The sequence below is a fragment of the Nostoc sp. FACHB-892 genome, from assembly GCF_014698795.1.
Taxonomy (GTDB): Bacteria; Cyanobacteriota; Cyanobacteriia; order Cyanobacteriales; family Nostocaceae; genus Nostoc.
Map to the genome: position 1 here is coordinate 115,343 of NZ_JACJTR010000012.1, position 57,671 is coordinate 173,013.

Below are 57,671 nucleotides of genomic sequence, written 5' to 3' on the forward strand. Positions count from 1 at the left end.
TCCAACCAGTTTCAGCGCATATTATCTGGTTTAATTATGACAATGGAGAATATGATCTCTTATTTGGTCACCCAGAAGATGGCCCAGAACCTTACGAAACATCTAAATTTAAGCAAGCTACAGCTTATGATTCTAATAGACAAATACTTCCATTTGATATCAATCAGAAAAAAGACGGGCTATCTCTAACTTCAACTTCTAATAGTGAAATCGCAGCATTAACTGGATTTTTTGATAATGGGTATTATGCTAAGGTAGGCGATGAATCTCGCAGTATTTCCGAACAAGAAATTGGACAATATCAAGACGTTAGCCATTATCTGAAGTATACTAAAGCTCTTTTCGATTGGTCTGACACTCTGGCTCAACCATTCAATTTGCCTTTAGAAATCATCTCGTTACAGAATCCTCTTACAGTCAAACCAGGAGAGAACTTGAAAGTTCAAGTTCTTTATGAAGGAAAACAAATTCCAGATGTGACAGTAGAATATTTAGGCAAAAAGTTAACTGGTGATCAAGATGGTACTTATTTGGTTCCGATTGGTGATGAAGGATTACAACAAATAGAGGCTAGTTACACAGTTACTTCAGCTACCCAACCTAGTATTTCTTACGAAACTGGTTTTACAGCACAAACAACTTCTGTACCTGAGTCATCGGCATTACTTGGTCTGGGTGTAGTCGGATTACTGGGATTATACAAAAAAAGGTTTTTCGCCTAAAGCATGATTGCGATTTGAATTATCGGAACTTTTTTGTAGGGAAGGAAAAGCATTAGAAATCAGACAAAATTAGAACAGGGTGGTAGTTTTAATGTCTGTTATCTTAAAGCAATTCTTTAAAAGAAAGCTACCAATTTAAATCTGTAATTTAAATTAAATCATCCAAGGAGCGCAAGACTTTGCGTTCCTTGGATGAGGAATTAATCTTAGCTGTAAACATACCCTATTAACGTTGAGTCAGGTAATAGGGTGTGGTCAAAAGCGATTTTTGCGTATAATATAATGTCCGTTTGATTCTTATTAAACTTGAAGAACCCCACCCCACCAAGCACTCAGGATGCGAATAACAAGCTCAATCCCACAACAATATTGAAGGCAAGTCATTGTTAGCTAGACGCAGCAATTGATAACCAATTCCAGATGTACCGGGTAAAAAGCCGGGATTAAATACAGAATTGGGTAAGTTGGGGAACAATTGATAAGCTCCAGTTCGCTTGGCTCTAGCCACAACATTTGTTGCATTCTGGTGAGCAATTTGATGCCAATCAGGACGAGAACAGATTTTTGCACCGACTAACAGCACTTCTGCCCTACCGAAGTTACCACAGCACAAGTGATCGATCGCCTGCAAGCCAAAGTTCTGAGTATTTTGGAGAGCAATTTCAATTTCTTGTTGAATTTCCGGCGTTTCCACGATTCTCAAACTGCCCAAACGCCCCAAACCAATGCCGGCTGAACCGTGACACCACTTATTTGCAAAGTCAGGTTGTCCTGATTGTCCCATTCTGCGGAAATCGGGCCAGTTGGCAGTGGATTGGCAAAAGACGCTACGCTCATACTCAATTCCTGCTAAACCTGCTTCTAAGTACTTGCTCTCCAAGGTAACATCATAAAGTCTAAGTAATGCATAGGAGATACCTGCGGCTCCATGAGAGAAGCCGGTTAAGGGCTTGTCCCAAAAAGTATGCCAAGCTTTGGGCGCACCATTGTGGCTAACTTGACGGTTGAGCAAATGTTGTCCACAAGCGATCGCATTTTCTAAAACGGCTGCTTCCCCTGTGATTTGATGCAGGGACAATAACCCTAGAATTGCCCCAGCCGATCCACTCATAATATCCAAATGTTCATCCGCAGCAATTAGTTCCGGTGTCATCAAATCGGCTAATACTTGAGCGTCTTGCAATAGAGTTGCATCTTTCAAAAATTGGCTAACTTTCACCAGGCTATAGATCATTGAGCCTAAACCTGTTGCGCCACCAACGCCCATTAAACGAGCCATGCGTTGCCAAGTTTCTAGGTCAATGGTGTGGATTTGGCGGCGCAGAGATTGCAATGTTCTAAATGCTAAATCACGGTAACGGGAATCACCAGTTACTTGACTGAGCGCAGCTAAAAACAAGGCAACTCCAGAGCGTCCGTCAGAAAGACAATTATTCAATACTTGCAGTTGATATCGTTCGGCACGAGGCACAAAGTCTAAACCAATCCAGTTAACGCTTCCATCAGGGTCAGAAATAGCTTTGGTTTCAAGTTGAGTGGCGATTTCTTTGGCTTCGGCAATCAACTGTTCTGAACTCAGCAACGGTAACGATTGGGCTTGCCATTGCCCACCCTGGCGGCTGGAGGTGGTTGCGATCTTGGCATCGAAGGAGCCTTGAATAATCGCTATTTGCCGAGCTAGGTCGGTTTCATCCAGAGATTGTAACTGGTTGAGCAGGTCTTGATAACTGGATTGCTTGAAGTAGTTGGGAATAGTTGGATAACCGTTTAAACTGAGTTCATCAATAACAGCGCTAGCCGTGAAGAAGGGAATATCCAATTGTTCCATCGCTCGTAATTCTGCGCTCAAAACGGGAAAGGCGTTTGGTCTTTCCTGAGCAACTAGAAAAGCACGACTGAGAACATCGAGTTGAATGCTGTAATCTACCCCATGTTTGAGATGATCAGGTGACAAAGTTTTTTGGAGGATGATGCCATAGATCCTGGTGTTGCGGAAGATAAAGCGCACCTGCTGATTTTGCATAGCAGACAGCAAACTTTGGCGTGAAAGTAAGAAATCTTTGTGCGCCATCAGAAAGCGATACATCTGCTCAAATCCATCGTTGATTTGTTGTTGATAATCATTTGGAGACAGAGCAACTCCATCCAAAAACGGCACATTTTTCGCAATCGGCACCGTGACCAACTCAGGTAACAGGTGCATATTATCTGTATTAATATTTTGCCAGCGCGGCACTTTGCGGCGAGATAGTCGGGGATCTGTGCTACCTAACCCGCTAATATCATATGCGACGCTGCGATCGCCACTAAAGTCCCAACGCGGTAAAAGTCCGGTGCGGAGTACGGAATCCCAAAATTGTCGTGTGGCGGTTGTTTCAAAATCTTGGGTAAGCGGTGAGTCTTCAATGAGATTCGGTTCATGGTGCAGAAGTGTTTCCATGTCAATCAGCACCAGATGTTCGCCATTGGCAATTAAGTTTTCGTAATGGCAATCTGTGGCTCTGAGGGCATACAGCACACACAACAACATTCCAGAACGTTGATAGAATCGTTTCGCAGCTGCTTGATCAACACAAGGCAACTGTTCAACATTTTCCACCCAACCGTAACCGTTGCGTTCAAGTACTTGAATGACTTTAAAATCTAAGAGATTGCTGTGTTGATTGCACCAATCCAAAAATTGATTAAAAACAACTTCTAATCCTAAATCTTTGGGTTTATAAACAAGTTTAAGTCCAGATTCAAAGGTGAGCAAAATTACCGCTCGTCCGCGCTTGTGCGAGTCGGAAATAGAGGCTTGAATTTTGGCAACTTTGTTTTGAGAAAATGGGGCGATCGCTTCGTTAAAAGTTCGCTGAATATCTGTCCTATCTGCAACTAAACGTTCAATAAATTCAGCAGTGAACTCAACCCAAAAATTGACGGCTGTTGCCACTAACCGACCGAGAACTGGATATTTTTGGAAGAACGCCAGCATTCCATCTTCCAGGAGTTGATTGACGAACTTGGTGTAGTGAGTGTTATTGTTTAGTGTCTCCAGTCCCAGTAAGCCGAGCAAGTTTTGACCAAAGGGACGCACTTGAGAAAATTCAAAATCTAATGTTTTAGTGCAAAGTTCTGCTAATCGTTGCAGTAAACTACGTTCTAGAGAACTGTAAGCAGCTTGGGAAAGAATCGATAAGGGAAGACACTCTTGGGTGAATTGACTGTCGCAGCGAGTCAGTAATTGCTGTCTGGCTACCAAGATAGCAGGCAAAAGGATATCTTCAAAGGTGATAGGATTTTGTGAATCGATTGGTAGAAATAGTTCGGTTGCAGAATCGAATTTTGTAGCGGTTTGAATGATTTCCTGCAAGGTTTCTGCCCACTCAGGCAAAGGTTGATCGGCAAGCAACTCGATAGTTCCCAATCTGGAACTAACAGTATCGAGGTCTAGTCCTTCCCACTGTAAGCGTTTGTGCAAAGTGTCCCATTTGCCTTCTGCTACAACTTGACACCAGCGATCGCGCCGACGGTTAATTTCTTGTTCATTGACTTGCTCGACATCAATTGCAAATCTGCTTTCATCAAGACGCTCCCAGAGAAAGCTAGCATTGGCAGCGATCGCCCTTAAATCGTCTGATGTTTTCTGTTGGGATAAGCGAACAACTTGTTGAACCATAGCTGCATTCCTCATGATAGAGTTAAAAGGTAAGTATTAATTATGATCTACGTTTTAATAGTTGGCATTAAGAACAATAGCGTTCGTCTAAGTACTAATTAGGTAAGCATAATTAAAATAATTTGTAATTCTTAATTGAATCAGTTGGGGTACAAGTCCCCAACCGATAAAGACCACAAACTTAGCAATTTGGTGGATTATTTCACCAAAAAGTATGAATTACGAAAGATAGCAGTGTCCGCCACCACAGCCGGCTGTGTGACATAGTTTGGGGGCACTATCAGCAATTGCTCCGCCACTAACACTGAGTAATTCTTCTTCACTTAGTTCGTTTGAGTCCACAAAGGTCAGTTCTGAAAGCATTTGAGCTACGCTTTCGGCTGTGAAAGTATAACCTTTTTCTGCACTGGCAATTAGCAACAGCTTGATGGCTTCTGTTTGGCTAACTGCTGCTTGCATATTCTCGCGTAGTTGGCTATTTTGGAGTAGGCTTTTAATTTGTGGCAACATAGTTTTGTTCTCCTAAAGTTGGTGTAATACTTATTAAGTCAGTTTCCTCTTTCTCTTGGTAAAAGCAAAGAGGGAATTTGTTATGTAGCATCTTCTTCTGCGTTGAGCCTCAGTATCAAGTATGGAAATTATCCAAATTAAAATATTGGAAAAGCTGGCTCTAAAAAGTCGTTTTAGAAAAACAACCTGATGGAGGTTACAATGCTAAGAAAAAGAGAAGCTACATACTTTTCTTAGCAGCAGCCCGCGTGTCCGCCACCACAGGAAACTGTATGACATAGCTTGGGCGCACTGTCAGCCATCATTCCACCACTAACACTGAGTAATTCTTCTTCGCTTAGTTCGTTGGAATCCACAAAGGTAAGTTCTGCCAGCATTTGAGAAATGGCTTCAACTGTGAAGTTATAACCTTTTTCTGTACTAGCGATCGCTAACACTTTGATAGCTTCTGCTTGGTTAGTTGCTGCCTTGATTTGCTGTTGTAGTTGGGTGTTTTGAAGCAGTTCTTTAATTTGGTGTAGCATAGGTTTGTTTCCCGTTTTCGTTGGCTTATTGATACGGCAGAGATTGTGCGCTTGTTTTGGGCGGTGTTCTCTGCTTTTCTGATTTGAATTTAGAGATAAATAGGGTAGAACTAGGGGAGATAGTTACAATTACGGAAAAATTTTTTAGCACAGTTTAATTAGGGTATTGGGGAGTGGGCATTCGTTATTTCTTCCCTCTACTTATCTATGATGCTGATATCTGTATTATTGCTGTAAAAGTTGAAGCTAATATGTATTTTTGCTGTAGCTAAATATCCTAATAATCAACTAAAGTTACAATCGCTATACCAAGTTGTTATATCTATCCAGGAGAAGTTAAGAAGTTGGTGATGAGCGCTAAACAATTGGAGCAGGTAAAGCAATTGCAAACTACCCTCACCAAAATGGAAGTAACATTAGGTGCGATCGCTGATGCTGTAGTCTGGGTAGGAGGAGATCGACACATTCAATGGTGCAATCCTAGCTTCGAGCGTTTGGTGAATCAACCCCATAACACTGTCTGCGGCGCAAAGCTAACTGACTTACTACCATTAGCACAAGCAAGACAACCAGTTGGTTTACCAGTCTATCCTGATGTGCGGATACTCAATGGTGAATATGAAACAGCAAATTACCAGTTCCAGCAGTGTGAGCGGACTTTAACACTACAAATTTCCGGTAACTGTACCGGACTGAGTGATGATCAATGTGCAATACTGGTGATTCGGGATATCACGCTGGCACAACAAACTCAAGAATCCCTGCAAGAGATTGAGGAGCGTTTGCAGACATTAATTAACGCTACACCCGATATTATCTGTTTGAAGAACGGTGAAGGAAAATGGTTGCTATCAAACCAGGCTAACCTAGAATTTTTACAGCTACAAGGCGTTGATTATCAAGGTAAAACAGACTCAGAACTAGCAGAATTTAGCAATTTTTATCACGATGCTTTGATCAACTGCGACAAAACAGATGAACAAGCTTGGCAGATGGGATGTGTGCATCGGGTAGAAGAAGTTATACCCCGGCCTGATGGGACAGTGAGCAGTGTAGATATGATTAAAGCTCCCCTATTTCACCAGGATGGTAGACGCAAAGCTCTGGTGGTTTTAGGGCGAGATTTGAGCGAACGCAAACAAACTCAAGTTGCTTTAGAAAACTCTTTATCTCTTTTAAGCGCTATCTTTGAATCGATTCAAGATGGTATCTTAGTAGTCGATAGCTTAAGTAATATCACTAGTTACAACCAAAAGTTCTTAGAAATGTGGTCAATTCCACCAGAACTTTTGACAGAACCAGATCATCCTAAGCGGTTGGCGTATCTGGCAAATCAGTTAAAAGAACCGGGTGTGTTTTTGCAACGAGTCCGAGAATTATACTCACAACCTGAACTAGTTAGTTACGACTGCTTAGAACTGCAAGATGGCAGAATATTTGAGCGATACTCCTGTCCTCAGCGCATCGGCGAACAGATTATTGGTAGAGTGTGGAGTTTCCGTGACATCACCCAACGCCAAAGGGCAGAAGAAGCACTACGACAAAGTGAGTTGCAATACCGTACTATCTTTGAAGCTATTAATGATGGAGTCTTTATTACTGACATGGAAACCGAAACAGTTGTGGAACTTAATCCCGCTGCTTGTCAGTTGTATGGTTACACTTACGAAGAATTAATTGCTTTGCATCCATCAGCCTACATTCACCCAAACTCACATTCAGTGTTCCGTGAGTTTCTTGAAACAACGCGAACTGGTGGGCAATTTTATGGACAAGCAGTCGATATCCGCAAAGATGGCACTTTGATCGATGTGGAAGTTACAGGAACGACTTGCATTTACAATGGCAAACAACACATCTTGGTAATGGTGCGGAATATTACCGATCGCAAACGCACTGAGGAAGCATTACGACAAAGCGAAGTACAGTATCGCGATTTGGTACAAACAGCTAACTGCATCATTCTGCGTTGGGACAGTAACGGTAACATCATATATTTAAATGACTATGGTCATAAGCTTTTTGGCTTCGATACTCAAGAGATTACAGGACGCAATGTTGTCGGTACAATTGTCCCTGAAACCGAAACTTCTGGGCGCGATTTACAAACATTAATGGTTGATATTTGTCTACACCCAGAAAACTATTTATTTAATGAAAATGAAAACTTATGCAAAAATGGCGATCGCGTCTGGATAGTCTGGGCAAATAAACCCATATTAGATGAACAAGGAAACTTAATCGAAATTCTTTCAGTCGGCACTGATGCCACAGAACGCAAACGCGCCCAACAAGCTCTCCAGGAGAGTGAATTAAAGTTCCGTACTATCATCGAAAATGCCAATGACCTGATATTTGTCCTCACCCCAAGCGGAACCTTTACCTATCATTCACCTAATGTAACTCCAATTTTAGGATACAGCCTGGCAGAAGTGGAAGGCCATTCTATGATGGAGTTCGTCGATCCTAAAGATTCAACAATTAGTATGTCAGCCTTACAAAGGAGTGTGGCTGGAGAAAAGCTGACTGATATTGAGGTGCGATTAAGACACAAAGACAGCAGCTGGCGATGGTTCAACTTTAACACTTCGACAATCAATACTCCCAGTGATGGAATTGCGATCGCGGGTGTGGGACGCGATATTACAGAACGCAAGCAAGCAGAAGAAGCTTTGCGTCGTAGTGAAATGAAATACCGCAACATCTTTGAAAATTCCCAAGTGGGGATTTTCCGCACCTGCCAAAAAGATGGATTGATTATCGATGCTAATCAACGTGGTGCTGAAATATTAGGTTTTACCTCTGCTGCTGACTTAGTTGGCAAGTATTTTACAACTGATTTATATGTCAATCCAGAAGATCGCAAGCGGATGTTAGCAGAGTTAGAAGAGGAGGGGGAAGTTGGCAATTTTGAAGTAGCACTGCGACGCTTGGATGGATCTGTTGTTTGGGTACTGTTGTCACTCCGTCTCAACGCAGAAGAATCTTGTTTGGATTCTGTTTTTACAGATATTAGCGATCGCAAACAGCAAGAACAAGCTTTACGCTTAATTGTTGAGGGCACAGCAGCGAAAACAGGTGATGAATTTTTCAATTCTTGCGTTCGTTACCTTGCTGAGGTATTGCAAGTTCAATACGCCCTAGTTACTGAGTTTAGTGATGAGCTAAAAACTAAAGTTCGGACTTTGGCATTTTGGTGTTGCGGGGATATTGGCGATAACTTGGAATATGATTTGCGCGGTACTCCTTGTCAAGAAACCTTGGAAGGCAACTTATGTCACTATCCTCAAGGAGTACAAGCTGCTTTCCCCGAAGATGCAGATTTAGTGAGAATGAATGCCGAAAGTTTTCTTGGCGTTCCTCTTACCAGTTCATCCGGGGAAATCATCGGACATATAGGTGTCATAGATGTCAAACCAATGCACCACGATCCTGGGCGAGAAATGATTTTCAAAATCTTTGCTGCCCGTGCCGGTGCTGAATTGGAACGCAAACAAGCAGAAGCAGCCCTACAGCAAAGTGAGTTAAAGTTTCGCACTATCGTTGAAAAGGTCAACGATATGCTGTTTGTCATCAATCCTGATGGGGTATTTAACTATATTTCTCCTAATATATTGAACACTACCGGATTTGCCCCCAGCGAAATGGAAGGTCATTCCTTAGCATTGTTTACTCATCCCGATGATGTGCCAATATGTTTTGAAGCCGCCCAAACTATCCTCGCAACAGGTGAGGGAATTTCGGGAACTGAGTACCGCGCCAAACATCGAACTAAAGGCTGGGTTTGGCTAACTGCTAATGCAGTCCGCACACAAGATGCCCAAGGTAATTTTCAGATTGTGGGTGTAGCTCGTGATATTAGCGATCGCAAACAAGCAGAAGAAGCTTTGCAACGTCGTACCCAAGCAGAAAGTTTGCTCAGTAGTATTTCTCGGCAATTTATTGACCAAAATTTAGAAACAGCAATTAATTTTACACTTCAAGCGATCGCTCAGTTTATTAGTGCCGAACACAGCTGTATCTTTGAATTATCCGAAGATCAAAGCCGATTCGACCTCATTCATGAATGGTGTAGCGAAGGTGTCGAGCCATTGATTGCTCTTGCCAAAGGATCACCTGTTGAAAGTTTTCCCTATTTTTATGCTCCTATCCTTCGTGGCAACCATATACAAATCTCTTGTGTAGCAGAACTGCCGCCTGATACAGCAGAGAAAAAGCTATTTGAAAGAATGTCGTTTCAGTCTTTAGTTGCTGTACCCATGCTTCACTCTGGCAAAGTAGTTGGATTTGTCGGTACAGCGATGATTCACTTGTGTAAAACCTGGAGTCAAGAGGATGTGAATCTATTAAAGCTGATAGGTGAAATAATTGCGATTGGTCGAGCCAGACATCAAGCAGAAGAAGCACTGAGAATTGCCAAAGAAGCCGCCGAAACTGCCAACCGAGCTAAAAGTGCTTTCTTGGCTAACATGAGTCACGAACTCCGCACACCTTTGAATGCCATCCTGGGTTTTTCCCAATTAATGGAGCGAGATACTAGCCTCAAATCAAATCAGCGTGAATCTTTAGCTACTATTAACCGCAGTGGAGAACACTTGCTCAATCTGATTAACGATGTCTTGGAAATGTCCAAAATTGAGGCTGGACAAATCACTTTCAATCCTGAAGACTTCGACCTTTATCTGTTGTTGCAAACATTACAAGAGATGTTCCAGGTAAGGGCACAAGCAAAGCAATTATTTCTCAAGTTTGAAATGGCTGCCAATCTCCCCCGTTACATCCAGACAGATGAAGGTAAGCTCCGCCAAGTCCTGATTAACCTTTTGGGTAATGCCGTCAAATTTACTCAAACAGGGGGAGTAACCTTACGAGTCAGATTAGGGAGTGGGGAGCAGGGAGCAGGGAGTGAAAGTAGAGGCGCAGAGGAAGCAGGGGAAGTAGAGGAGGAAGAACTATTGACCCCTGCCTCATACCCCATGCCATGCCCAATGGCCCATGCCCAATGCCCCATGCCCAATACCCCATCCCTTCACTTTGAAGTCCAAGACACTGGACGGGGGATAGCACCAGAAGAAATGAATAACCTGTTTCAGCCTTTTGTCCAGACAACAAGTGGTATCCAAACCAAGGAGGGAACTGGACTAGGATTAACTATTAGCCGTCAATTTGTGCGGTTACTGGGAGGTGATATTCACTTGACAAGTAGCCTTGGACAAGGATCTATTTTTAGCTTTGACATCCAAGTGAATTTAGCCGCAGCTTTGAAACCTACACCAAAATTAAGTAAAGGACGTGTGATCAAGCTGGCAGCAGACCAACCATCTTACCGGGTTTTGGTAGTGGATGACCGCAAAGAAAACCGCGATTTAATTGTGCAACTTCTTGGTAGCATTGGCTTTGAGATTAAGGCTGCCAATAATGGACAAGAAGCGATCGCAATGTGGCAAACTTGGCAACCTCATCTAATTTGGATGGATATGCGGATGCCTATAATAAACGGCTACGATGCAACTAAAGAGATTAGAGCTAAGGAAAGAAATATAACTACAAATCACCGCACCGTGATTATTGCCCTAACCGCAAGTGCTTTTGAAGAACAACAGGCAAGTATTTTAGCCGCAGGTTGTGACGATTTGGTTCGCAAGCCATTCCGGGAGCAGGTGATTTTTGAGAAAATGGCTGAATATTTGCAGGTGCGTTATATCTGTGCAGAAGAAAGCAGTGAAGATGCAACAAACAACAACTTAGAGAATATTCAATCTTCCATCTTGGATCTTCGCTCTGCAATTACCGCTATGCCTAGCAAATGGTTAACAGAACTTAATCAAGCAGCCGTTGAAGTGGATGCTGAAAGGATTTTCCAACTAATTGAGCAAATTCCCCAAACTCATTCTGCTTTGGCAGAAAAGTTGGCACATTTAGTCCGCAGCTTCTGCTTCGATGAAATTATCGACCTAACGGAAGATAATTCGTAATATCATGTCCAATAAAGAGTGAAGCGTGTAATTTGTAGGTTCTAATCTCTAGAAATTATATTATGCCTGCATAATTAGTTATGTTAACCACAGTCATTACACCCCACCCCCAACCCCTCCCCGCAAGCGGGGAGGGGAGACAAAGCGTAGCTTTGGCGGGGTGGGGTTCTTCGGGTTTAATAGGCAATCAAGCGGAGATGATATTACACGCTTAAATATTAATTTGTTGCTAAAGCTGGTTCTGCCAAAAAATATTTCAGATTTTCTTGCTGAGTGGCAAATTTCAAATACTGAGATGCCATTTCTGGCGTTAACAATTCAATCATTAATCTGTTTTCCACCCAAAACTCAATTACATCAAAGAAAGAATCGCGGTTACAGCGCACTACACGCCAACCTTCACGGACACCGATTTGTTCAATTTCTTTCTGGCTAATGGGCACAGAAATAGCTGCATGAATATCTGTATAAATAGAGGTAATTGCAGTACGGATAAATACGCATTCTTCATCATTTTCACCAGGTTCAATTTGAGAGCCTAAAGGATAGAGTTCAATGGCTGTACCGTATTCATCAAAAGGTATAACCATATAACTTCCTGGGTTAGGAGGAAAAGGAACAGCTTGTGCTTTTAAGATTTCCGCCAGAACTTGAGCAACATGGCTGGGGTTTCTAACAGCAATTGAAATATGGTGAATCATGGAATGACCTCAGTTCGATATTTTGTAGATTAAGAAACAATCGGGGAGAACTAGGGGAGGCAGGGGGAATAGGGGGAGCATAATCAAGCGTAATTAGGGTTCTATGCAACTTAAATGCTCATTAACTTACTTAGGTCGCCCGTAATGAGATCGACTCTTGCCATCGGAGGTTGCAAGCACCAGAACTTGCTGCCCGTAATCGTTCGTCTCAATCGACCACTCGTAAGTTTCAGGCTTTGCTGTATTGCGGCTGGAGTAGGTGCGCCTGCTATTGCAGATTTGCCCTTTGGATGTGCTGTCGCTAGGTTGGAAAGTTAGGCGTTGAGCCTCAATCTTAACTTTGCCCTTTTCCTCTATGAAAAGGTTGGATGCACAGTTGTAGGTGTTGATTTGAAGCAGCCGATTTCGCTTGTAATTACCGTCAGATGCAAGTTGAAATTGATCGCTTGAACCATTTGGGGCTGCTGACTGCCCTGTGTAGCTGTCTTGGTATTGGATAGACGAGATTCGACCGTACCGCCATTCGCCCTGGAGTTCGGCAGGCACTCCAGTACCGTTTTTACCCGCCTGGCTCGTGCTTGCGTACAAAACAAGGCTAGCGGTGAGTCCCAAACTCAGGACAGCTTTTGGCATCGAATAGAGTTGCTTGTTTGTTATTGAGTACATAAGATTTTTGCAGAAATAGATTTATTTACCAACGAAAGTGATTTATAACGCAAAGTCTGCGTGTTTATATATAGTCATTCCCATTAGGGGCGCATCTCTGTGCGCCCTGCATCCAAATGAAAGGTTCACGCAAGAAACTGCAATCCATATTTGTTCAAAACAGGCTGTACTTTTTCCATGTTTAGCGATGAACTATCTGCTACTTGACCCATTTCTTCATAAAAGTTTTTTGCGCCTTTAGGTGAAACTAAAACCAAAAATTTAGCATTAGCAGAACGAATCTTGAAGGCGTGTGGTGCATTGTGAGGAATGTTAACGAAAAATCCTGGTGATGCCAAAATTGTTTCTGTACCAATTTGGATATCTAGTTCACCTTCTAGAATATAAAATGCTTCTTCCCAAGGGTGAGTATGCAATGGTGGCCCATTTCCTTCTGTATCTGTAAATTCATAAATTGTCCAAGCTTGATTTGTATCTTCACCAGTTGCTTTTATGGTAAATTGTCCGCCAAGAATTGAGAATTGATTACCTTCTCCTGGTGCAATAATGGTTGGTTTACGTATAGTTGAACTTTGCATACAAGTTACTCCTTGTTGTGTAATTTGGGAAGTGTGAGCCACAAACTTGATTTGATGTTTGTAAGATTAGAAATTAATCGGGGAGAACTAGGGGAGATAAATGGGTAATTGATATTTTTTTGTAACTGATTATTAAGACACTGAACTAAGGTTAAAATCTCTAGGAATAATTAGTAGCTTTCTGGCTAAAGTCGATATTGCCATGCCTAATGAACCGCTCAACTTGCCTAAAGCAGATATACTGGTGATTGATGATACTCCAGAAAATCTGAACCTCCTATCTGCCATGCTGACGGAACAGGGATATAAAGTTCGGAGTGTAACTAAAGGTTCTACGGGGTTACGGGGAGCAAATGCTGTCCCGCCCGACCTGATTTTGCTAGATGTGAATATGCCTGAGATGAATGGGTATGAAGTCTGCCAACAGCTGAAGGCAAGCGATCGCACCCGCGAAATTCCGGTAATTTTTATCAGCGCTTTGGGTGATGTGCTGGATAAGGTGAAAGCGTTTGCAGTTGGCGGGGTAGATTATATCACTAAGCCTTTTCAACTAGAAGAGGTTTTAGCACGCATTGAAAATCACTTGACGATTTGGAAACTGCAACAACAACTCCAAGCTCAAAATGAGCGGTTGCAGCAGGAAATTTCTGAACGCACCAAAGCAGAAGAGAAGTTTGCTAAAGTTTTTCGCTCTAGTCCCAATCCGATTGCGATCGCCACAATTTCGGAAGCTCGTTTTATTGATGTTAATCCCAGTTTCTTAAAAATGAGCGGCTATTCTTTAGAGGAAGTAATTGGAGATACCGCAAATGAACTTAATTTGGGTAAAAACACAACCGCGACGTCTAACGACAAGCCGCTAGGTGTCTACACTCAAACAATTCAACTTTTGCCGGAAACTGGATCACTGTATAATCTAGAATTTGAATTTTCTACTAAGTCTGGAGAACTCAAAACTATACTGATATCTCTCGAATTGATTGACTTAGGTGGAGTACCCTGTGCTTTATTAATTGCCAATGATATCACCGAACGTAAACGTCTAGAAAATGAATTTATCTCTTTAGTTAGTCATGAATTGCGTACACCTTTAACTTCCACAATGGGAGCATTAGATTTATTGGGTTCAGGACAACTGGGAACTCTGAGCGAACAGGGGCAAAAAGTCTTGAGCATTGCCACCACTAATACTGAACGCCTAATTCGTTTGGTAAACGATATTCTCGATTTAGAACGGATGAAATCGGGCAAAATCTTCACGCGTAAGACAAAGTGCAACGCCGCAGACTTGCTAATTATGGCAACGGAAGCAATGCAAGCAATGGCAGATAAATTACAAGTCAGACTGATTATAAATCCTGTAGAAGTTGAACTTTGGGCAGACCCCGATCGCCTCTTGCAAACCCTGATTAACTTACTAAGCAACGCTATTAAGTTTTCTGAACCAGGCGATACCGTATGGATAAGTGCTACTCTCTCAGAATCTAGAAGCGTTGAGTCTGAAGAAAATCAGCCTTCATTACCCAAATATCTTTTGATTACTATCCAAGATGAAGGGCGAGGAATTCCTGAAGATAAATTGCAAATAATCTTCGAGCGTTTTCAGCAGGTAGATGCATCCGACTCTCGCAACAAAGGAGGAACAGGTTTAGGACTGGCTATTTGCCGAAATATTGTCCAGCAACATAACGGTAAAATATGGGTTGAGAGCATTTTGGGTAAAGGTAGCACTTTTTATGTACTGTTACCTTTACCAGCTTTGCAATAAACGGCTTCTAAGTGCTTAATTCTCCCCTAATTTTCCCCGATCTGGCTTTAGAATATCTCAAGAGCGATCAAGCAAATCAACACGTAGATCGTGCAAAAGTATCAGTATGAACAGAAATATCTTGATTGTTGATGATGAAGAAGATGTGCGGGCGATCGCAAAGTTGGGATTAGAAATGGGTGCTGGTTGGAACGTGTTGACTGCTTGTTCTGGTCGAGAAGCGTTGAATATAGCCACCAACTCTACACTTGATGTCATTTTACTAGATATGATGATGCCTGATATGGATGGGCGTGCCACTCTGCAACAACTGAAAGCTAACCCTGGCACTAAAAAAATTCCAGTAATTTTATTAACAGCCAAATTCCAGCAATCAGATCGAGAGAGTTTTACTGATTTGGATGTCGCTGCTATTTTTGCCAAGCCTTTCCGTCCATTGAAACTGGCAGAGCAAATCAATGAAGTACTGGGGATTTAACCTGACTTTGATGAACGACATTAGTTAAATGACCCGTGTTATACGCCTAAATATGGTGCTAAGGCTAAAGTTTTCGTCAGATCAGCAAGGAGAACGCGATCGCAGAGGTTAAACATTTCTACTTCTGTCTGTGTCTGTCGCATCAGCCGCAGGAAATGACCTTTAGTGTCAACACTCAGCGCAATGTAGTTGAGGAACATTTTGAGGTAGCCTACACGCGATCGCTCTGGCATACTTGTTGCGGTTGGGGTCTGCCATAAACGATCAATATAGTTGCGTACCTCCACTAAAGGAACGGGCGCGATCGGCTCTCCTCGCAAAGCCTGGCGAATTTGACTAAAAATCCAAGGATTCCCGATCGCCCAGCGTCCCACCATTACACCTGCCGCGCCCGTTTGAGAAAGCACTTCAAGAGTAGTTGTCGCAGAGTAGATATTGCCATTGGCCAGCACTGGACAATCGACTCGTTTCACCGCTTCAGCGATCAAATCATATTTCACTGCCCCGTGGTACATATCTTTCACCGTGCGACCATGCAAACTCAGCAAATCAATGCTGTGGCGATTGATCATATCTAAAATTTCGTAAAAGGTATCTGTATTTTCAAAGCCTACGCGCATCTTGACAGTCAAAGGTCGATCGTTGACTGCCTGCCGTAGTTCTTCCAAAATCCGATCCACTTTTTCTGGTGAGAGTAGCAATCCACCCCCAACATTTTTGCGATAGATTCTAGGTGCTGGACAACCCATGTTCAAGTCAACTCCAGCGATATTATAGTTGCAGAGTTCCTTTGCTGTTCTTACTAAGTCTGGAATGCTTTCGCCAATCATTTGAGCAAAAACAGGGCGACCCGTGTCGTTTTCAGTAATTGCTGCCAAAATGCTACGATTGAGCCGTGAAGTATCATTCACGCGGAAATACTCGGTGAAAAAGTAATCAGGACTGCCGTAGTGGGCAATGACCTTCATAAACCAGAGATTTGTTACATCCTGCATGGGCGCAAGAGCGGTGAGAGATAGGTCTTTCTGGAGTGCTTTAGGGAGCAATACCTGGGACGACATGGAGATGAGAGCGTTTCGACAAAGCATTACTATATCAAAAAATGGTTACTAAGATTTCACCCATGTTTAGGTTGAGCAACTAATTGGTTTAAAATTGCCAAACATTGCTTTGGCTTACATTGTTTTAGGCAAGGGACTTTCTTAGTGGTCTGGCAAGGGAACTTTGCTGAGTTTATGGTAAGAAATTCAAGTTCTTTTCTTCTTTTGCCCTCTGCCTTTAAAGCGATGGGATATTTTTTTTGCAAGTCCCTAGTGATATATCGCTTATTGCTGGTGAACGTAACCCGCTCACGCTAGCTACCAAATTCAAATCATGGTCAAGTCAATGCTTGACATTCTTCAATAGTATATTTAAACTATTAGTTAATTAACCGAACGGTTAAATAAAAATGTCTACCGATCAACTGAGCGTCACCTTTTTTGCACTTGCCGATCCTACCCGGCGTGCAATTCTAGCTCACCTCGCTAAGGGTGAGGCATCGGTGACTGAGTTAGCCAAGCCTTTTAAAATGAGTCTTCCAGCAATTTCCAAGCATCTCAAGGTACTGGAGCGTGCTGGACTGATCACGCGGGGGCGTGAGGCTCAATGGCGACCTTGCCAAATCAAAGCACAACCGCTCAAGGATGCAGCGGATTGGATTGAGCAATATCGCCAATTTTGGGAACAGAGACTTGATCGGCTGGATGATTACCTACAGGAATTACAAACCCAGGAGAAACAAGATGAGCAACAAAAATGATTCCATTGATGCTCAATCCCAACGCGAGATCGTCATTACCCGTGTCTTTAACGCGCCGCGAGAACTTGTGTTTCAGGCGTGGACTGATCCGAAACACATAGTGCAGTGGTGGGGTCCGAAAGGCTTCACGACCCAGGTGGTTGAACTGGATCTTTGTCCGGGCGGTAAATGGCGCTATGTCATGATTGGCCCAGATGGCACGGAGTACCCGGCTAAAGGCATCTTCCGCGAAATCATACCTTTTGAACGGATTGTTACCAGTGATGAATTTGATGAAGGTTTTGAAAAGGTCATGAACGTTGATTTGCCAAAGGGAATAGTTATGACGGCGGTTTTCGAGGATTTAGGCAGCAATACCAAGCTCACACTCCGAATTATGCATGAGTCTGCCGAGGAACGCCGAAAACATGAAGAGATGGGGGTCATTGCAGGGTGGAACTCCAGCTTTGACTGCCTCGACGAGTTCTTGACGAAAGCTTGAGTCTTTCATGTCACGGATTAAATGGTCTAGCAATCTGCATGAAATGACTCAACCGGAATATGAGCATTGCTTTGCCGATATTTAATACAGGCAACGAATTTTCAAAAGGAGAAAATATGGCTACTAAAATCTTCGTAAATCTGCCAGTAAAAAACCTCAATTGGTCTATGGAGTTTTTCACTAAACTTGGCTTTAATTTTAATCCCCAATTTACTGACGAGACAGCTACCTGCATGATTGTGAGCGATGACATATTTATTATGCTATTGACTTACGATAAGTTCCAGACTTTTACTCCCAAAGAAATTTGTGATGCAACAAAAAACACAGAAGTGCTTGTGTGTCTGTCTTCCCAGACCCGAGGAGAAGTTGATGAAATGGTTCGCCTTGCAGTCGCTGCCGGTGGAACAACCTACAATGAACCGCAAGACCACGGTTTTATGTATGCACATGGGTTTGCTGACCTAGATGGCCACATTTGGGAAATTATCTATATGGAGCCAAGTGCAATCAACCAAAGTTAAAAATACTTCCGGTCAATGAGCTAACAAGTCGTTGGGATTGATTTATAGGAGGTTCTGTGACAACTTTTGACTACTCGCTTTTCGCATTGGAACTTTTGGCAGCGCTCGCCTGTGGGTTGATTGCTGGAGTCTTCTTTGCTTTCTCGACCTTCGTAATGAACGCCCTTGCCCGACTCCAGCCAGCGCAGGGTCTTGCTGCCATGCAATCCATCAATATCACGGCTATCAATCCGTTGTTTATGACGGTGCTATTTGGAACGGCTGCGGCTTGTATTTTTCTGGTTATATTTTCACTGTTAAGGTGGCATCAACCTGTTTCTGCCTATTGGCTCCTTGGCAGCCTGCTCTATCTCGTCGGCACGTTAGGCGTGACTATCGGATTCAATGTGCCACTCAACGATGCGTTGGCGAGAGTAGAGCCGGGTAGCACCATCGGCCTGAATTTATGGTCTAGCTACCTTACCAACTGGACAATCTGGAATCACATTCGTACAGTGTCGGCGCTTGCCGCAGCTGCATTGTTCACTATCGCACTCTGCTATAAAGCTGTGCAATCATAATCTTGGTGTAGCCCTAGTTGATTAATTCAAGTATTGAATCGACTGCGAAACTTTGACTGCTTCTTGGGGAGTAATGTTAGTACAATTAGACAATTCTGGTACTACTCCCGTACCAACAAATCTGTAAAAGGGGCCATTTTGCTCTCCCCACCACTGCGATAGCAATGTTGGTTGTTTGGCATTACCGTATAATCCTAGCTCCAAAAAGCTTTTTCCAAATATCGGAGAATTTATTGGGTAACTACGCGACCCAGAGGGTAAGTCACCAATACCACCAGATGTTGACTCAATTGCAAAGCATTTATCTGCACTTAAATTTTGGTAAACAACTAAGTAACGTAAGCTATCAACGTTTTCACGCCCAGCCGAGACTAATACTGTGTCAGCACGAAAATTTGCAGGTACGTAACTTGGTAATGCTACTTTTAATCCTAGCGATCGCAAAACTTTTAATTGAGTTGGCGTTAATTTTATTCCCAAATTGGTTTGCGAAGCTTTGGGTTGAGCAATTACGGCAGCCGTAGAAGCCATAATACAGGCGAGAACGCAAGAGGAAGCAATGTTAACCGAGTATTTGAATGATTTCATCGCTAATAATTATACATTGCAATAGTTCATACTAAGTGCGAATTACTTGATATTTTAATCTTGATAAGTCAGCCGACGGGGAAATTTACAAGTATGTAACAAAAAGTTAGTCTGAGCAGTTGAAGTTAAATTTAACACCTTGTGTACTATAGTTTCCTCCTGCAAAATCTGAAGATAGTAATTTATCGATAGAGGTGTGTAGAAATCTAAAGACATTATTAAGCTGATACCCAGGTAAGATGGGTAAAAGTTGGGTAGTTATGCGCTATTTTTCTGCAAATGATTGAGCGATGATTATGTGTATAGAAAGCGCTGGCAAAGATTTTTAGCTGGCATTTAATAAACAGTACATAAAAACAAAGCCCTGGATTTTTACCAGGGCTTTTTAAATTTAAACCTTTCTTCAATACTTTTTCCCTTTAAGCAAACCATATTGCAAGTGGTTACGCTGTCAAGTAAATTTTATAAAATGGCTTTATTGCTTGAGCAAATCTCATTAGTGGAACTAAATAATGGTTTGTTTGACAAAATAAAATACTTAAAATATTAGTATAATATCAAGCGCCAGTATTGCTTAAGGAGCTAATGATGAGAGGATGGGTAAATGATCCACATTTAGGAGGGGTAAAAATCCCGGATCAAGTCAAACAGAGAACGAAGCAACGAATATTAGCCTATGCAGAGCAGAATTATGCGGGGAAATACATACGTATCGATATACGTTTTAAGGATACTTCTGTTACATAGATGTTTATAAAGAACCGTCTTTACCAGATAGTTATGATCCATCAATTTTTAAAGTAACGCGTGAGGAATATATAGAAGGAGTAATAAATACACCAATTCATCTGTGTCGATTGCGCTACAAAGGGAATGAAGAGAAATGGACAAAGGCTTTTTACACCTATAGTAATGAGAAATATGAACCTAGTTTCTTTAATAATGGGACTTTTTATAGAACACCAGAAGAAGCATTTCAAAGTTCAGCATTGTATTTAGATTAAGGAATTTTTGAAAGTTTTTAATTATTTTTGAGATGACAAATACAAAGTCATTTGCTTTAAAAAACAAATAATATTTATTAATATGTCCGAATCTTATGCACCTCAGCCTTTACCGCCAATTAATCCTAACTTGGATATTAGTCAAAATCACTACTGGAATTACCATAATATCGAGGGACTAATTAGTTGTAAAAAGCCTTTGACGGCATCTCAAGACGAAGATTTATTTATTGCTGTGCATCAAATGTGTGAGCTTGCTTTTCACCAAATGATTATTGATATGGAACGAGTTTTGAAGGGTTTAGCACAAGCACTACAAGATACAACTGATCTCATTATTGGCAACACGGCAGAGGTATGCTATTTCTTTCGTCGCATCCTGCGTTTTTATGAAGTTGTAAATACAACGATGCCGATTCTGATGACAATGCGTGCTTTTGCAGAGTTCAGAACTAGTATTGGACCTACTAGCGGGTTTCAGTCTTTTCAGTTCCGCCATCTAGAAATTATGAGTGGGGTTTGCAAATACTGGGATGGTGGTACTAAAAATGCTGAGGGAAAATTGCATATAGCCGAGATAGAGTTTAATCAACGCTATGGTGAGCAGGTAGCCCAATGGTTTGAATTATACCGTCAGCACAACCTCGCCTACTATTATCAAATTCTCACTAGCCGCGCTGCTGGTAATTCTCAGGCAGAATGTCTACGTAATTTACAGACTAATACAAATGCTAGTGCAATTCTTCAGTGCTTCAGTGCTTATGATGATTTGCAGAGACGATTTCATAAATCTCATCTAGGGCTGGCAATTGGACAACTAAAAATAGTTGGTGCAGATGTTGGTACTGGTGGTACCTCCTTTAGAGATTATCTAGCTAAATACGATAAGGAAGAAGCGCCTCTGTTTCCAGGTTTAGCAGAACAAGACTAAATGTCCAGGGATGAAATAGCCAAATTATAAATTCATTACTTGTGCAAGGCAACTATTCCTTCTCAGTCACCCTAATATCTCCAATCTGGTGTTGTAACGATTGGCTGCTGATGCCCTTTACAAGTGGTAACAACACTTTTTTTAGAAATTGGGAAACTTATTTGAGTAAAGCACTTACTTGGCATAAAATAATTTTATACTTTCTTGATACTGGCTGGATAATTACTACCTTTAAGGGGCTAAAACTTTATACTCTCAAATAGACTTTACATCTCTACTATTTTTTTTGAAAATGTATTAGTTTTCTTCATCATCTCTTGAATTAAAAGTCATTGGTAATACCCATGTATTAACAGATTAAGTGATTGATATTAGAAAAGTAGTTGAAAAACCGAACTTATCTAATATCATGAATAAAAAATGGGCTGTTAAACGACTTACAATCAATCTCACATCAAGTGAGGCAGAGAAGTTAGAAAAATACTGTTCAATGACTGGCAGACCTGCAACCGATGTAATTCGGGAATTAATTCGCTCTCTTCCCACTGAAGATGAAGAGTAAAAAACTTAAAAGAAAAAGAAATTTTACTAGATAACTGGACTTTAATCTAAAGTCCAGTTCCAAACAACCTTTTAGAAAATAAGGAGCTTTACTCCTTACTACAAATTTGCCTACCCTAGCAACTAATTTATGCTCCGCAACTTGCGAGTATTATCAACTAAACTCTGAGCAAATTGATCAAATCTTTGGGAGAGTTTTTCATCTACTAGCTTGCCTTCAGGGCTGAACGCACCCCAAGCTTGCCCGATCGCAATCTGTTCCGGGATCGTCCAACAATGCACCCACCGCGTGATTAAGCGGAGGTCATTTAAAGCATTACTATTAGACTGACCACCCAAGACGCTAATCAATCCTGTCACTTTATCCGACAGTTGATCAAAGCTCATCAAATCTAGAGCATTTTTTAAGACACCACTAACTCCACCATGATACTCAGGTGTCGCTAAAATTAATCCATCGGCACGACTAACAGTATCTTGCAACCGCTGAACATCTGGGTAGTCTGAATATTCCTTTGCACCAGTGCAAAATGGTAGTTGCAACTGCCGTAAATCGAGAATTTCCACCTCTGCACCAAGAGCTTCTACCCTTTGTACTGCTATTTGTAAAGCAAGCTGGGTATAAGAGTTGGGTCTTAAACTACCGCCAATACCAATAATTCTCACCATAATTAACCTACAAACTATTAACTAGCTACTATCATCAGATTTCTTAAAAAGCGGAATCGTTATGACTATGTTGATATTAGCGATTTGTGTCGGAATGTGTCAAATTAATATTTAGCAAGAGCTGAGGTAACCTCTGGTAGAGCTTGCGCTTTAAACCTCACTCAAAATCTCTGAGCCGATTGAGAGCAATCAGTGTAGGTTTTTTTGCGTAGCGTCTCGAAAACTTGCCCACACTATGTTGAAAAAGCAACCTCCTGCCTTGTCTACGACACGCTGCGCGATCTGCGTCTTGCCGAACGTCCTCCTGCCTAACCAGAAGAAACTTGGGAATGGTTTTGTGTGGAAGTTAGACTAGATAAGAAAAGTGTAATTTCCAGTTATTACAATTTTTGATAGAAGAATAGGCATAAAACCATAGCTCAACTTGTGCCAGCAGACAAAGGGTAATTATTATGACAAATTTGGGAAAAAAAGCATTGATAAAAAGGCAGTCATCAAAGCGTGGTGCTTGGGTTAGTGCTTTGGCGCAGCCCGCCGTAGGCATCGCAGCTAGTTTGATTATGTTACCAGGAATTTTCGGGAGTACTCCCGTCTTGGCACAAAAGGCAGAGAGCAACTCTATAAACTATGGTCAGTTAATCAAAAAAGTGAAGGCGGGAGAAGTTGAAAGAGTAGAGCTTGACGAAACCGAACAGCTAGCAAAGGTTTATCTAAAGGGGCAAAAAGATAATACGCCACCTCAACAGGTAAGACTTTTGGCACAAAATGCAGAGCTAATTGACATTCTCAAAGAGAGGAATGTTGATTTTGGTGAAGTTTCCTCTGCTAACAGTCGAGCTGCTGTTGGGCTGTTGTTCAATCTCATGTGGATTTTGCCACTGGTAGCTTTAATGCTATTGCTCCTCCGGCGTTCTACTAATGCTTCTAGCCAAGCGATGAATTTTGGCAAATCCAAAGCTCGCTTCCAAATGGAGGCAAAAACTGGAGTGAAATTTGAAGATGTAGCCGGGGTTGAAGAAGCTAAAGAAGACCTCGAAGAAGTTGTTACTTTCCTGAAACAGCCAGAAAGATTTACTGCTGTAGGCGCACGTATTCCCAAAGGAGTGCTGTTAATTGGCCCTCCTGGTACTGGTAAAACTTTACTAGCAAAAGCGATCGCAGGTGAAGCAGCTGTACCATTCTTTAGTATTTCTGGTTCGGAATTCGTGGAAATGTTCGTCGGTGTCGGTGCATCTCGCGTGCGCGACCTCTTCAAAAAAGCCAAAGAGAATGCCCCTTGTCTAATATTTATCGATGAAATTGACGCAGTCGGTAGACAACGGGGTGCTGGAATCGGTGGCGGTAACGACGAGCGCGAACAGACCTTGAACCAACTGCTCACGGAAATGGATGGTTTTGAAGGTAATACAGGCATTATTATTATTGCTGCCACTAACCGCCCAGATGTTCTAGATGCAGCGCTGCTCAGACCAGGACGCTTTGACAGACAAGTGATGGTGGATGCACCGGATCTCAAAGGGCGACTGGAAATTTTGAAAGTCCACGCGCGGAATAAAAAAATTGATCCTAGCGTATCATTAGAAGCGATCGCTCGTCGTACTCCTGGATTTACTGGCGCAGATTTAGCCAATTTACTCAACGAAGCTGCCATTCTTACTGCTAGGAGACGCAAAGAAGCTGTCACACTTTTAGAAATTGATGCTGCTGTGGATAGAGTCGTTGCAGGTATGGAAGGTACCGCCTTAGTAGACAGCAAGAGCAAGCGTTTGATTGCCTATCATGAAGTTGGGCATGCCTTAGTGGGTACATTGATCAAAGACCATGACCCTGTGCAGAAAGTTACACTTATCCCACGGGGGCAAGCACTAGGATTAACTTGGTTTACTCCCAACGAAGAACAGGGGTTAATTTCCCGTTCCCAACTCAAAGCCAGGATTACTGCCACTTTGGGTGGTCGCGCCGCCGAGGAAATCGTTTTTGGGAAGCCAGAAGTAACCACAGGTGCCGGGAATGACCTGCAACAAGTTACAGGAATGGCGCGGCAGATGGTGACACGCTTCGGGATGTCAGAATTAGGCCCATTGTCACTAGAAAATCAAAGTGGAGAGGTATTTTTAGGACGTGACTGGATGAATAAATCAGACTATTCTGAGGAAATTGCCGCCAAAATTGATTCACAGGTGCGCGAAATTGTTAACAATTCCTACATCAGAGCAAAAGAACTATTGGAAGAAAACCGCATAGTTTTGGAGCGTTTAGTAGATTTACTAGTAGAACAAGAGACAATTGAAGGTGATGCATTCCGCGAAATTGTTGCTGACAATACCCAGGTAGCCGATGCACAAGTAGCTGTACCTCATTAGAGAATAGTTGACACTCCCTAGTAGATTGTGGCGGAAGTTTGCCTATCTTTAACAAGAGGATTTGCGCTGTGCTGTACTAGTGAAAATCCATATATTCAGATTCCCAACTTTTTGAAAAAGTTGGGAATTTTCTTGAAAATAAAGTCATAAGTGCGATCGCAAACCGTCTTTATAAGAATGATTCTGTTTTCGGAATAAACTTGTTGAGTGCCATCACTAATTCATGCACGGTTGTGCATGGATTGTCTTTGACTGGAATGTGAGGATCATATTGTTTAAGAAGCTTTTCAGCATTCCTAATAGCAATAGATTGCTTGTCAAATAGCTCATCATAAATCGTTTCGCTATTCTTCTGATATGTCCTACCAAATAAAGAAGTTAACTTTTTCAGATAATCACTTCGAGGAATACCAGTATTGAGAAATTCAAAATGCAGAACATACCATAATTCAAATGATTCATTAGAGTAAGCTACTTTAAACCCTTTATCTTCAGCATTTTTAATAGCGTTATTAAAATCTTCTGTAGTCCAAGAATCACGATCAAATACACACCAAACTTGATCATAGTTTTCTTGCTTATTTAGTTCCTTGGCGCTTTTAACTAGTTTGCTGGGATTTTCTCCTAAACCCTGTACGTCTATTTCAACAACATTTTTAGGAACACGAAAACTCCTAAAGTAGTTAGGTTCAGTTTTCGCTCCTTCACATACGATTAAGAATCTCTGCTTGACTTCCCTAGTATTAACTTTTCTCGTTGAATATCCACGAGAGTTTGCTTTTGTTCTAGCCATGAGAGTCGATTAGATGATTCAAATTTCCAATATATGGAATTGCGCCATATCTACCTTGAATATAATCACTCTCAAATGGTGCATCGTCAGGTATCTTGTATTCTGCTAAAGAGTATAAATCTGTTGCACCATATCTATTCTTTTCAGTAAACCAAATCTGATCTCTACGAAAAAGTTTATTGTTAAGCAAATTTGTATCGTGAGTCATGAATATTAATTGAGCATTATTCGGATTAGTTTCGTTGGAATTAAATAATTCCACAATTGCACGGCTAATTAAAGCATGAATTCTAGCATCGAATTCATCAATGATGAGAACATTACCATTTTTAAGTGTATCTACAAGAGGTCCTGCTAAAGAAAAGACTTTTTTAGTACCCTCAGACTCTTGCTCATCTAAATCAAATACCTCTGTAGATACAAGATTTCCTTTTGCATCAAATTTTTGATGTATGGTTTGAACTGATGATAATTTTCCTTCCGCATTTTTTAAAATTAAATTCTTTAGTTCATCTGGCAATTCTTTAGGCAAAGAATCAGCAGTAATTTCACTTTCTTCTACCTTGAGATCACTAAATCCCAAATCTAACTTTTTGAAGAGCTGAAGAATCTCATCTTTATTTTCATTATTCATTAAACAACTAACTGTGTATCCTCGATATCCTCTATCATTTAAAGTAGATATAAGTGCAACTCTATTTGTCAGCCAATCCAAGATTTTCTCTGCAATCTGGACATTAAATTGAGCCGATACAGACAAAAAGAGAGCATTGTGTCTTGTCTTCTGCTGAATACCATCAGCTTTATATGTTTTAGAAACACTGAACTTGCCCAGTTTGCGTTCAAAAAGTTTAGTTTCTTTTAATTTAGGGACATAAAATAACCATTCAGAAACAACTTTGTCACGAGTTGCCTCGAATCCATATCTATATCTTTTGTCATTCATTAAAAATACTATTTCAAAAAAAGATGGTTGAGCTTCGGTTTCAGTGCTGAGTTTAAATTGATCAACACCTATTTTTTCCGTGCTTTGAGTCTCTTTAGAAGAATTAATCATGAACCATCTCATGAAACCTAAAGCTGTAGCCAGGTTACTTTTACCACTAGCATTTGCACCGTATATTGCGGCGCTTTTAAGTAGTTTTAAATCCTCATCTATTTCAAAAACGTTGTTTTCGTCGAGCTTTTTGTCTTTTGCTACAAGGTTAGCTGCCACCATACTAAAGGTGACTTGCTCTTTAAACGATCTGTAGTTACCGACACTAAATTCAATAAACATAGCATGAAGTTTAGGCTTAAGACAGAAGATTGTGAATAAATAGTAATTTACTGCTTTAAGAGTAGCAATAATTGGTTAAAGATGCTAAATTATAAGATTGTTTTTAACCTATACATTTGTACTGTTATTAATGTATGCAGCATAATAAACGCCTCCACCGGACGATAGCAGTTTTGTTGCAAAAGCTGACGCTAGAGACTTAGAAGTGAAGCAAAGGTTAAAGTACAAGAAAATTACTTCAGAGTTCAGCAATTTGCAAAGCTTTTTGGTACAGTATTCTAAAAAATCCACATGACGAGAATAGGCGATCGCTCATTGCAATTGCCAGTTTATTGCTCAAAATCTAGAACGCAGTTGCTATGATCAAACGCCTGCTTGTGGTGGAATCTCCGGGAAAAGTCAAAAAACTCAGTCAAATTCTGGGTTCGGATTGGAAAGTTCTAGCCAGTTGTGGCCATATCCGAGAACTCAGCAATGAAGGAGACGATTCCTTGGGCTTCGTCATGGACGGCAGCAATGTCCGGTGCAATTACGTCCCGCGTGACCAACGAGCGAAAGAAACAATTCAGAAGCTCAAGTCTGCGGTGAAGCAGGTTGATGAAGTTGTCTTAGCAACTGACCCAGACCGGGAAGGCGAAACAATCGCTTGGCATCTCAAAGAAACGCTGGGTTTAAGGGAACCGAAACGAGTAATTTATACTGAGATTACAGCATCGGCGGTGCAGAGTGCGATCGCTAATCCTAGAAAGCTAGACCAAAACTTAATCGGTGCTGGGCTGTGCCGAGATTGCCTAGATAAGCTCGTAGGTTATAAAGGTAGCCCGTTAGTTTGGGCATTGAATAACGGCGCTAAGAGTGTTGGCAGAGTCCAAAGCGCGACGTTGCACCTCATTTGTCAGCGAGAAAACGAAATTCTGGCTTTTGTCCCCCAAGATTACTGGAGTGTCTGGGTAGATTATGCTGAAGGATTTCGGGCTTTCTACAAAGGGACGGTCGATTCTGCAAAAGATGCAGCAGACCAAGAAACTGAAACTAACGATGACGCAAAGGTTGGTAATAGTCCAGAAACACCCGAGTCTAAGCGCGTTCTTTCAGAAGCAGAGGCAACACGTTTAGTTGAAGAAGCACAGCGACATTCTCATCAGTTGATTCATTTTGAAGGAAAAATCGTTAACCGCCAGCCACCTCCACCATTTACAACTTCTAGCCTTCAGCAAGCAGCCGGTTCAAAGTTGAGGTTTGCTCCCGATAAAACTATGGTTGTGGCCCAAAAGCTTTATGAGGCAGGGCTTATTACATATATGCGAACAGACTCAGTAATGCTGAGTCCAGAATTTTGTGCCAGCGCCCGTAAATGGTTAGAGCAAAATGATCCGCCGAATGTACCGCAGCAAGTCGCCAAGCATCGCAGTAGTAAATCGGCTCAAGAAGCACATGAAGCGATTCGTCCAACGGATGTATTTCGTCCCTCAGTTCAGTTGCGTTTAGAACTTCCTGATGATGAGTTTAATCTGTATGTGATGATCTGGAAACGGTCAATTGCTTCTCAATGTCGGGCTGCCCAATTGCGTAAAACTCTGGTGATTACTCAGTCTGGTTCTCTACTGTGGTCAGCTAGAGGGCAAGTGATCGAATTTTACGGTTATGCCCGATACTGGAATAATCTCAGCAAGGATAGTGTTTTACCTTCATTACAACAGGGACAAGCATTAAAACTGGAGAATGCTGGACATGAGAAGAAGCAGACTCAGCCACCACCCCGTTATAGTGAACCAAAATTGGTGCAACTGATGGAACGTAAAGGAATTGGTCGCCCAAGTACCTATGCTCCTACTGTTGCTACCTTAAAAAAACGAAATTATGTTGAGTTGAAAAAAGACCATCTGCAACCGACAGCGTTAGGGTTAGAAGTTGATGCGTTTTTGCTCAAAGCACTGCCTGATTTACTAGAGGTAGAATTCACAGCGAAAATGGAAGATGCTCTTGATGCCATTTCTGAAGGAAAAAACTCTTGGCAGCATTATTTAACTAGTTGGAATCAAAATTACTTTGTACCAGCGCTTTCCAAAGCTAAAACTGTAGTTGCGAGTTCCCCAACAGGTAAAGCTTATGTGATAACTGATCGCAAATATGAAACTTCTAAAACGCGATGCCCTGAATGCAAAAGTTTTCTCGCCAAAATTCCTAGTAGTAAAGTTAAAAAGAAATATTTCCTTAAATGCACAAAAGGCTGTGATGTTGTGCTGTTTTGGAGCGATTTTAACAAAACTTGGCAGCCACCACGAACTAAAGCAGCCCAAGCTGAGAATCAGCAAAAGCTTCCCGTCAAGATAACAGCATATCCCTGCCCGGTATGTAAGAAACCTTTAGAAGAGTACAGTTATATCAAAGAGGGGCAGAGTAAGAAAATGTTGCGATGTTCTGATCCACAATCGCGTAAAGATACTAAACATAAAGATGTAGCTTATTTCAGTACGCAAAAAGGGTGGTGGAGTCCTAAGTTTGGGGATATAAAACCTAACTAATTTTAGCTATTAGTATTGCGGTCCACTACATTTAGCCTTTTACTTCTTCAGTTTCTTGAAAAATATCCTCATCATCTTCAATTTCATTATATTCCTCTTCGTCTTCCTCTGAAGAGTCAAGCAAATCTCGAACTTCAGCAAAGGAGTCATCTGATTCAGAAGATTCTTTTATCTGCTCATCAATCAAATCAACTTTAGGTAAATTAACTAGTACTAACTTTCATCCTTATAAACCTTGCTACGATGTCCAACTTCTATAACATTCACCACTAGGATATCATCGAAAATATCGTATATAACTCGATACTCACCTACTCTAATCCTATAAGCATTTTCTTTACCTTTTAGCTTTTTTGCCCCGTTTGGACGGGGTTCTATGGCTAAATCATCGATTTTAACTTGTATGCGTTCTTGAAGTTCTAGTGATAATTTTTTAAGTTGTTTTAATGCTCCCTTGAATATTTCAACTTTATAACTCACGCAACTTCCTTTTTTCTTTCTCGTTTTAGTTCTTTTTTAGCTTCCTCCCATGACAGTGAGCCGTCAATCTCAGCGGATTTTTTTGCAAGCTCATAGGCTATTAAATCTTCCTCTTCCTCTTCCTCTTCGATTTTTTGAAGTAATGCGTAAATCTCATCTAAAGTACTGTCATAAGCTTGGTTTAGCAGTACGTTAATATCTTTAATTAATTGTTCGCGTTCGTGTGCTGATTTCATTTTTAATCATCCGAGCGTGATTTTACTTTTTCTGCCACCATCTCTAGTTTTGCCTAAAGGCATCTCATCATTATCAATTATCCCCATTGTTTTTTGGAGTCCCTACAGAACAGCGCGAATCTAGATGAGTGGTCAAGTTAGGGATGGAGTAAAGTCCGATTACAAATTTTTGTATACTTCGCCATCATTTCGCTTCCCAATGCGAAAAACATCAATCAATTTGCTTTCTTCATCAATCGTGTAGAGAATTCTATATTCACCTTGATCAACACGATAACCACCCTCATAGCCTTTCAAGGCTTTGCAATCTTGAGTTTGAGAATTGCCTTGAAGCGAAAGGATTTTAGATACAACTTGCTTATAAAGTTTCGCTTGCAAATCTAACAAATCCTTTTCCGCAGTCTTAGCAATTCTCAAACTGTAGCGTTCACTCATTTCCACGCTTGACACTAATTGCGTCTAAGGTAGTAAACCCATCATTTTCCTCAATTGCACGACGAAGTGTTTCTGAATCAATGGCATCTTCAACAGCTTCAAGCAATTTCAAATCATCAAGACCGATAATTGCTACGGCAGCTTTACCATGACGCTGAATTATAATCCGCTCACCCTTATACTCAGCACGATTAATAAGCTCTTGGAAGTTTGCGCGAGCTTCGGTTGCACTTATGGCAGTCATAGCGCCTCACAAAATTAAATAATTGACGCTAATCAAAATGTAATTTTTGTACAAATTGCTAAAAATATACAAAATTTAGGTTCTGTACTAATATTACATAATGGATAAAACAATTTCCAGTTGATTTTAGATTTATGCACTGTAATGCGATCGCTTAGAACCCCTTTTCCGAACAAGCGAAAGTTATAAAATCCTAAGTACTTTTCCTCTAACTGTCCCCAGTTGTACCTGGGGTGAGTAGTTGCTTCATTTGGTGAGCCAATAATTCTAGTCCAGCATCCTTGGCAAAAAATCCGTCTGCTTCTGGACACATTTGTTTCCCATGTACCTCTAACTCATTTTTGCTCATGTAAGCCGTGACGAGGATGACCACAGGAGAACGAGGCAAGCGGCGCTTGAGAGCGGTAACGATTTCCATGCCATCTGTATTTAGCTCATACCGAGCTGTAGGCAGCACGAAATCAACCAAAAAGATATCATACTGGTTTAGTTCGTCTAACTCCCACAAGAAACTAGACACTGATTTATAGGTTGCCACGACATATTGTTGTTTCAGAAAGCGGTGGACAATCCGACACCAGTGTTCGTCATCATCCAAAATCGCCAGCTTGTGCATGGAGATTCAATTCCTTTTTTGACCGAGAAGACTAATCATATCCAAAAAGGCATCGTAGTCAGTGATGGGTTTGGTATAGCAACTGTCAGCCCCAGATTGGGACAGTAAAAGATGTTGCTCTGCGGGCATGGTGTAAGCCGTCACCAAGATAATTGGTATCTGTTTCCACTGTGCCTTCAGATGGCGCGACAGCATAGAGCCATCGACTTTTTCTCCTTGCCAGCGCGCCCCCCGCAAATTGATATCCATAATCACCAGTTCTACTGCCCCCGCTTCACATCGGTGGAATATCTCTTTTGGTTCCACAGTAATAAACACCTGATGACCACCCAAACGTTCGATTAGTTTGGCGGTTCCCTTAGCTAGGAGTTGGTTGTCCTCAACCAGTAGGATGTTCAAAACTGTTACCTCTTTACTGACCAATTTTAGATTGAAGGATTCCAAATTTAAACTGGGCTTCAGCAGCTGTCGCTGTTTCAACTATGGAAACTCAGATTCCAAATTCCTTTCCCAAGCGTCAATATGAAGTATGGGGTTAATCTAAAATCTAAAATCCAGAATCCAAAATTGATTGGCTCGGTTCGTTTAGGGGCAGCGTAAAGGTCACCGTGTTTCCCTGCCCTAGCCCAGGACTTTCAAGCCATATCTTACCACCCATCAGTTCCACTAATCGCTTGCAGATAGTCAGCCCTAAGCCGGTGCCTCCGTAGGAGCGCTGGGCAGAACCATCAGCTTGCACAAATGGGGAAAACAGTTGCTCTGAATTTTCCATTTCAATGCCGATGCCTGTGTCGTGTACCGAGATTTGAGCCATTGTCCCACTACTATCGACGACGGCCCGGACATCGATTTGACCCTCATCTGTGAATTTGAAAGCGTTATCCAGCAGGTTTGTCATCACCTGACGGACTTTTATCTTGTCGGCGAAAACAGTCTCGATTTCACAGTGGAGTGTCAGAGGAATTGCCTTGTAGCGGCTTTCGGCACCTGAGAGGAAACATTGCTCTTGTAAAAGCTTTTGCAGATAAACTGTCTCCAAATCTAAGGCTATGCGCCCGTCTTCAATCTTGGCAATGTCAAGCACATCGTTAATGATGGTAACTAGATTTTGTGTCGATTGGTAAGCGCCGTCTATATATTCGCACAACTCCTCTTCGTTTTCATAAAGGCGCTCTTTGAGCAACTTTAAATAGTTTAAGGTTGAGGCCAGAGGGGTTCGCAGTTCGTGGCTGGTAGAAGCTAAGAAGTTGCTCTTGAGGCGACTCACCTCTTCGGCGGCAGCTCGGGCATGAGAGAGAGCTTCGTTCTGCATCTCAACTACCAAGCGTTGCTGCCGTTCGCGCTGATAAAGGCGGTTTTGCAGCACGGCTAGCGATAAGTGAATGTTCAAAGACTGGATGAGTTCCATCTCTTCGATGCTCCAGGGATGAGCTTTACCTTGTTTGAGCGCCTGCCATTGCGCCATTGACTGGCGGGGCCGTTGTTGGCGTTCATCGGGTTCCTCATAACCTGGCCAAAGACCTTGTGTGCCGATTTGGTCACGAAAGAAGGTTAGATACCCCAGGAATTCTTTACCATAATACAACGGTTGAACAATCAAACCCCGAATCGGTGTTGTCTGGAAGGATTCAATGAGTTGGTGCAGACGCGGTTCTTGCTGAAGATTAATTACTACTCGCAGAGCAGGTTTATCCTCTTGGGTTAAACCAGTGTCGATGGGAGCAGGAGTTTCCCCTACCTCTTGCCAAAGGGGATGATTTTCTAGTAAGTGTGGAAGCTCTTGCTCGGATGGGTTCGGCTGATTTCCGTAAGTATAAAGATGGGCTGGTAAAGCCTCATCTGGAGAAGTAAGGTATAATCTTCCTCCAGAACTGCCAGAAGCTTTTACTGCTTGCTCTAGAACGTTATGCAAAATCTCTTCAGGGGTCAGAGGCGCGTGCAGCATAGTGGCAATCTGATTAACGATCGCTTCGCGCTGCTGCTGCTCTTGTACCTGACTCAACAGATTTGCCTGGGTAATCGCCAGTGAAACCTGATCAGCAAGCAACTGGACGACCTGTAAATCCTCAGATGAAATTTCTCTGGGTTCGGCATGATGAGAGATCAACAGCCCCCAGAGTTCCTGTTGATAAATTATTGGCACTACCAGAGAAGATTGCACACCCATCTGGGTGAGATAGTCTATATGGCAAGGATCTACCGGACGGCTTAAGATATCTTCGAGGGGTTGCTCTTGCACTTCTTCAACGGTCAAGTCCCCGGTTGCCGTCGTTTTGGGAGTCGGCAGCGAGTTGAGGATAATTCGCTGTTCGCTGACATTGACAATGGAGCGGGTACGTGCTTTAACAAACAAAGCCCGCGCTTGGGGCGGAATGTCATCAGATGGATAGTGTAATCCCAGCAAAGAAGGCAGGCGGTTTGGGGCGCTGGCTTCGGCAACGACGTGTCCATGCCCATCGCGATCAAAGCGGTAGACCTTAGTCCGGTCAGTTTGCAAAAATGCCCGCAACTCGACCACAGTTGCATCCAAAATCTCTTGCAGGTTCAGCGATTGCCGGATGCGGTTCGCCATCCGAGCCAGCAGAGCTTCTTTCCGTTCAGGAAGGAGCTGATCTTTTAGGTTTTTAAAACTGGAATTTGTAGCCAACTCTTACTCTCGACTTTTTAAAATAATTATTTATTTATTATTTAACAGGCTAGCAATTACCATAGCTAATTTTGCTGGTTCTATTGGCTTAGTCAAATGTTTTTGAAATCCTGCTTGGAGAATTTGTTGCTCGTTAGTCTCTCCAGCATAGGCTGTCAGTGCGATCGCTTGGATCTCTCCCCCTTGTTCAGGCGGTAGCGATGTCTGACGACAAGCCGCTTCGCGTCTACGAATTTCCCGAATCAGCATATAGCCATCCATTTCTGGCATCCCAATATCACTTAAAATAATATCTGGTTTCTCAAGTGCAAAGGCATCTAGTGCAAGCGATGCTGAGGCAAAAGCACGCACAGAAGCCCCATACTGTTGAAGGATAAAAACTATTAGCTCGCGGGTGTCAACTTCATCGTCCACGACTAGCACATTTACTCCCTGAAGATTAGGGGAACCGTCAGGTAAACCTTTGTCTTCACTTGTTTGTGGCTCGACAGTCTTGATAGGTAACAACACAGTAAAGGTTGCACCTTTATCTTCTCCCTCACTTTCTGCTTGGACTGTTCCACCGTGCAGTTCCACGATTTGACGAACGATCGCTAAACCAAGCCCCAAGCCGCCAAAGCTTCTTGTTGTGGTATTGTCAGCTTGGCGGAAGTAATCAAACACATAAGGCAGAAATTCTGGGTTGATGCCCTTACCTGTATCACTGACTTGGATTTGCGCTTGTGTATCCACGCGCTCAAGTCGTACTTCCACCTCACCCCCGGACTCTGTAAACTTAACGGCGTTAGATAACAAATTCCAGACGACTTGCTGCAAGCGACTGGGATCGCCCAAAACTTGCCCTATATTCGGTTCAAATACCGTTTTGAGTTGAATTGACTTGGCTTGAGCCGCTAAACGCACAGTATCAAGGGCTACTTCAACGACGGCGGACAGATCAACAGAACTGATCTTTAGGCTGAGTTTTCTTTGAAGAATGCGGGAAACATCCAGTAAATCTTCCATCAGCTGAGACTGCAACTTGGCATTGCGCTCAATGGTTGCTAGGGCATAAGCTGTCTTTGCTTCGTCAAATTTGCGGGTTTGCAGAAGTTTTGTCCAACCCAAAATCGGGTTGAGAGGGGAACGCAGTTCGTGAGATAGAACAGCAAGGAACTCATCTTTGAGACGATTCGCTTGTTCAGCTGCATTTTGTGCCGCTTCGCTAACGGCACGGGCGGCTTGCTCACGCCGTGCCGATTCTTCGGCTGCTTGACGGGCATTGTTACTGTAAAGAACGGTAGCTGTAAAATTTGCAAAGCTTGTCATCAGCCGCAAGTCTTCTCGATCAAACTGCCGATGCTCATCGTGGGATACAATCCAAATCGTGCCAAGTGGTTGATTGACAATTAATAAAGGAACCACCAATATCTCAACGATTGTTGGCTGAAGCTGTTGCAAGAAGGTGAAATACCGTTCGGGATAGGAATACAGCAGGGGGGTTTGACGTTCTAGGCAGATACCGCAGCAACTAAAGCTATAAAGGGTGGCAGTTTGTTCATAGGCTTCTAACATCCCAGCTAGTGCGAACCATCGACAAATATCTTCCCCGTTCGGAGTCACCTCAAGTAAGCTGACACCTGCTGATTCTGCTTGACACAGTTGAGCAATTATTTTTACAAGCTTTTTGAGCAGAATTTGAGGCTGTTCAACTAGTTGCGCTATTAGGGTATGAAGTGCATCATTTTCTTCCTTGAGGTCAGTGGTTCTGGGTATTCTACGCGATAACTCTTGAGTGATGAGAATATCGTCTAAACATATTTGCTCCACTTCCTCATTCGTCATTACACTACTCCGCTTCTAAGAAATATTGCCTCAGCAGTTCCTGTCCAGATTCACCCAAGTTTCGTAATATTTCTTCAATTTTTGTCAAGAAAAAATCAAAATTCAGAATTCAGAATGAATTCTGAATAAAAGGTTTAATACACCCGCCTAATAAAGGCAGTTTACAATTAGGTGGTAGTATAAACCCTTTTATTCATTCTCACTCCTGAATTTTAACCAACCCCTCCAAGCAAGGCAGGAGGCGGGAGGAAAGAAAAAGTTTTTGGGAAAGCCTTTTGACAAGACTTGGTTGGGTGCAGGCCACCATACCTCCGGTATGGTGGCCTGTAAGACTTTACGGACTCGCTACCCTACGCTATCGGTTCTGGTTATAAGCCCCAATTGTTCCCTTTAGCATAGATGCGACCTGCTTTGTTTTTTGGTGTCCTTTTATTGTCATAAAAAAAGACTACGGCAAAATGATGTAACCTTGGGACTTCCTGATGGTAGATTTTGGAAGTTCTTTCTAATACCAGTACGGCTTTTTAGGATGAAAGCCAATGTTGAAATTGATTTGGGATTGATAGCGCTAATGAAAGCGATCGCTAGCTAAAACCTAAAATCTTATCAATACAGTATTTACATTCACTGTGTCATTTCCATAACATTATTTTGTTACAAATCTGACAAGCATCTAACTTTTCACGTTATGTGGAAAAGTCCACGAAAACTTAACCCCCTAACCGACACGGGAAGGGGGAAAATTCATGTTGTGTAGATATTAATCAACACAATTGACTTACCTTAGCTGCAAGTTCTGCGGGGTTCATCTGCTCGTAGTGTTCAAAAGGTTGATGAATCCACGGGTTGTCAGGCAGATAATCAACATAATAATTGGGTGCTATAACTGAACAGGCTTTATACCAAAGAACGGCAGTGCGAATTTCCTCAATGGGGAAATCAGTATTTTGCTTAAGCCAAGGTATAGTCTGCTGGAGTGTGATGCCAGAATCTACCAAATCATCTACTAAGAGAATGCGCGAACCTAAGCTTTCGGCAGTCATCGTTATGTGGCGGGAGAAAATTAAATTATTTCTTTCAGTGCCACTATAAGATGAGGTTGCTAAAATTGCCAGAGGCTGCTGGTATATACGGGAAAGAATATCTCCAATTCTTAGTCCTCCTCTGGCAAGACAGATAATCTGGTTAAATTCCCAACCGGATTCATAAATCTGAATAGCCAGTTGTTCGATTTTTTGGTGATAATCTGACCAAGAAACATAAAGGTCTGGCATAAGTCTAACGGGAGTGCTAGATAGCTAGTATTTAAGGCAATCGCAGAATTTTTATTTTAGTATGAGTGCAAAGTTTTATGAATGATTCTACTACTGATGGCGATGCCCAACGAGATCCTCTCAAAGAAAAACTCGACTTAAAAACAAAGCTGGCTTACGGTGCAGGAGATTTAGGCCCAGCAATCACTGCAAATATCTCCGTCTTTTTTCTGCTGGTTTTCTTTACCAACGTCGCTGGTATTCCTGCCGGTTTAGCTGGCAGTATTTTGATGATTGGCAAAATCTGGGATGGGGTAAATGATCCGGTTGTCGGGTTTCTGACTGATAAAACGAAATCTCGTCGTTGGGGTCGTCGTCTTCCTTGGATGTTTTATGGGGCTATTCCCTTTGGGATTTTCTTTTTCTTGCAGTGGATTGTACCGCGATTTAGTGCAAATCAGAGTGAGAATATTTGGCCGCTGTTCTGGTATTACGTAGCAATTGGGGTAATATCTCAAGTGTTTTACACCGTTGTGAACTTGCCTTATACGGCAATGACTCCAGAATTAACTCAAGATTACGACGAACGCACCAGCCTTAACAGCTTTCGGTTTACATTTTCTATTGGTGGCAGCATTCTGTCGTTGATTTTAACGCAAATTGTTTTTTCTCAAATTAGCGATCGCCAACAACAATATCTCGTTCTAGCAGCCATTTGTACGGTAATTTCGATTTTAGGATTATATTGGTGCGTTTTTGGAGTCCGCGATCGCATCTTGGCTTTTGAGGCCAAACGCATCCAAACCGAAGAACCTGCATCTCTCCCCTTTTTTGAACAGCTAAAAATTGTCTTTAGCAACCGACCTTTTTTATTTGTTATTGGTATATATCTTTGTTCTTGGCTAGGTGTGCAGGTGACAGCCAGCATTATTCCCTATTTTGTAGTCAATTGTATGGGGCTTAAAGAATCAGATGTGCCCACAGTGATGATTGCAGTCCAAGGAACTGCTCTGGTGATGCTATTTGTCTGGGGGGCGCTGAGTAAAAAAGTCGGCAAAAAAGTTGTTTATTTTCTGGGAATGAGTTTATGGATAATAGCAGCAGCCGGATTATTTTTCTTACAGCCTGGTCAAATAGTTTTGATGTATGTGATGGCTGTTATGGCAGGTATTGGTGTCTCCACAGCTTATCTAATTCCCTGGTCGATGATTCCAGATGTGATTGAATTAGATGAACTGCAAACTGGACAACGCAGAGAAGGCATTTTTTATGGCTTCATGGTTTTGCTACAAAAATTTGGTTTAGCTTTCGGGCTGTTTTTGGTGGGAAATGCTTTGCAAGTATCCGGTTTCAAAGAATCTGTAGCCGGAAGTCCATTACCCATCCAACCTGAATCTGCACTGTTTGCTATTCGCATTGCTGTTGGGCCTATACCTACAGTTTGTTTACTTTTTGGCTTAGTTTTAACTTATTTTTATCCAATTACCCGCGAGATGCACGCAGAGATTATGCTGAAACTCAAAGAACGGCAAGAGAAGATGGAGAGTTAAGGGAGTGGCGCCAGGGGAGGCAGAGGGAGCAGGGGGCAGGGGGCAGGGGGACAAGGTGAATTTTGATGCTCGTTCACGAGTATCAAAGACTCATTAATGGAGCGCAAAGACTCTACCAGACGAATGCCCAACGCCCAATGACTAATGCCTTGTATTTGCGATCGCAACCTGACTTAACCTAAGTATATGCCTTTGACAGAGGTAAATTCAAATGCTCTGCTCCATACTTAAGTGAAGAGCAAGTGTTAGAGACAACTGAACTCAGTCTCAACTACGTTTGCATTCACCTTGTAAATTGGTTAGTCGTTTATTTTTACAACACATCCAGGTTACAAGTTTGATTGCAAATCCTCTTAAACAAACTATCAAAAATTTTCTATCTCCGCTTACAAAACCTTCCTTGCCTCATTCCTACTCTTGGAAATGAGGCAAATTTCTATGCAGCCGCATATCCCGCAGGTAATTTTGTCTTTGGGGATGTTGTTAAAGCTTTCTCTATTTCATCTAGTCAAACTCTTCACCGACACGATTTTATCAGCTTCATCTACCGTAATCTGCGCTAACCCAAATTGTTCAATTACCGCCGCATTCGTCGTCAAATGTCTACTCACCTCAGCCACCCGGTAATGACTTTCCTGTGACGCTAAAGCAGCTGGCAATAATAACTGATCTGCTAAGTGTTCATCCACTGCTGCGCCAGTGTGATGAAACTCAAGCAGCTGCTGACAAGCAATTTCTGCAACTGTTTCCGCCGACAACCGCAAACGCCCAAATCCACCAAAGCCAGTTAAGCTGTTCTGATACTCAGCAGTTAAAAAAATACCTGCCCCAGGAGCCACACCTCTTTCTCGCAAAGTCTGCACACGAACTTTCAAATGGGCTTCCCGTAACAAATTCTCGGCACGATTCGCCATCCGTTGAGGAATATGGGAAGGCAATTCTGTCACCACTGCTAGCCCTCGCACCTGTTGTAACTCTCCCCGTTCTAGCAAGTTGATACCGTTGAGTTTACCATCGCCACTCACCTGCAACTGTACTTCTCCCCCACCTTGGGGAAACCACCCCCAAGCGCCTAACTTGACTTGGGCTTCTACACCCATGCGTTGCAATATCGGCAAATAAACTTGCTCAATGTAGGTCACTGTCGGGCTAAAGTTTACATGAGTTCCACCCTTTAGTGTGATCTGGGAACTACCGGATGCTAGTGACAAAGGTAAGAGAATTGTCTGTAAAACTAGAGCGATCGCACCCGCAGAACCACCAACTTGTGCTTTACTAACATCAAAGGTATAAGTTCCAGCTTGCACAGCACTACCTGGAATGAATTCCAGCAGCGTTGAACCCAAAGCATCACCCTGTAGTTGGGCATTACAAATTCTCGCCGCCGCCCGAACTGCGGTTAAATGTTGTGCTGCTAATCCTGGCTTTTTGCGTCCAGCGCGAATGCCTGAAATTCGTATGGGTTCGCCAGTGATGGCTGCTAGACTTAAGGAAGTGCGAAGAACTTGTCCGCCTCCCTCTCCATAGGAACCGTCAATTTCAATCATGGGCGATTTTGGGATGTTGGATTTTGGGTTATCCCCACGGCTCTTAAAATCAAACCACAAATTATAAACGCCTAACAAGTAGCTTTTTCAAGCGAGGTTACACAAATATACACAAACACTTCTAATATGTGTTTCTGTAGCTTGCTAATTTTGAATTTGGAATTGCAGAACCTTGCTTTTACCTGGATTCATCAACCCATAGGGGTCAACTATTTCCTTAAATTTTAACTGCTCAGGATCAATAACTTTTCTGCCGCCGTCTTCAATAATATATGTGTGAGGATTGGCAATACTCACACCGTGTTCTTCGTGATAGCGGATAATCTCGTTGAGGCGTTCTTCGGTGGTGTAGCGCACGAGTTGCAAAGCACCAGGAACTACGGCACTGTTCACCCGAAAGAATTCCAAATGCATCATTACCTCATCGCCGAAGTGATCATACATCTGCTGTACTAGTTGCATGCGGTCGCGAGGAAACATACTTTGTAAATAGGTAATACCAGTATCTACACTCCGGGCGTGTAAGGTAGTGTGGTTCCAGCCAAATTCTGCTAAATGTATGCTTTTCCCCGCTTCCTCGGCTGGTTTTTCATAAGTAATTTTGCCGCCATATTGCTGCACCAAACTTGGTAAAAATTCCAAACTCGATTCAGCAATTATCAAAAATACTGGATGAGTCCCTTCAGGAATGTACTCTTGTAGGGCGTGAAAGTATTGAGGAATTGGAGATGCAAACACAGAAATCAACTTCTTAATCATGCCATCAGCATTGCCAAGAGCCTGACCAAACTTTGCTGCTGTCATAAACTCGTCAAAGGTGACAATCACTTCTGCCCAAGGATAAGCTGGCCCTAAAGGGATTTCGATTTCGGTAATGATGCCGTTAATTCCCCAAGCATGATTCACCTTTTGCACATCATCGCCGCGTAATTCGATCGCACGGGGTTCATCTTCTACAGTTACTACTCGCAGTGCTAGGATATTACCGCGATCGCCTAGTAGCCCATATTGTATCGAACCAATGCCCCCACTCCCGCCAGCAATAAATCCGCCAATTGTGGCTGTGCGGTAAGTCGAGGGAGCCATGCGGATTTCCCAGCCGATTTCTCGTGTTTTTTTATCTATAGCCGCCAACTTCACCCCAGCTTCTACCCGCGTCACTCCCGGCTTTACCCAAAGAATCTCTTGCATCCGTGTCATATCTAAAATTACGCCACCATGCAACGGTACGCACTGCCCATAATTCCCAGTTCCCGCACCCCGCACAGTTATGGGTACACGATGTTTCGCGCAAGCGGCGGCAACTTTTAAAACCTCTGCTTCATTGGCGGGACGCACTACGATATCCCCGACTTTTCCCTCTAGTTTCGGCACAAGCACCGGGCTAAAGCTATGATAATCCTGCGATAATTTTGCGACTTGGGCGGAGTCGGTGATGGTTTCTATGCCTTCTAGAGAATTAATTAGGGCATCCAATGTTGTCATAGCTTATATCCTTTTTTTAACGTAGAGGGACGCTGAGGGAAGCGCAAAGGTTCGCAGAGAATTAATTCCTCTGCGTTCCTTTGCGTAAACCTTTGCGTTCCTCTGCGTTTTAAAATCCTAATTTTCTTGTTTGGCAGCACTTTCATGCCACTTACTTAATATAAAGTCAGATAGGACACTCAAGCTGACAAAAATTAATACACCCAACCCAGTTGTGAGCAATAATGCCGCAAACATCCGAGGAATTTGTAAGTTGTAGCTGGAGATTAAAATGCGGTAAGCTATGCCAGATTTTGCCCCACCAGTACCCGCGACAAATTCGGCTACAACTGCGCCAATTAATGCTAAACCACCGCTAATTTTTAAACCACCTAAGAAATAGGGCATGGCACTGGGTAAACGAAGATACAGCAGAGTTTGCCAGCGAGAAGCTTTGTAAAGTTGAAATAGGTTCAGCAAGTTCCGGTCAACACTGTTGAGTCCTAGTGTAGTGTTGGATACGATGGGGAAAAAGGCGACAATCCAGGCACAAACTACTAAAGCGGCGAAAGTGTTATTTTTGAGCCAGAGAATGATTAAGGGTGCGATCGCAACTATGGGAGTTGTTTGTAAAATTACTGCGTAGGGAAATAAACTGCGTTCAATCCATTTACTTTGGCTAAATAAAATCGCCATAAGTAAACCAGAAATAGCCGCAGCAATAAAAGCAACGATTGTGATTTGTAATGTAATTAATAGTGATGGAAAAAGCTCGCTCCAGTCAGTAATTAAAGTTTTAAATACTAATAAAGGGCCAGGTAGGATATAAGGAGGTAGATGTGTTATCCGCACAAATATATCCCATAATACTAATGCTATAATGCCAACTAACATTGGTGCCCAAACGTCAGCAGAAAAAAACTTACTCAATGTTTTTTGTGATTGGGCACGACGGATAAATAGCATATAAATTAAAAATTTCAAATTGGCGCAAAGCTGATAGCTTGGGCTAGATGCTGAGAAATCTCCCGACAATATTGGTTATACAGCAATGATGTCCGAAAATCATCGTCACGGGGATAGGGAGCATCAATTTCTACATCTGCTACAATTCGTCCTGGACTTGTCCCCATGACTAGCACCCGATTTGATAAGTACACTGCTTCGTAAATATTGTGAGTAACAAAAACCACCGTCCAGCGGTTTTGAAGCCATAAATTGAGTAAATCACCATTAAGTTTGCTACGAGTAATTTCATCTAATGCCCCAAATGGTTCATCCATTAACAGGACATTTGGCTGAGTAACTAATGCCCTAGCAATTGATACCCGCATCTTCATCCCACCTGATAACTGGCGGGGATAGTTCTCCTCAAAACCTTCTAATCCTACCAGGGCTAATGTCTGCTGCACCAATTTTTGGCTATCTTTTTTGGGCATTCTCGCCAACTTTAGCGGTAGGCGCACATTCTCCCGGACGTTTGCCCAAGGCATGAGTGCAGCATCTTGGAAAACAAAAGCCAGCTTTCTTGCTTGCTGAGTTATACCCCAGTCAATACTACCAGAACTCGTGCGCCCCAATCCGGCAATCAGGCGCAAGACTGTACTTTTACCGCACCCAGACGGGCCAACTAAACTAACAAATTGCGACTCTGAAATTGCTAAATTTAGGTCTTGCAGGGCAACAGTGCCATTGGTGTAGACCTTGCTAATCTGATTGAGCGTGATAACGGGATGGTGACTCATTCAAAAAATCTGGAGAATAGCAAGCGACTTACTTCTTGTAATAGCCTACCCCTTTATTCACAAATTGCAAGGTGTATGCGTCTTTGTAATTAACGTTGGATTTAGAAATCTTAGTATCAACCATGCTCTCAAAGAGTGATGTCCACTTTTGATCACTCATTGCCCCAATGCCTTGTTTTTCGGCGGCATCAGAAAGGATAATTTCATATTGTTTTAGCTTTTGAATGCTATAAACAAGTTGCTCATCCGTCATTTCTGGATTATCTTTTTTAATTAACTGATTCCCTGCTTGGGGATTTTCTAAGTAGCTATACCAACCTTTAATTGAGGCATCAACAAATCGCTGCACTAATTCAGGATTTTTTTCTACTAGTTCTTTTTTTGTTTCAATAGTAGTTGCATAGGGTTGATAACCAAAATCTGCTAATAAAAACACTACTGGCTGAAAACCACCCTGCTTCTCAATAGCAAAGGGTTCAGACGTAATATAACCTTGCTGGGCTGAGTTTTTGTCAATCAGAAAAGGAGCCGGATTAAAGTTGTAAGGGCGCTTTTGATCTTCGGTAAAACCATACTTAGCTTCGAGTAAAGGCCAATAGGTGATATTAGCAGAAGCAGAGACATAAATTGGTTTGCCTTTGAGGTCGGCAAGGGTTTTAATTCCTGGATTGGGATGTGCAATAAGACACCAGGGATCTTTTTGGAAAATTGCTGCGACTGTGATTTTGGGAATGCCTTGTGCTATGGCATTCACGGCATCTATGCCATAACCCATGAAGAAATCAACCGCACCCCCCATCAACAATTGAGTACCACTGGCAACTTGCGGGCCACCCATTTTGATAGTTACATCTAAATCGTAGTCTTTGTAGATACCCGTGGCGATCGCCTGGTAAAATCCGCCGTGTTCTGCTTGTGCTATCCAGTTTGTGCCAAATGTAACTTTATCCAACCGAGAATTGCTAGTTGACGGTTGGTTGCTGTTAGTACAACCAGCAATGAAGCTACTACCAATCCAGATAGAACAGTATTGAATAAAATTGCGGCGATTAAGGCGATTAATTGCTGTTGATGAGGGTAATGACGGATTCATAAAATAGTATGATGCTCTCTCTTATTTGCCGTTGTAGCTGAATCTAAATGTACATTCTAGAATCAACTTTTGATTCACTAGCGAATAGGGCTGAATTTCTAGAGCGCCTTTAAAAGCTTTGATGGCTTCACTATATTCTCCTAGTGCTGCATAACACAAACCCATGCCGTGAAGCGCCCCAAAATGTATCGGATTTATCTGCACAACCATCTGACAATCTGCCAAAGATTTTTGATAATCTCCAATACTGTAATAGAGAAAAGCACGGCGGTTCCAAGCTTCGGCAAAATCTGGCTGGTCTTTGATTAGCGCTGTCAGTGCTGTTTCGGCTTCAGCAATTTCACCTGCATCCAGTAACTTTTGACTGCGATCAATTATTTCCAGCCCATAGATTCCCTTTTGCTGAAACCAAATCCGCCAGATTTTTCTGGTTGCTTTTTCGCGGACTGTGGCATCTGGGTTTTTCAACTCTTCAAGTAAGGAATTGATAGATAAAGAATCCATGAATTTGAGATCAGTGAATATACCTTTGTATTAACTTTCTCACAAAATATATCTATTAAATGATTTTTAAAGCCATCTTTAAAATTGCGGCAATTTATTGCTAATTATAAAATTTCTGTGTTATTTATTGTATTCAGTATACGACTAATACCACACTCGACATTTAGAGTCATAAAAGTAAAAACTAACTAGAGGTAGTTGACAGATCCTGAGTGGCTAATAGCTGATAAAAACATCTCCAAAAAAATGTCGTTGGCGACATTTTGAAGTTGGGGGTGTACCGCGTTTAACCCAGTTAGATAGTCAGCTAACTGGACTAGCGCCTCTGGAAAAAGCTACTGCTAAGTTTGATTTGGCTAATTATCAGTGTATTGTTAGATGCGAATGCGGGGAATGATTGGCGTTATGATGAGTATGAGACTGGGTTAAATTTGACGTTACTCGCTGCACCAGAAGGTATCAAGCATTTTTGTGAAATACATCCAGATGTGCCATTGTATACCGCCGCCATTGATGAGCATTTGGATGAGCATGGCTATATTATTCCTGGGTTGGGAGATGTAAGCGATCGCTTATTTGGTACAAAATAAATAAATTACTAACTTCAGCCTAGTAATCAGTATAGTTTCAACCTTAAAGTTTCAATATGATAGCCTCACCTCAACAGAATTACCTTACCCCTGAAGAGTACCTCCAAATAGAGGAAGAAAACCCTGTCAAACATGAATACATCGACGGCTATATCTACGCAATGGCTGGAGCGCTTGACGCACACGTTACCATTGCTGGGAACCTGTTCGCTCTCCTCCGTAATCATGTGCGCGGCTCTGGTTGTCGTGTGTACATCGCTGACATGAAAGCCAGAATTGAATCTCTAAATCGCTTTTATTATCCCGATGTTATGATTACTTGCGACCAACGAGATCAAGAAACGCCAGCTTATAAAAGATTTCCCTGTTTAATTGTCGAAGTTTTATCTAATTCTACTGAAGCCTTTGACCGGGGCGACAAATTCGCCGATTATCAAACGCTAGAAAGTCTGCAAGAGTATGTTTTAATTAATACAAAACGTCAGCGAGTCGAGTGTTTTCGACGCAATGAGCAGAGGCTCTGGGTTTTACAATCTTACACAGCAGAAGATAAATCATTTCGACTCAACAGCGTGGATTTTGAGGAAACAATAGCAGCACTTTACGAAGATGTAGTTTTTGAATAATCAATTTATGATTGGGTATGCTACACAATCTTTAGTAAACTAAGTATCTATTAATATCTTCAAGGCTTCCTAACCCGGCGGAGGCATTGAGCAAAACAGACACAATTGATTGCATAAAAGTTATGGCGCTCATAGTTCAGAAATACGGTGGTACATCTGTCGGTTCAGTCGAACGGATTCAAGCTGTTGCACAACGCGTTTACAATACCGTTAAAGCTGGAAACTCGCTTGTAGTAGTGGTTTCGGCAATGGGCAAAACCACCGATGGACTCGTCAAACTAGCTAATGAAATTTCTCCAAATCCTAACCGCCGGGAAATGGATATGCTACTTTCCACTGGAGAACAAGTCACCATCGCCTTACTTAGTATGGCTTTGCAGGAACTCGGACAACCAGCAATTTCCATGACTGGCGCTCAGGTAGGAATTGTTACCGAAGCCGAACACAGCCGCGCTCGAATTTTACATATTGAAACTACTCGCCTAACTCGCCACATAGATGCAGGTAAAGTAGTTGTAGTTGCAGGCTTTCAAGGCACATCCAGCGCCGGAGAAATGGAAATTACAACTTTGGGGCGTGGTGGTTCTGACACTTCGGCGGTGGCGATCGCAGCCGCATTACAAGCAAATTTTTGTGAAATTTATACAGATGTTCCAGGGATTTTAACTACAGACCCCCGCTTAGTAGCCGAAGCCCAGTTGATGGATGCGATCACCTGCAATGAAATGTTGGAACTAGCTAGCTTGGGGGCAAAAGTGCTGCATCCCCGCGCTGTAGAAATTGCTCGTAACTATGGTGTTCCCTTAGTAGTTAGGTCTAGCTGGACGGATGCTCCCGGTACTTGGGTAACATCAGCCAAACCCCAAGGGCGATCGCTAATCAATCTAGAAATTGCCCGTCCGGTGGATGCTGTCGAATTTGACACTGACCAAGCAAAGGTGGCTTTGTTGCGCGTACCCGATAAACCAGGCGTAGCAGCAAGGTTATTTGGCGAAATTTCTCGGCAAAAAGTAGACGTAGATTTGATTATTCAGTCAGTTCATGAAGGTAACAGTAATGACATAGCATTTACTGTCACCACACCAATATTAAAACGAGCAGAAGCAGTAGCAGCAGCGATCGCCCCAGCACTAAGGAGTCAATCTAACCCCAAATCTGACGAAGCCGAGGTAATGGTAGAACATAATATTGCCAAAGTCAGTATCGCAGGCGCAGGGATGATTGGCCGTCCTGGTGTAGCTGCAAAGATGTTCGCCACCTTGGCAGAAGCAGGCGTGAACATCCAGATGATTTCCACCAGCGAAGTGAAAGTAAGTTGCGTAGTCAATGCCACCGAATGCGATCGCGCCGTCAACGCACTCCGCAGCGCCTTTGAGATAGAGGCAGGGGGGCAGGGAGCAGGGAGCAGGGGAGAACTCCTTACTCCTAACTCCTCACTCCTAACTCCTCACTCGCCACCCCCCGTTCGTGGTGTCGCCCTTGATTTGAATCAAGCACGTCTTGCTATTCGCCAATTGCCAGATCGTCCGGGGATGGCGGCGAAGCTGTTTGGATTATTAGCGCAGCATAATATCAGCGTTGATATGATTATCCAATCTCAGCGCTGTCGGGTGATTGATGGTGTTCCCAGACGAGATATTGCCTTTACAGTCTCGCGGATAGACGGGGAAAGTGCAAAAAAAATGCTTACCCAAGTAGCAGCAGAATTAGAGTGGGGTGAAGTTGTTTTAGATAGTGCGATCGCTAAAGTAAGTATTGTAGGTGCAGGTATGGTGGGACAACCAGGTGTAGCCGCTAAAATGTTTGAAGCGTTAGCTGAACACCAAATTAATATTCAAATGATTGCCACCTCAGAAATTAAAATTAGTTGTGTCGTGGCACAAGAGCAGGGTGTTAAAGCTTTGCAAGTCATTCATGCTGCTTTTGGACTAGCTGGTAGTGAGAAATTTGTCGTACCAGCGTAAAACCTGGCTCTAATTCCTTCTATCCACAGGAGAGAATAACTATTTTCTCCTTGCATTATTGATACATCGGCTGACAATGCGATTGTTTTGACTGACAATGCCATTGTTTCGGCTGACAATGCCATTGTTTTGGCTAACAATGCGATTGTTTCGGCTGACAATGCGATTGTTTTGGCTGACAATGCGATTGTTTCGGCTAACAATGCGATTGTTTCGGCTGACAATGCGATATATATACTGTCTATCTTTAGGATGCCATTGTTCCATCATGGCTACTATTTCCGCAATCCGGCTTTCACCACAGCAAACCAAATTAAGTTTTTTGAGCGGCTTTTAGCTGATACCACCCTTTTCGTCTGCGATACGGTGATATTCTTATTTCCCATTGCTACTACATCTAAAATGAATAAATCTTTATATCTAAAGCTCAACAGTAATAACACGTAAGCTATAATCAAACAATTTATAATACTATATTTATATTTAATGAATAGTCATTTACTCAATGGACATTATCAAATAGTAAAAGTTCTCACTAATGGTGAGAATTGCAAAACGTATTTAGTTGAAGATATTAATCTTCCTAGTAGCGAATTTATAGTAAAACAGTTATCTCTTCCTAGTAGCAATCCTCAAGTTTTAACAAGCCTACGCAGCTTCTTTGCTAGTCAAGCAGAAACTTTAGAAAAATTAGGACAGAAACACGAGAAGCTTCAAAAGCTAATTGATTATTTTGAAGAAAATGAAGAATTCTATATAGTTCAAGAATTCATACCTGGAAATCCTCTAAGTGATGAAATTATCCAGGGACAACCTCTGACGGAAGACCAAGTAATTAGTCTTTTATCAGAGATATTAGAATTTTTGGTGATTTTACATAGCAATGGCGTGATTCATCAAGATATTAAACCAGCTAATATCATTCGCCGTCAATCAGATAAAAAGTTCGTTTTGGTTAATTTTGCTACTGTTAATAAAGCCATCCCTAATGAGAATCTCGAATATATACCAATAGAACAAGTTAAGGGAAATCTCAAATATAACAGCGATATATATGCTTTAGGTATCGTTGCGATCGCAGCACTTTTAGGCTTATCTGGAAACGAAATATCTAATTTGCGAAGTCAGAAAAATCGGCTAACAGGTGAAATTGTCTGGTGGAACAAAAACCTAAAAATTAATAGAAAATTAGCAATAATTATTAATAAAATGGTGCGTTTTGACTATCGTAAGCGCTACCAGTATGCAACTGAAGTTTTAGACGACCTGAAAAAGATAACGAATATTAAGCACGATCAGCAAAGACAACATCAGAAAAAATTATTATTAGTTATGACGGGGGTAACTGGCTGTATCGCGCTTGGTGTTGGAGTGTGGCAATTGAGGTCACCAAAACCTGTAACTGATGCTCAACAGCCATTGTACCAACAAGGTGTAAGCAAATATGAAGCAGGAAACTATGAGGGAGCAGTTGAAGATTTTAATCAGGCTATTGAATTAGATCCGCAAAATGCTCTGGCTTATAATAGGCGAGGCGATGCTTATTATCGATTAGGAGACTATGAGCAAGCACAAGCAGACTCTAGCCAAGCCATTTTGCTCAATCCTCAAGATGCTAATGCCTATTTTGACCGAGGATTTGCTTTTTCGGAATTAGGCAAGTATAAAGAAGCGATCGCAGACTATACCCGATCAATTAAGTTAAATTCTGAGAATGCTTATGCTTACTATGGCCGCGGGTTAGCCCGTGTTCAAGTGAAGGATAATAAAGCAGCAATGGCAGATTTTAGCAAAGCGATCGCTCTCAAGCCTCAGTATACCGAAGCTTACTTGCAGCGAGGAATCCTTCGCCGTCGCCTAAGACAAAGAATTGAAGCAATCCAAGATTTTGATACAATAATTAAGATTAATCCGAGTGATGCTAAAGCTTATTATCAAAGGGGTTTAACTCAATCTATTAATAAGCAAAAATATGCAGCGCTTAAAGATTATACGGACGCAATTAACATTAATCCTAAATACATAGAAGCCTATCTTAATCGTGGTGATGTTTACAGCGATCTAGGAAATAAACTTGAAGCTACTGAAGATTACAACGCTATTTTAAAGATTGATCCTAAATTTACTGCGGCTTACATCCACAGAGGTATTCACCGCTCTTCTTTCGGAGATTATAAAGGCGCTATTGAAGATTACACCGAAGCACTTAAACTAGATCCTAATGATGTCGCAGCTTACAACAACCGTGGTAATGCCTATCTGGAACTAGGAAATAAAAAAGCTGCAAATCAAGATTATTCACGAGCGATCGCAATTAATGCTAACAATGCTTTAGCCTACTATAACCGGGGCGTGATTCGCACCAAGCAGAAAAATAAACAGGGAGCGATCGCAGATTTCAAAAAAGCTGCAAAACTATTCCAACAGCAAGGTAAAAAAGATAGTTATCAAGATGCACAGAGGGAGATTGCAATTCTACAAAATAAGTCAGCACCAGCGAAAGCTACTCGCACTAAATCTGGGAAAAGAGAAAAAATCTGAGCTATAACTCAATACAGTAATACCATTTTAAGAAGATATTTTAAAAGTCCTCTAGTCGGTAGTAAAACGTTTTAGATCCCCCTAAATCCCCTTTAAAAAGGGGGACTTTGATTCCGGTTCCCTCCTTTTTAAGGGGGGTTGGGGGGATCTTCTGGGGTAAAATATCATTAACACCAAGCGGATTGCAATATGTCTATTCACCGCCATAAACCGTAAGCTTTGACATTTTATGTGTTCTTGTAGTCAAATAAATTATCGCTCAACATGAGTCATAGTATTTTCTTACGACTCGATTAGGATGGCTATATGCTAACTCTCCTCACTTTTCATCCAGACAACCTGGAATTATTTACCAGCAATCATGTCGATACGGTACTGAAACAAATTGATAGTTCTCGCAATATTTGGTTGCGCTGTATTCACTTCCGCGATCGCACTGGAACCGCCAAAATTATTAAACATTTTGGTCTTAATCCATCGCGTGTTAATATGATTTTCAACCATTCCCCTGTTGGAGTTGATGAAGACGTAGAAGATTGTTTATTTGACAGCTATGAAATATTAACTCCTCAAATAAAAAATCACGAGTTTGAGGTTGCTCGTGGCAATATTGTGCTGGGGAATAATTTTATTATCACCTTTGAAATTACTGAATTAAAAGTTTTAAGTATTTTAGCTAATAATCTGCAAAAACGAAATAAATATATTGAAGGTTTAGGAATTGACTATGTTTTTTATCTCATTTTTAAAGAGGTTTTAAATAATTACCATACTGTATTTGATTATATTTCTAGAAAACTTGATGATTTAGAAGATGAAGTTTTAGATAATTCTGGTGATGAATTAACATACCAAAAAATTGCAACGATGAGGCAATCGACTCGTTCAGGACGCCGTAATTTTCAAAGCATCAAGTCAATGATGGCTATTATGGATCACGAAGATTGCCAATGGATTACCCAACCAGTGAAGGAACTATTCAATCAAGAATTAGTTCATCACGTTGATAAGCTCTGGCAAGAATATCAAGCTTTGAGAGCCTGGATGTCAGAATTAATGGAAATTCAACGCGATAATATTGCTAGCAAAACCGGTGAACGAATTAATCGTTTGACTATCCTATCAAGCGTATTTTTACCAATCACTTTCCTGTCTGGTTTCTATGGTATGAACTTCAAATATATGCCGGAATTAGAGCAACCTTGGGCTTATCCTGCTGTGATTTGCGTTATGGCATTAATTGTAGTTGGTAGTATTGCTTATGCTAAAAAACAACGTTGGTTGTAGTGCCTTTCAGGTTAAAGACATTGGTGGAATAGTGAAATTTACATCTCATTTAGCATTCCTATATGCTTTCTGTAAGTAGACTGAATCAACCCTAAATCGGTAAATAAACGTGAATATCCCATTGATTATTCGTGCTGAAGAACACAACGAGAAAACAGCAATCGTTACAAAGGATGGAGCATTTACCTATCGAGATCTGCTCCACACATCTAGTCAAATAGCAACAGGTCTTCTTAAGAATACAGAAGATTTACAGGAGCAGCGAGTTGCCTTTCTGATCCCGCCTGGGTTTGAGTATGTAGCCACTCAATGGGGAATTTGGCGTGCTGGTGGTATAGCTGTACCTCTGTGTGTTTCCCACCCGCGGCCAGAATTGGAGTATGTAATTACCAATTCTGGAGCATCGATTATTGTTGCTCATCCTAATTTTGAAGGTATACTGCGTAGTTTACTGCCGCAGGCATCGCTCGCCGAAGCACTAAACTTGCGATTTATCCTTACCTCAGAAACCCTCCCATCTGATATTGCTTTGCTCCCACAGGTCGATATCACTAGACGCGCTTTAATTCTCTACACTAGCGGTACAACAGGTAAACCAAAGGGTGTGGTTACAACCCATCAAAATATTCAAGCGCAAGTGACTAGCTTAAACACCGCTTGGGAATGGACATCTAGCGATCGCATTTTACATATTCTGCCACTACATCATATTCATGGGATTATTAACGTACTGACTTGTGCTTTATGGGCTGGGGCCGAGTGTCATCTGTTGAGCAAGTTTGATACCGAAACCGTTTGGAACCGAATTTGTGACGGTAACTTAACCTTATTTATGGCAGTACCAACAATTTATGTAAAGCTAATTGCTGCTTGGGAAAATGCCTCTAGCGAACGCCAAAAAACTATGTCAGAAGGCTGTGCTAAGATGCGGTTGATGGTTTCTGGCTCGGCAGCTTTACCAGTCCAAGTTTTAGAAAAATGGCAGAGTATCAGCGGTAATTTTCTGCTTGAGCGCTATGGGATGACGGAAATTGGCATGGTGCTATCAAATCCTTTACATGGTGAACGGTTGGCTGGATATGTAGGAAAGCCTCTACCTGAAGTGGAAGTGAGATTAGTAGATGAGAACGGGGAGTTAGTTCCAGCAGGAACACCAGGAGAGATCCAAGTTAAAGGGCCTGGAGTGTTTCTCGAATATTGGCAAAACCCCGAAGCAACCGCCAAAGCTTTCCAAGATGGCTGGTTCTGTACTGGAGATACCGCCGTAGTTGAGAACGACAGCTACCGCATTCTGGGCCGGATGAGTGTGGATATCATCAAAACCGGAGGCTATAAAGTTTCAGCTTTAGAAATTGAAGAAGTATTGCGATCGCATCCTGATATTCAGGAATGTGCAGTGGTTGGGGTTGCTGACTTAGAGTGGGGTGAACGGGTTTGTGCGGCGCTAGTATTGCAAGGGCCACAACCTTTGACATTAGAAGCTTTTAGGAGTTGGGCAAAAGAGCGATTGGCTGTTTATAAAGTGCCAACCCAAATTTTGATAGTTGAAGAATTACCACGCAACGCTATGGGGAAAGTGACTAAGCCGACGGTGGTTGAGCTATTTTGCTGATAGCGATCGTCAATGCTGAACTAGACCTAGAAATTTTAGACCTTGTAAGTCCTTAAAATTAGGTGAATCCTCGGTGATTTATTCGGATAACATGAGAAATTTAACAGCTTAATGCCAATATGAGCAAAACTGTTTACATCTAAACCAGTATTGTTGGCTATTTAACGATCCTGATGGCTAATTTAGAAGCTAGGCGGGAATGGTGGGACACACGTCGCTGGGGCGGGAATTTCTGACGAATCTTGATGCTAAACAGGTTAAGGCACAGTTAGAAACAGGGGAAAATTCGATTTGTCAACCAGATTTTAACAAGGGGCAACTATTACCTGCTGTACTATTATTGATCTCTTGCGTGTTGCCTTTGCGCCGCCCACTCCGGTACAAGGTGTAGCAGTTTTAGTGGTCATTTGTCGCAACGTGTGAACGCGCGTTTTGTGAGATGAATGAGTATTTAGGCTATCGTCGAAGGTATAACATCGGTGAGTACACCTTTTTTTGGAAACGGCTTTGCATCAAATCGACATTTAATTTCAATTTCAACGCTCTTTAGACTGCCTGTTATTTTTATCGCTTCGGCATCATCTATTACTGTGAACAAACTTTTCTTTTCTAGCTTTGTGTTTTTCACTCTTGATTATCCTAGGCAGAATGCTGAGATAGTACCATTCTTTTTGGGAAGTGCGATCGCCTGCAAGTATGAAGCACAAGCGTCGACAATAGCTGATGCTAGCTTCTACAGTAAACCAAAAAGTTTTTCTCCAAAGAGCGATCACTAAAATACTTATATGTTTTAATACTTATTTGCACACAATTCTTTAACCAGCAGACTAGGCTGTTGACTTTGGCTATCTTTTAAGAAATTACCGAAAAATTATTTGTGCTGGTTTTTGCTTGTGTGAAAGCGCCCGCAACAGCCATCTTTACGCCAAAATAAAAAGCACAATTTCTGCATGAAGTCTTGTGGGCTAAAGGGTACAGAGTCAACAGCCTAGACTAAAACCACTCTCGTAACAAAACCATACCTGTAAATGCTCCAGCTGCTCTCGTGCTATTGATAAATAAAAAGCCAAGCTTTTCTTTAAACTTGGCTCTTTCTTGGGGGTTTTGTTGATCTTCTAAATCATATTTAGCCCAAATATAACTATACTTTTTTCGCTTTAATATCCTCCTCACTTGAGAGCTGCAAAGTACAAGCTCCGTCTCAGTTCCTCCCCCTTGCTCCTTGCTCCCCTGCTTCCTTTAACGCTTCTGGAGTCGGAGTATTGGAGAATACCCTGAACAATTTTGGCAATTTGGCATCCAATGTCTTTGGGTTGCAGTTTCAATGGAGATATCAACACAACGGGACAGTCAAGAAGTTGTACGAGGGGTAAGGCAAAACTTTCCGCTTCTGGTGTCCCGTGCTACGCCAGTTGTCAAACGAGTGCTGTAGAATGGCTCTACATAATTGATACAGCGCTCAACAGAGTTCAGTTAAGGCTCTACAACTGGCTAGAAATGAACAAAACCAAATAGGATTTCAGAAGATGAAAAATCTAGATAGCTGGATTGCTGTATAGTTTGGATTATGCCAGATTATTCTCTAAAGAGTTGCTCTATGATCGCTCTACCTGGTATTTTTATCCAAAACAAAATATACGAAAGTGACAATTCTCTAGTGTACCGGGGCATCAGAGACGATGGAGTAGGGATCATCGTAAAAATGCTAAAGCTTGATTATCCCTCACCTCAAGAACTGACCCGCTACAGACAGGAATATAAAATCACCTGTTCCCTAAATTTGGAAGGAGTTATTAAAGCATACAGCCAGCAAGACTATCAACGCACTCTGGTGATTCTCTTAGAAGATTTTGGGGGAGAGTCCCTAGAGCAATGGATGCATAAGCGTCCAGATATCTTTTGCCGCATGCCTTTATCCACTTTTCTAGGTCTTGCGATCGCTGTTTGCGACATTCTGGGCAGAATCCATGCAGCCAATATCATTCATAAAGATATCAACCCTGGAAACATAGTCTTTAATCTGGATACTGGCGTTGTCAAAATTATTGACTTTGGGATTGCCACCCAATTTAACCGCACGAATCCGACTTTCAAGAGCCACTATGTTTTAGAAGGGACACTTGCATACCTATCTCCAGAGCAAACCGGGCGGATGAACCGTTTGCTCGATTACCGCACCGATTTTTACTCCCTTGGTGTGACGTTCTACGAACTTCTAACCGGACATCTGCCGTTTCCCACAGCAGACATACTTGAGCTAGTCCATTGTCATATTGCCAAGTATCCACCTCCGCCTCATGAACTGAATGAAACTATTCCTAAACCAGTTTCAGAGATTATTTTGAAATTGATGGCGAAAAATGCCGAGGATCGCTATCAAAGTGCTAGGGGTATCAAAGCAGATTTAGAAAGCTGTGCTAACCAACTAATAAAAACAGGGCAAATTGATTGCATTCAATTAGGTTTTCAAGACGTTGCGGATCAGTTTCAAATTCCGCAAAAATTGTATGGACGCGAAGCAGAAATTGAAGCATTATTAGCGGCGTTTGACAGAGTGGCAGGAACAGCGAATGTTGGCGAAGCTTGCCGAGAAAAGGAAAGCATAGGAAATTCTCAATTCCAAGTCGAAATGATGCTAGTATCAGGCTACGCTGGAATTGGCAAATCAGCCTTAGTGCAGGAAATCTATAAACCAATTACCCAAAAGCGCGGCTATTTTATCTCTGGGAAATTCGATCAATTCGGGCGCAATATTCCTTACAGCGCGATCGCCCATGCCCTGCAAAAATTAGTGCATCAACTCCTGGGTGAACCTGATGAGCAGTTGTTGCAGTGGCGATCGCACCTTCTAAAGGCTTTGGGAAGCAACGGACAAATCATCATTGATGTGATCCCGGAAGTCGAGTTAATTATTGGCAAGCAGCCACCCATACCGGAAGTTGGAGCAACTGAAGCTCAAAATCGTTTCAATTTAATATTTCAAAAGTTTGTGCGGGTGTTTTGTTCAAAAGAACACCCGCTTGTTATCTTCTTAGATGATTTGCAGTGGATGGACTTAGCAACACTCAAGTTAATTGAGTTGATGTTGCTTGATGAACAAACCCAATTCCTATTTTTAATTGGAGCCTATCGAGATAATGAAGTTAACCCAACGCATCCACTGGTATTAACATTGGAAAAACTGCGAAAACAAGGAGCAGTGCTTCAAGAAATTATTTTAGCACCATTAACCCTGGGTTCACTGAGTCAGTTGATTGCCGAGACACTACATCAGAATGCAGACACCGTTCGTTCCTTAGCTGAGTTAGTGCTGCGTAAAACTCAGGGTAATCCTTTCTTTGTCAGTGAATTTTTGAGAATGCTGTATAGCGAAAATTTATTGACCTTTGATTTTGAACACTCAAACTGGCAATGGAACATCACTCAAATTCAATCCCCAGATATCACCGATAATGTTGTGGAGTTAATGCTTCACAAGTTAAAGAAGTTACCAGAAATTACACAGCAAATTCTTCAGTTAGCCGCTTGTGTTGGGGCTGAATTTAATTTAGATACTTTATCAATTGTTTGTAATAAAATTCCTAAAGCGCTTTTCTTAGATTTACTAGCAGCCATCCAAGATGGGTTCATTCAACCTATATCTCAATTAGGCGACGACTTGTTAATTAAAGAGTATAAGTTTTTGCACGATCGGGTACAACAAGCAGCCTATGCCTTAATTGATGAGGCACAAAAACAAATTGTTCATCTA

General features: G+C 42.0%; 50 protein-coding genes and 3 pseudogenes (2 of these 53 running past the window's edge). 24 read left to right on the top strand and 29 right to left on the bottom strand.

Annotated features, from left to right (window positions below):
- On the top strand, positions 1-722 hold the 3' portion of the coding sequence (locus H6G96_RS17725; protein WP_190912669.1) for a DUF4198 domain-containing protein. Its footprint begins 58 nt before the window's first position; only the last 722 of its 780 coding nucleotides appear in the window; its start codon lies beyond the left edge, outside the window; its stop codon occupies positions 720-722.
- A 352-nt stretch (positions 723-1,074) separates the two neighbouring features.
- Here H6G96_RS17725 and H6G96_RS17730 read toward each other — a convergent pair whose 3' ends face one another.
- The 3 genes from H6G96_RS17730 to H6G96_RS17740 all read right to left on the bottom strand — a co-directional run bounded on the left by H6G96_RS17730 (position 1,075) and on the right by H6G96_RS17740 (position 5,417).
- Positions 1,075-4,383 carry a type 2 lanthipeptide synthetase LanM family protein gene (locus H6G96_RS17730; RefSeq protein ID WP_190912670.1) on the bottom strand — a complete coding sequence of 1,103 codons (3,309 nt, stop codon included), beginning with the start codon at positions 4,381-4,383 and terminating at the stop codon, positions 1,075-1,077.
- Positions 4,384-4,602: 219 nt separating this feature from the next.
- Positions 4,603-4,893: a Nif11-like leader peptide family natural product precursor gene (locus H6G96_RS17735; protein WP_190912671.1), complete on the bottom strand. Its 291-nt coding sequence runs from the start codon at positions 4,891-4,893 to the stop codon at positions 4,603-4,605.
- 233 nt (positions 4,894-5,126) lie between these two features.
- On the bottom strand, positions 5,127-5,417 hold the full coding sequence (locus H6G96_RS17740; RefSeq protein WP_190912672.1) for a Nif11-like leader peptide family RiPP precursor: 291 nt from the start codon (positions 5,415-5,417) through the stop codon (positions 5,127-5,129).
- A gap of 350 nt (positions 5,418-5,767) precedes the next feature.
- Between H6G96_RS17740 and H6G96_RS17745 the strand changes: the two genes are divergently transcribed.
- Complete coding sequence (locus H6G96_RS17745) at positions 5,768-11,392, top strand: PAS domain S-box protein (protein ID WP_190912673.1); 5,625 nt, start codon at positions 5,768-5,770, stop codon at positions 11,390-11,392.
- 218 nt (positions 11,393-11,610) lie between these two features.
- Here H6G96_RS17745 and H6G96_RS17750 read toward each other — a convergent pair whose 3' ends face one another.
- The 3 genes from H6G96_RS17750 to H6G96_RS17760 all read right to left on the bottom strand — a co-directional run bounded on the left by H6G96_RS17750 (position 11,611) and on the right by H6G96_RS17760 (position 13,337).
- Entirely contained in the window at positions 11,611-12,093 is a 483-nt protein-coding gene (locus tag H6G96_RS17750; protein ID WP_190733752.1) for a hypothetical protein, read from the bottom strand.
- Between the two features lie 126 nt (positions 12,094-12,219).
- Positions 12,220-12,726, bottom strand: coding sequence for a hypothetical protein (locus H6G96_RS17755; protein WP_242063305.1), 507 nt, complete (start codon positions 12,724-12,726; stop codon positions 12,220-12,222).
- Positions 12,727-12,884: 158 nt separating this feature from the next.
- A complete protein-coding gene (locus H6G96_RS17760; protein WP_190912675.1) occupies positions 12,885-13,337 on the bottom strand; it encodes a cupin domain-containing protein in 453 nt (150 codons plus the stop codon).
- Between the two features lie 202 nt (positions 13,338-13,539).
- On the opposite strand from H6G96_RS17760, the gene H6G96_RS17765 reads away from it, so the two are divergent.
- Together H6G96_RS17765 and H6G96_RS17770 are read left to right on the top strand one after the other, a co-directional pair.
- Positions 13,540-15,105 (top strand): ATP-binding protein, encoded by a 1,566-nt coding sequence (locus H6G96_RS17765; protein WP_190912676.1) that lies wholly within the window; start codon positions 13,540-13,542, stop codon positions 15,103-15,105.
- A gap of 106 nt (positions 15,106-15,211) precedes the next feature.
- Complete coding sequence (locus tag H6G96_RS17770) at positions 15,212-15,583, top strand: response regulator (protein ID WP_190912677.1); 372 nt, start codon at positions 15,212-15,214, stop codon at positions 15,581-15,583.
- A 38-nt stretch (positions 15,584-15,621) separates the two neighbouring features.
- On the opposite strand, the gene H6G96_RS17775 is transcribed toward H6G96_RS17770, so the two are convergent.
- Positions 15,622-16,644 (bottom strand): tRNA-dihydrouridine synthase family protein, encoded by a 1,023-nt coding sequence (locus tag H6G96_RS17775; RefSeq protein ID WP_190912750.1) that lies wholly within the window; start codon positions 16,642-16,644, stop codon positions 15,622-15,624.
- A 389-nt stretch (positions 16,645-17,033) separates the two neighbouring features.
- On the opposite strand from H6G96_RS17775, the gene H6G96_RS17780 reads away from it, so the two are divergent.
- From H6G96_RS17780 to H6G96_RS17795, 4 genes are read left to right on the top strand one after another with little or no spacing between them, the layout of a single operon-like run.
- Positions 17,034-17,384 (top strand): metalloregulator ArsR/SmtB family transcription factor, encoded by a 351-nt coding sequence (locus H6G96_RS17780; protein ID WP_190912678.1) that lies wholly within the window; start codon positions 17,034-17,036, stop codon positions 17,382-17,384.
- A complete protein-coding gene (locus H6G96_RS17785) occupies positions 17,368-17,865 on the top strand; it encodes an SRPBCC domain-containing protein (RefSeq protein ID WP_190912679.1) in 498 nt (165 codons plus the stop codon). Before H6G96_RS17780 ends, H6G96_RS17785 begins: the two co-directional genes overlap by 17 nt.
- Positions 17,866-17,924: 59 nt before the next feature.
- Positions 17,925-18,389, top strand: coding sequence for a VOC family protein (locus H6G96_RS17790; protein WP_242063306.1), 465 nt, complete (start codon positions 17,925-17,927; stop codon positions 18,387-18,389).
- A 56-nt stretch (positions 18,390-18,445) separates the two neighbouring features.
- Complete coding sequence (locus H6G96_RS17795; protein WP_190912680.1) at positions 18,446-18,949, top strand: anthrone oxygenase family protein; 504 nt, start codon at positions 18,446-18,448, stop codon at positions 18,947-18,949.
- 21 nt (positions 18,950-18,970) lie between these two features.
- Here H6G96_RS17795 and H6G96_RS17800 read toward each other — a convergent pair whose 3' ends face one another.
- Complete coding sequence (locus tag H6G96_RS17800; protein WP_190912681.1) at positions 18,971-19,537, bottom strand: hypothetical protein; 567 nt, start codon at positions 19,535-19,537, stop codon at positions 18,971-18,973.
- A 1,086-nt stretch (positions 19,538-20,623) separates the two neighbouring features.
- Here H6G96_RS17800 and H6G96_RS17805 point away from each other — a divergent pair.
- Entirely contained in the window at positions 20,624-21,472 is an 849-nt protein-coding gene (locus tag H6G96_RS17805; RefSeq protein ID WP_190912682.1) for a tryptophan 2,3-dioxygenase family protein, read from the top strand.
- A 409-nt stretch (positions 21,473-21,881) separates the two neighbouring features.
- Positions 21,882-22,034 (top strand): ribbon-helix-helix protein, CopG family, encoded by a 153-nt coding sequence (locus H6G96_RS17810; RefSeq protein ID WP_190912683.1) that lies wholly within the window; start codon positions 21,882-21,884, stop codon positions 22,032-22,034.
- 122 nt (positions 22,035-22,156) lie between these two features.
- Here the strand turns inward: H6G96_RS17810 and H6G96_RS17815 are convergent, their stop codons facing one another.
- A complete protein-coding gene (locus H6G96_RS17815) occupies positions 22,157-22,702 on the bottom strand; it encodes an NADPH-dependent FMN reductase (RefSeq protein WP_190912684.1) in 546 nt (181 codons plus the stop codon).
- Between the two features lie 452 nt (positions 22,703-23,154).
- On the opposite strand from H6G96_RS17815, the gene ftsH reads away from it, so the two are divergent.
- The gene (ftsH, locus tag H6G96_RS17820; protein WP_190912685.1) at positions 23,155-25,065 is read left to right on the top strand and encodes an ATP-dependent zinc metalloprotease FtsH; all 1,911 of its coding nucleotides are present in this window, start codon (positions 23,155-23,157) and stop codon (positions 25,063-25,065) included.
- Positions 25,066-25,234: 169 nt separating this feature from the next.
- Here the strand turns inward: ftsH and H6G96_RS17825 are convergent, their stop codons facing one another.
- Both H6G96_RS17825 and H6G96_RS17830 read right to left on the bottom strand, forming a co-directional pair.
- Positions 25,235-25,858, bottom strand: coding sequence for an RloB family protein (locus H6G96_RS17825; RefSeq protein WP_190912686.1), 624 nt, complete (start codon positions 25,856-25,858; stop codon positions 25,235-25,237).
- Entirely contained in the window at positions 25,851-27,137 is a 1,287-nt protein-coding gene (locus H6G96_RS17830) for an ATP-binding protein (RefSeq protein WP_190912687.1), read from the bottom strand. Before H6G96_RS17830 ends, H6G96_RS17825 begins: the two co-directional genes overlap by 8 nt.
- A gap of 359 nt (positions 27,138-27,496) precedes the next feature.
- Here H6G96_RS17830 and topA point away from each other — a divergent pair, with 359 nt between their 5' ends.
- Positions 27,497-29,662: a type I DNA topoisomerase gene (gene topA, locus H6G96_RS17835; RefSeq protein ID WP_190912688.1), complete on the top strand. Its 2,166-nt coding sequence runs from the start codon at positions 27,497-27,499 to the stop codon at positions 29,660-29,662.
- Between the two features lie 31 nt (positions 29,663-29,693).
- Here topA and H6G96_RS17840 read toward each other — a convergent pair whose 3' ends face one another.
- The 10 genes from H6G96_RS17840 to H6G96_RS17885 all read right to left on the bottom strand — a co-directional run bounded on the left by H6G96_RS17840 (position 29,694) and on the right by H6G96_RS17885 (position 37,418).
- Positions 29,694-29,849 carry a hypothetical protein gene (locus H6G96_RS17840; RefSeq protein ID WP_190912689.1) on the bottom strand — a complete coding sequence of 52 codons (156 nt, stop codon included), beginning with the start codon at positions 29,847-29,849 and terminating at the stop codon, positions 29,694-29,696.
- Positions 29,850-29,875: 26 nt separating this feature from the next.
- Entirely contained in the window at positions 29,876-30,142 is a 267-nt protein-coding gene (locus H6G96_RS17845) for a type II toxin-antitoxin system RelE/ParE family toxin (protein WP_190912690.1), read from the bottom strand.
- Positions 30,139-30,378, bottom strand: coding sequence for a hypothetical protein (locus H6G96_RS17850; RefSeq protein ID WP_190912691.1), 240 nt, complete (start codon positions 30,376-30,378; stop codon positions 30,139-30,141). Before H6G96_RS17850 ends, H6G96_RS17845 begins: the two co-directional genes overlap by 4 nt.
- 159 nt (positions 30,379-30,537) lie before the next feature.
- Complete coding sequence (locus H6G96_RS17855) at positions 30,538-30,813, bottom strand: type II toxin-antitoxin system RelE/ParE family toxin (protein WP_190912692.1); 276 nt, start codon at positions 30,811-30,813, stop codon at positions 30,538-30,540.
- Positions 30,806-31,057, bottom strand: coding sequence for a type II toxin-antitoxin system Phd/YefM family antitoxin (locus H6G96_RS17860; RefSeq protein ID WP_190912693.1), 252 nt, complete (start codon positions 31,055-31,057; stop codon positions 30,806-30,808). The genes H6G96_RS17855 and H6G96_RS17860 overlap by 8 nt, the downstream gene beginning before the upstream one ends.
- 208 nt (positions 31,058-31,265) lie before the next feature.
- Positions 31,266-31,673 (bottom strand): response regulator, encoded by a 408-nt coding sequence (locus tag H6G96_RS17865; RefSeq protein WP_190912694.1) that lies wholly within the window; start codon positions 31,671-31,673, stop codon positions 31,266-31,268.
- Positions 31,674-31,679: 6 nt separating this feature from the next.
- Positions 31,680-32,072, bottom strand: a complete 393-nt coding sequence (locus tag H6G96_RS17870; RefSeq protein ID WP_190912695.1) for a response regulator — start codon at positions 32,070-32,072, stop codon at positions 31,680-31,682.
- A 148-nt stretch (positions 32,073-32,220) separates the two neighbouring features.
- The gene (locus H6G96_RS17875; RefSeq protein ID WP_190912696.1) at positions 32,221-34,320 is read right to left on the bottom strand and encodes an ATP-binding protein; all 2,100 of its coding nucleotides are present in this window, start codon (positions 34,318-34,320) and stop codon (positions 32,221-32,223) included.
- A 30-nt stretch (positions 34,321-34,350) separates the two neighbouring features.
- The gene (locus tag H6G96_RS17880) at positions 34,351-36,144 is read right to left on the bottom strand and encodes an ATP-binding protein (RefSeq protein ID WP_190912697.1); all 1,794 of its coding nucleotides are present in this window, start codon (positions 36,142-36,144) and stop codon (positions 34,351-34,353) included.
- Between the two features lie 764 nt (positions 36,145-36,908).
- Positions 36,909-37,418 carry a phosphoribosyltransferase gene (locus H6G96_RS17885; RefSeq protein ID WP_190912698.1) on the bottom strand — a complete coding sequence of 170 codons (510 nt, stop codon included), beginning with the start codon at positions 37,416-37,418 and terminating at the stop codon, positions 36,909-36,911.
- A gap of 77 nt (positions 37,419-37,495) precedes the next feature.
- On the opposite strand from H6G96_RS17885, the gene H6G96_RS17890 reads away from it, so the two are divergent.
- Positions 37,496-38,947 carry an MFS transporter gene (locus H6G96_RS17890; RefSeq protein ID WP_190912699.1) on the top strand — a complete coding sequence of 484 codons (1,452 nt, stop codon included), beginning with the start codon at positions 37,496-37,498 and terminating at the stop codon, positions 38,945-38,947.
- A 500-nt stretch (positions 38,948-39,447) separates the two neighbouring features.
- Here H6G96_RS17890 and rtcA read toward each other — a convergent pair whose 3' ends face one another.
- The 6 genes from rtcA to H6G96_RS17920 form a co-directional block, all read right to left on the bottom strand.
- The gene (gene rtcA / locus H6G96_RS17895) at positions 39,448-40,494 is read right to left on the bottom strand and encodes an RNA 3'-terminal phosphate cyclase (RefSeq protein ID WP_190912700.1); all 1,047 of its coding nucleotides are present in this window, start codon (positions 40,492-40,494) and stop codon (positions 39,448-39,450) included.
- A 144-nt stretch (positions 40,495-40,638) separates the two neighbouring features.
- The gene (locus H6G96_RS17900; protein WP_190912701.1) at positions 40,639-41,979 is read right to left on the bottom strand and encodes an FAD-binding oxidoreductase; all 1,341 of its coding nucleotides are present in this window, start codon (positions 41,977-41,979) and stop codon (positions 40,639-40,641) included.
- A 117-nt stretch (positions 41,980-42,096) separates the two neighbouring features.
- Positions 42,097-42,924 (bottom strand): ABC transporter permease, encoded by an 828-nt coding sequence (locus H6G96_RS17905; RefSeq protein WP_190912702.1) that lies wholly within the window; start codon positions 42,922-42,924, stop codon positions 42,097-42,099.
- Positions 42,925-42,938: 14 nt separating this feature from the next.
- Positions 42,939-43,703, bottom strand: coding sequence for an ABC transporter ATP-binding protein (locus tag H6G96_RS17910; RefSeq protein WP_190912703.1), 765 nt, complete (start codon positions 43,701-43,703; stop codon positions 42,939-42,941).
- A gap of 28 nt (positions 43,704-43,731) precedes the next feature.
- On the bottom strand, positions 43,732-44,796 hold the full coding sequence (locus tag H6G96_RS17915; RefSeq protein ID WP_190912704.1) for an ABC transporter substrate-binding protein: 1,065 nt from the start codon (positions 44,794-44,796) through the stop codon (positions 43,732-43,734).
- Positions 44,797-44,817: 21 nt separating this feature from the next.
- A complete protein-coding gene (locus H6G96_RS17920; protein ID WP_190912705.1) occupies positions 44,818-45,300 on the bottom strand; it encodes a tetratricopeptide repeat protein in 483 nt (160 codons plus the stop codon).
- Positions 45,301-45,550: 250 nt separating this feature from the next.
- Between H6G96_RS17920 and H6G96_RS17925 the strand changes: the two are divergent.
- The 4 genes and pseudogenes from H6G96_RS17925 to H6G96_RS17940 all read left to right on the top strand — a co-directional run.
- Positions 45,551-45,728, top strand: a pseudogene (locus tag H6G96_RS17925) (DUF1688 family protein); the annotation flags it as partial.
- Between the two features lie 3 nt (positions 45,729-45,731).
- A pseudogene (locus H6G96_RS17930) lies at positions 45,732-45,890 on the top strand (uracil phosphoribosyltransferase); the annotation flags it as partial.
- Positions 45,891-45,946: 56 nt separating this feature from the next.
- On the top strand, positions 45,947-46,516 hold the full coding sequence (locus tag H6G96_RS17935; protein WP_190912706.1) for a Uma2 family endonuclease: 570 nt from the start codon (positions 45,947-45,949) through the stop codon (positions 46,514-46,516).
- A gap of 122 nt (positions 46,517-46,638) precedes the next feature.
- Positions 46,639-48,480: an aspartate kinase gene (locus H6G96_RS17940; protein WP_190912707.1), complete on the top strand. Its 1,842-nt coding sequence runs from the start codon at positions 46,639-46,641 to the stop codon at positions 48,478-48,480.
- A gap of 39 nt (positions 48,481-48,519) precedes the next feature.
- On the opposite strand, the gene H6G96_RS17945 is transcribed toward H6G96_RS17940, so the two are convergent.
- Positions 48,520-48,750: a hypothetical protein gene (locus tag H6G96_RS17945; RefSeq protein WP_190912708.1), complete on the bottom strand. Its 231-nt coding sequence runs from the start codon at positions 48,748-48,750 to the stop codon at positions 48,520-48,522.
- A 216-nt stretch (positions 48,751-48,966) separates the two neighbouring features.
- Between H6G96_RS17945 and H6G96_RS17950 the strand changes: the two genes are divergently transcribed.
- The 5 genes from H6G96_RS17950 to H6G96_RS17970 all read left to right on the top strand — a co-directional run bounded on the left by H6G96_RS17950 (position 48,967) and on the right by H6G96_RS17970 (position 54,696).
- Positions 48,967-51,021 carry a tetratricopeptide repeat protein gene (locus H6G96_RS17950; protein ID WP_190912709.1) on the top strand — a complete coding sequence of 685 codons (2,055 nt, stop codon included), beginning with the start codon at positions 48,967-48,969 and terminating at the stop codon, positions 51,019-51,021.
- Positions 51,022-51,327: 306 nt separating this feature from the next.
- The gene (locus H6G96_RS17955) at positions 51,328-52,308 is read left to right on the top strand and encodes a CorA family divalent cation transporter (RefSeq protein ID WP_190912710.1); all 981 of its coding nucleotides are present in this window, start codon (positions 51,328-51,330) and stop codon (positions 52,306-52,308) included.
- 109 nt (positions 52,309-52,417) lie between these two features.
- Entirely contained in the window at positions 52,418-53,920 is a 1,503-nt protein-coding gene (locus H6G96_RS17960; RefSeq protein ID WP_190912711.1) for an AMP-binding protein, read from the top strand.
- Between the two features lie 199 nt (positions 53,921-54,119).
- The gene (locus tag H6G96_RS17965; protein WP_190912712.1) at positions 54,120-54,311 is read left to right on the top strand and encodes a hypothetical protein; all 192 of its coding nucleotides are present in this window, start codon (positions 54,120-54,122) and stop codon (positions 54,309-54,311) included.
- Positions 54,312-54,399: 88 nt separating this feature from the next.
- The gene (locus tag H6G96_RS17970) at positions 54,400-54,696 is read left to right on the top strand and encodes a hypothetical protein (protein WP_190912713.1); all 297 of its coding nucleotides are present in this window, start codon (positions 54,400-54,402) and stop codon (positions 54,694-54,696) included.
- Between the two features lie 237 nt (positions 54,697-54,933).
- Here H6G96_RS17970 and H6G96_RS17975 read toward each other — a convergent pair.
- Positions 54,934-55,123: pseudogene (locus H6G96_RS17975) on the bottom strand (winged helix-turn-helix domain-containing protein); the annotation flags it as partial.
- Between the two features lie 81 nt (positions 55,124-55,204).
- Here H6G96_RS17975 and H6G96_RS17980 point away from each other — a divergent pair.
- The gene (locus tag H6G96_RS17980) at positions 55,205-55,435 is read left to right on the top strand and encodes a hypothetical protein (RefSeq protein WP_190912714.1); all 231 of its coding nucleotides are present in this window, start codon (positions 55,205-55,207) and stop codon (positions 55,433-55,435) included.
- Between the two features lie 82 nt (positions 55,436-55,517).
- A protein-coding gene (locus tag H6G96_RS17985) for an AAA family ATPase (protein WP_190912715.1) crosses the window boundary here: on the top strand, positions 55,518-57,671 show its 5' end (the start). 3,837 nt of this gene lie beyond the right edge of the window; the window shows 2,154 of its 5,991 coding nt (coding positions 1-2,154); it begins with the start codon at positions 55,518-55,520; its stop codon lies beyond the right edge, outside the window.

Excerpts from the sequence above, each read along its gene's own strand:
- H6G96_RS17910 (WP_190912703.1), bottom strand. The coding sequence starts at position 43,703 with ATGAGTCACCATCCCGTTATCACGCTCAATCAGATTAGCAAGGTCTAC.
- H6G96_RS17905 (WP_190912702.1), bottom strand. The coding sequence starts at position 42,924 with ATGCTATTTATCCGTCGTGCCCAATCACAAAAAACATTGAGTAAGTTT.
- H6G96_RS17750 (WP_190733752.1), bottom strand. The coding sequence starts at position 12,093 with ATGATTCACCATATTTCAATTGCTGTTAGAAACCCCAGCCATGTTGCT.
- topA (WP_190912688.1), top strand. The coding sequence starts at position 27,497 with ATGATCAAACGCCTGCTTGTGGTGGAATCTCCGGGAAAAGTCAAAAAA.
- H6G96_RS17965 (WP_190912712.1), top strand. The coding sequence starts at position 54,120 with ATGGTGGGACACACGTCGCTGGGGCGGGAATTTCTGACGAATCTTGAT.
- H6G96_RS17825 (WP_190912686.1), bottom strand. The coding sequence starts at position 25,858 with ATGGCTAGAACAAAAGCAAACTCTCGTGGATATTCAACGAGAAAAGTT.
- H6G96_RS17780 (WP_190912678.1), top strand. The coding sequence starts at position 17,034 with ATGTCTACCGATCAACTGAGCGTCACCTTTTTTGCACTTGCCGATCCT.
- H6G96_RS17765 (WP_190912676.1), top strand. The coding sequence starts at position 13,540 with ATGCCTAATGAACCGCTCAACTTGCCTAAAGCAGATATACTGGTGATT.
- ftsH (WP_190912685.1), top strand. The coding sequence starts at position 23,155 with ATGACAAATTTGGGAAAAAAAGCATTGATAAAAAGGCAGTCATCAAAG.
- H6G96_RS17850 (WP_190912691.1), bottom strand. The coding sequence starts at position 30,378 with ATGAAATCAGCACACGAACGCGAACAATTAATTAAAGATATTAACGTA.
- H6G96_RS17935 (WP_190912706.1), top strand. The coding sequence starts at position 45,947 with ATGATAGCCTCACCTCAACAGAATTACCTTACCCCTGAAGAGTACCTC.
- H6G96_RS17900 (WP_190912701.1), bottom strand. The coding sequence starts at position 41,979 with ATGACAACATTGGATGCCCTAATTAATTCTCTAGAAGGCATAGAAACC.
- H6G96_RS17800 (WP_190912681.1), bottom strand. The coding sequence starts at position 19,537 with ATGAAATCATTCAAATACTCGGTTAACATTGCTTCCTCTTGCGTTCTC.
- H6G96_RS17755 (WP_242063305.1), bottom strand. The coding sequence starts at position 12,726 with ATGCCAAAAGCTGTCCTGAGTTTGGGACTCACCGCTAGCCTTGTTTTG.
- H6G96_RS17945 (WP_190912708.1), bottom strand. The coding sequence starts at position 48,750 with ATGATGGAACAATGGCATCCTAAAGATAGACAGTATATATATCGCATT.
- H6G96_RS17790 (WP_242063306.1), top strand. The coding sequence starts at position 17,925 with ATGAGCATTGCTTTGCCGATATTTAATACAGGCAACGAATTTTCAAAA.
- H6G96_RS17955 (WP_190912710.1), top strand. The coding sequence starts at position 51,328 with ATGCTAACTCTCCTCACTTTTCATCCAGACAACCTGGAATTATTTACC.
- H6G96_RS17950 (WP_190912709.1), top strand. The coding sequence starts at position 48,967 with ATGAATAGTCATTTACTCAATGGACATTATCAAATAGTAAAAGTTCTC.
- H6G96_RS17830 (WP_190912687.1), bottom strand. The coding sequence starts at position 27,137 with ATGTTTATTGAATTTAGTGTCGGTAACTACAGATCGTTTAAAGAGCAA.
- H6G96_RS17860 (WP_190912693.1), bottom strand. The coding sequence starts at position 31,057 with ATGACTGCCATAAGTGCAACCGAAGCTCGCGCAAACTTCCAAGAGCTT.
- H6G96_RS17885 (WP_190912698.1), bottom strand. The coding sequence starts at position 37,418 with ATGCCAGACCTTTATGTTTCTTGGTCAGATTATCACCAAAAAATCGAA.
- H6G96_RS17815 (WP_190912684.1), bottom strand. The coding sequence starts at position 22,702 with ATGGTGAGAATTATTGGTATTGGCGGTAGTTTAAGACCCAACTCTTAT.
- H6G96_RS17810 (WP_190912683.1), top strand. The coding sequence starts at position 21,882 with ATGAATAAAAAATGGGCTGTTAAACGACTTACAATCAATCTCACATCA.
- H6G96_RS17880 (WP_190912697.1), bottom strand. The coding sequence starts at position 36,144 with ATGACGAATGAGGAAGTGGAGCAAATATGTTTAGACGATATTCTCATC.
- H6G96_RS17915 (WP_190912704.1), bottom strand. The coding sequence starts at position 44,796 with ATGAATCCGTCATTACCCTCATCAACAGCAATTAATCGCCTTAATCGC.
- H6G96_RS17775 (WP_190912750.1), bottom strand. The coding sequence starts at position 16,644 with ATGTCGTCCCAGGTATTGCTCCCTAAAGCACTCCAGAAAGACCTATCT.
- H6G96_RS17805 (WP_190912682.1), top strand. The coding sequence starts at position 20,624 with ATGTCCGAATCTTATGCACCTCAGCCTTTACCGCCAATTAATCCTAAC.
- H6G96_RS17760 (WP_190912675.1), bottom strand. The coding sequence starts at position 13,337 with ATGCAAAGTTCAACTATACGTAAACCAACCATTATTGCACCAGGAGAA.
- rtcA (WP_190912700.1), bottom strand. The coding sequence starts at position 40,494 with ATGATTGAAATTGACGGTTCCTATGGAGAGGGAGGCGGACAAGTTCTT.
- H6G96_RS17940 (WP_190912707.1), top strand. The coding sequence starts at position 46,639 with ATGGCGCTCATAGTTCAGAAATACGGTGGTACATCTGTCGGTTCAGTC.
- H6G96_RS17740 (WP_190912672.1), bottom strand. The coding sequence starts at position 5,417 with ATGCTACACCAAATTAAAGAACTGCTTCAAAACACCCAACTACAACAG.
- H6G96_RS17770 (WP_190912677.1), top strand. The coding sequence starts at position 15,212 with ATGAACAGAAATATCTTGATTGTTGATGATGAAGAAGATGTGCGGGCG.
- H6G96_RS17865 (WP_190912694.1), bottom strand. The coding sequence starts at position 31,673 with ATGCACAAGCTGGCGATTTTGGATGATGACGAACACTGGTGTCGGATT.
- H6G96_RS17735 (WP_190912671.1), bottom strand. The coding sequence starts at position 4,893 with ATGTTGCCACAAATTAAAAGCCTACTCCAAAATAGCCAACTACGCGAG.
- H6G96_RS17920 (WP_190912705.1), bottom strand. The coding sequence starts at position 45,300 with ATGGATTCTTTATCTATCAATTCCTTACTTGAAGAGTTGAAAAACCCA.
- H6G96_RS17730 (WP_190912670.1), bottom strand. The coding sequence starts at position 4,383 with ATGGTTCAACAAGTTGTTCGCTTATCCCAACAGAAAACATCAGACGAT.
- H6G96_RS17890 (WP_190912699.1), top strand. The coding sequence starts at position 37,496 with ATGAATGATTCTACTACTGATGGCGATGCCCAACGAGATCCTCTCAAA.
- H6G96_RS17745 (WP_190912673.1), top strand. The coding sequence starts at position 5,768 with ATGAGCGCTAAACAATTGGAGCAGGTAAAGCAATTGCAAACTACCCTC.
- H6G96_RS17855 (WP_190912692.1), bottom strand. The coding sequence starts at position 30,813 with ATGAGTGAACGCTACAGTTTGAGAATTGCTAAGACTGCGGAAAAGGAT.
- H6G96_RS17785 (WP_190912679.1), top strand. The coding sequence starts at position 17,368 with ATGAGCAACAAAAATGATTCCATTGATGCTCAATCCCAACGCGAGATC.